Origin of the sequence: Glaciimonas soli, from assembly GCF_009497155.1 — a bacterium.
GTDB lineage: Bacteria > Pseudomonadota > Gammaproteobacteria > Burkholderiales > Burkholderiaceae_D > Glaciimonas > Glaciimonas soli.
This window is the reverse complement of sequence record NZ_WINI01000014.1, coordinates 1-57,671: the sequence shown is the minus strand read 5'-3', so window position 1 is coordinate 57,671 and position 57,671 is coordinate 1. Positions and strand designations below refer to the sequence as shown.

56 protein-coding genes (1 of these 56 running past the window's edge) are annotated in these 57,671 nt (G+C 48.2%); 31 read left to right on the top strand and 25 right to left on the bottom strand.

Annotated features, from left to right (window positions below):
• From rplQ to GEV47_RS18725, 4 genes are all read left to right on the top strand, one after another.
• Positions 1–324, top strand: partial view of a 50S ribosomal protein L17 gene (gene rplQ, locus GEV47_RS18740; protein WP_153236329.1) — the 3' portion only. The gene continues 72 nt to the left of window position 1, outside the view; 324 of the gene's 396 nt are visible here — the last part of the coding sequence; the start codon falls outside the window, past its left edge; it ends in the stop codon at positions 322–324.
• Between the two features lie 84 nt (positions 325–408).
• Positions 409–741, top strand: coding sequence for a divalent-cation tolerance protein CutA (gene cutA / locus GEV47_RS18735; RefSeq protein WP_153236328.1), 333 nt, complete (start codon positions 409–411; stop codon positions 739–741).
• Entirely contained in the window at positions 734–2,638 is a 1,905-nt protein-coding gene (gene dsbD / locus GEV47_RS18730; RefSeq protein ID WP_153236327.1) for a protein-disulfide reductase DsbD, read from the top strand. The genes cutA and dsbD overlap by 8 nt, the downstream gene beginning before the upstream one ends.
• Positions 2,639–2,758: 120 nt before the next feature.
• Positions 2,759–3,397 carry a peroxiredoxin gene (locus GEV47_RS18725; RefSeq protein WP_153236326.1) on the top strand — a complete coding sequence of 213 codons (639 nt, stop codon included), beginning with the start codon at positions 2,759–2,761 and terminating at the stop codon, positions 3,395–3,397.
• A 45-nt stretch (positions 3,398–3,442) separates the two neighbouring features.
• Here GEV47_RS18725 and GEV47_RS18720 read toward each other — a convergent pair whose 3' ends face one another.
• The 3 genes from GEV47_RS18720 to yihA all read right to left on the bottom strand — a co-directional run bounded on the left by GEV47_RS18720 (position 3,443) and on the right by yihA (position 7,042).
• Positions 3,443–4,588 (bottom strand): magnesium transporter CorA family protein, encoded by a 1,146-nt coding sequence (locus GEV47_RS18720; protein ID WP_153236325.1) that lies wholly within the window; start codon positions 4,586–4,588, stop codon positions 3,443–3,445.
• Between the two features lie 59 nt (positions 4,589–4,647).
• A complete protein-coding gene (gene hemB / locus GEV47_RS18715) occupies positions 4,648–5,667 on the bottom strand; it encodes a porphobilinogen synthase (RefSeq protein WP_153236324.1) in 1,020 nt (339 codons plus the stop codon).
• Positions 5,668–6,337: 670 nt separating this feature from the next.
• A complete protein-coding gene (yihA, locus tag GEV47_RS18710) occupies positions 6,338–7,042 on the bottom strand; it encodes a ribosome biogenesis GTP-binding protein YihA/YsxC (protein ID WP_153236323.1) in 705 nt (234 codons plus the stop codon).
• Between the two features lie 151 nt (positions 7,043–7,193).
• On the opposite strand from yihA, the gene GEV47_RS18705 reads away from it, so the two are divergent.
• The 7 genes from GEV47_RS18705 to GEV47_RS18675 all read left to right on the top strand — a co-directional run bounded on the left by GEV47_RS18705 (position 7,194) and on the right by GEV47_RS18675 (position 14,550).
• Positions 7,194–7,877 carry a c-type cytochrome gene (locus GEV47_RS18705; protein WP_153236322.1) on the top strand — a complete coding sequence of 228 codons (684 nt, stop codon included), beginning with the start codon at positions 7,194–7,196 and terminating at the stop codon, positions 7,875–7,877.
• 195 nt (positions 7,878–8,072) lie between these two features.
• A complete protein-coding gene (locus GEV47_RS18700) occupies positions 8,073–10,286 on the top strand; it encodes a cytochrome c biogenesis protein ResB (RefSeq protein ID WP_153236321.1) in 2,214 nt (737 codons plus the stop codon).
• Between the two features lie 57 nt (positions 10,287–10,343).
• A complete protein-coding gene (gene ccsB / locus GEV47_RS18695) occupies positions 10,344–11,489 on the top strand; it encodes a c-type cytochrome biogenesis protein CcsB (protein ID WP_153236356.1) in 1,146 nt (381 codons plus the stop codon).
• Position 11,490: 1 nt separating this feature from the next.
• Entirely contained in the window at positions 11,491–12,132 is a 642-nt protein-coding gene (locus tag GEV47_RS18690) for an HAD family hydrolase (protein WP_153236320.1), read from the top strand.
• Positions 12,133–12,297: 165 nt separating this feature from the next.
• Positions 12,298–13,272: a protein-methionine-sulfoxide reductase catalytic subunit MsrP gene (msrP, locus tag GEV47_RS18685; protein ID WP_153236319.1), complete on the top strand. Its 975-nt coding sequence runs from the start codon at positions 12,298–12,300 to the stop codon at positions 13,270–13,272.
• A gap of 11 nt (positions 13,273–13,283) precedes the next feature.
• Positions 13,284–13,949, top strand: a complete 666-nt coding sequence (locus GEV47_RS18680) for a protein-methionine-sulfoxide reductase heme-binding subunit MsrQ (RefSeq protein WP_153236318.1) — start codon at positions 13,284–13,286, stop codon at positions 13,947–13,949.
• 100 nt (positions 13,950–14,049) lie between these two features.
• Positions 14,050–14,550, top strand: a complete 501-nt coding sequence (locus GEV47_RS18675; protein WP_153236317.1) for a DinB family protein — start codon at positions 14,050–14,052, stop codon at positions 14,548–14,550.
• On the opposite strand, the gene lysA is transcribed toward GEV47_RS18675, so the two are convergent.
• A complete protein-coding gene (gene lysA, locus GEV47_RS18670; protein ID WP_153236316.1) occupies positions 14,547–15,836 on the bottom strand; it encodes a diaminopimelate decarboxylase in 1,290 nt (429 codons plus the stop codon). The two genes, GEV47_RS18675 and lysA, sit on opposite strands and share 4 nt — an antisense overlap.
• A 7-nt stretch (positions 15,837–15,843) precedes the next feature.
• On the bottom strand, positions 15,844–16,128 hold the full coding sequence (gene lptM, locus GEV47_RS18665; protein WP_228124807.1) for an LPS translocon maturation chaperone LptM: 285 nt from the start codon (positions 16,126–16,128) through the stop codon (positions 15,844–15,846).
• A gap of 118 nt (positions 16,129–16,246) precedes the next feature.
• On the opposite strand from lptM, the gene cyaY reads away from it, so the two are divergent.
• Entirely contained in the window at positions 16,247–16,579 is a 333-nt protein-coding gene (gene cyaY, locus GEV47_RS18660) for an iron donor protein CyaY (RefSeq protein WP_153236314.1), read from the top strand.
• Between the two features lie 44 nt (positions 16,580–16,623).
• Here the strand turns inward: cyaY and GEV47_RS18655 are convergent, their stop codons facing one another.
• A complete protein-coding gene (locus GEV47_RS18655) occupies positions 16,624–19,092 on the bottom strand; it encodes a penicillin-binding protein 1A (RefSeq protein ID WP_153236355.1) in 2,469 nt (822 codons plus the stop codon).
• Between the two features lie 556 nt (positions 19,093–19,648).
• Between GEV47_RS18655 and GEV47_RS18650 the strand changes: the two genes are divergently transcribed.
• From GEV47_RS18650 to GEV47_RS18615, 8 genes are all read left to right on the top strand, one after another.
• Positions 19,649–20,746 carry a pilus assembly protein PilM gene (locus tag GEV47_RS18650; RefSeq protein WP_153236313.1) on the top strand — a complete coding sequence of 366 codons (1,098 nt, stop codon included), beginning with the start codon at positions 19,649–19,651 and terminating at the stop codon, positions 20,744–20,746.
• Positions 20,746–21,423, top strand: a complete 678-nt coding sequence (locus tag GEV47_RS18645; protein ID WP_153236312.1) for a PilN domain-containing protein — start codon at positions 20,746–20,748, stop codon at positions 21,421–21,423. Before GEV47_RS18650 ends, GEV47_RS18645 begins: the two co-directional genes overlap by 1 nt.
• A 29-nt stretch (positions 21,424–21,452) precedes the next feature.
• Positions 21,453–22,121, top strand: a complete 669-nt coding sequence (locus GEV47_RS18640; RefSeq protein WP_153236311.1) for a type IV pilus inner membrane component PilO — start codon at positions 21,453–21,455, stop codon at positions 22,119–22,121.
• Positions 22,118–22,669: a pilus assembly protein PilP gene (locus GEV47_RS18635; protein WP_153236310.1), complete on the top strand. Its 552-nt coding sequence runs from the start codon at positions 22,118–22,120 to the stop codon at positions 22,667–22,669. Before GEV47_RS18640 ends, GEV47_RS18635 begins: the two co-directional genes overlap by 4 nt.
• Before the next feature lie 65 nt (positions 22,670–22,734).
• Positions 22,735–24,924, top strand: a complete 2,190-nt coding sequence (gene pilQ, locus GEV47_RS18630) for a type IV pilus secretin PilQ (RefSeq protein ID WP_153236309.1) — start codon at positions 22,735–22,737, stop codon at positions 24,922–24,924.
• 196 nt (positions 24,925–25,120) lie between these two features.
• Positions 25,121–26,842 (top strand): bifunctional shikimate kinase/3-dehydroquinate synthase AroKB, encoded by a 1,722-nt coding sequence (aroKB, locus tag GEV47_RS18625; RefSeq protein WP_153236308.1) that lies wholly within the window; start codon positions 25,121–25,123, stop codon positions 26,840–26,842.
• 10 nt (positions 26,843–26,852) lie between these two features.
• The gene (locus GEV47_RS18620) at positions 26,853–27,998 is read left to right on the top strand and encodes a deoxyguanosinetriphosphate triphosphohydrolase (RefSeq protein ID WP_153236307.1); all 1,146 of its coding nucleotides are present in this window, start codon (positions 26,853–26,855) and stop codon (positions 27,996–27,998) included.
• A gap of 24 nt (positions 27,999–28,022) precedes the next feature.
• On the top strand, positions 28,023–28,730 hold the full coding sequence (locus GEV47_RS18615; protein WP_228124806.1) for a DUF4197 domain-containing protein: 708 nt from the start codon (positions 28,023–28,025) through the stop codon (positions 28,728–28,730).
• On the opposite strand, the gene GEV47_RS18610 is transcribed toward GEV47_RS18615, so the two are convergent.
• Positions 28,731–29,774: a questin oxidase family protein gene (locus GEV47_RS18610; RefSeq protein WP_153236306.1), complete on the bottom strand. Its 1,044-nt coding sequence runs from the start codon at positions 29,772–29,774 to the stop codon at positions 28,731–28,733.
• Positions 29,775–29,870: 96 nt separating this feature from the next.
• Here GEV47_RS18610 and soxR point away from each other — a divergent pair, with 96 nt between their 5' ends.
• A complete protein-coding gene (soxR, locus tag GEV47_RS18605) occupies positions 29,871–30,341 on the top strand; it encodes a redox-sensitive transcriptional activator SoxR (RefSeq protein WP_153236305.1) in 471 nt (156 codons plus the stop codon).
• Between the two features lie 84 nt (positions 30,342–30,425).
• Here the strand turns inward: soxR and hpf are convergent, their stop codons facing one another.
• From hpf to GEV47_RS18565, 8 genes are all read right to left on the bottom strand, one after another.
• On the bottom strand, positions 30,426–30,785 hold the full coding sequence (gene hpf, locus GEV47_RS18600; RefSeq protein WP_153236304.1) for a ribosome hibernation-promoting factor, HPF/YfiA family: 360 nt from the start codon (positions 30,783–30,785) through the stop codon (positions 30,426–30,428).
• A 107-nt stretch (positions 30,786–30,892) separates the two neighbouring features.
• Positions 30,893–32,386 carry an RNA polymerase factor sigma-54 gene (locus GEV47_RS18595; RefSeq protein WP_153236303.1) on the bottom strand — a complete coding sequence of 498 codons (1,494 nt, stop codon included), beginning with the start codon at positions 32,384–32,386 and terminating at the stop codon, positions 30,893–30,895.
• Positions 32,387–32,464: 78 nt separating this feature from the next.
• Complete coding sequence (gene lptB, locus GEV47_RS18590) at positions 32,465–33,253, bottom strand: LPS export ABC transporter ATP-binding protein (protein WP_153236302.1); 789 nt, start codon at positions 33,251–33,253, stop codon at positions 32,465–32,467.
• Complete coding sequence (gene lptA / locus GEV47_RS18585; protein ID WP_153236301.1) at positions 33,250–33,879, bottom strand: lipopolysaccharide transport periplasmic protein LptA; 630 nt, start codon at positions 33,877–33,879, stop codon at positions 33,250–33,252. The genes lptB and lptA overlap by 4 nt, the downstream gene beginning before the upstream one ends.
• A gap of 52 nt (positions 33,880–33,931) precedes the next feature.
• Complete coding sequence (gene lptC, locus GEV47_RS18580; RefSeq protein ID WP_153236300.1) at positions 33,932–34,531, bottom strand: LPS export ABC transporter periplasmic protein LptC; 600 nt, start codon at positions 34,529–34,531, stop codon at positions 33,932–33,934.
• A 13-nt stretch (positions 34,532–34,544) separates the two neighbouring features.
• Positions 34,545–35,129 carry a KdsC family phosphatase gene (locus GEV47_RS18575; protein ID WP_228124805.1) on the bottom strand — a complete coding sequence of 195 codons (585 nt, stop codon included), beginning with the start codon at positions 35,127–35,129 and terminating at the stop codon, positions 34,545–34,547.
• Positions 35,129–36,199 carry a KpsF/GutQ family sugar-phosphate isomerase gene (locus GEV47_RS18570; RefSeq protein ID WP_153236299.1) on the bottom strand — a complete coding sequence of 357 codons (1,071 nt, stop codon included), beginning with the start codon at positions 36,197–36,199 and terminating at the stop codon, positions 35,129–35,131. The genes GEV47_RS18575 and GEV47_RS18570 overlap by 1 nt, the downstream gene beginning before the upstream one ends.
• 152 nt (positions 36,200–36,351) lie before the next feature.
• Positions 36,352–37,245 (bottom strand): LysR family transcriptional regulator, encoded by an 894-nt coding sequence (locus tag GEV47_RS18565; protein WP_153236298.1) that lies wholly within the window; start codon positions 37,243–37,245, stop codon positions 36,352–36,354.
• A gap of 108 nt (positions 37,246–37,353) precedes the next feature.
• Between GEV47_RS18565 and GEV47_RS18560 the strand changes: the two genes are divergently transcribed.
• Positions 37,354–38,382, top strand: coding sequence for a YeiH family protein (locus tag GEV47_RS18560; RefSeq protein WP_153236297.1), 1,029 nt, complete (start codon positions 37,354–37,356; stop codon positions 38,380–38,382).
• A gap of 290 nt (positions 38,383–38,672) precedes the next feature.
• Positions 38,673–40,661 carry a cation:proton antiporter domain-containing protein gene (locus GEV47_RS18555; protein ID WP_153236296.1) on the top strand — a complete coding sequence of 663 codons (1,989 nt, stop codon included), beginning with the start codon at positions 38,673–38,675 and terminating at the stop codon, positions 40,659–40,661.
• Positions 40,662–40,730: 69 nt separating this feature from the next.
• Here the strand turns inward: GEV47_RS18555 and GEV47_RS18550 are convergent, their stop codons facing one another.
• Positions 40,731–42,203 (bottom strand): NAD-dependent succinate-semialdehyde dehydrogenase, encoded by a 1,473-nt coding sequence (locus tag GEV47_RS18550; protein ID WP_153236295.1) that lies wholly within the window; start codon positions 42,201–42,203, stop codon positions 40,731–40,733.
• Positions 42,204–42,564: 361 nt separating this feature from the next.
• Here GEV47_RS18550 and GEV47_RS18545 point away from each other — a divergent pair, with 361 nt between their 5' ends.
• The 3 genes from GEV47_RS18545 to GEV47_RS18535 all read left to right on the top strand — a co-directional run bounded on the left by GEV47_RS18545 (position 42,565) and on the right by GEV47_RS18535 (position 45,488).
• Positions 42,565–43,599 carry an ABC transporter substrate-binding protein gene (locus tag GEV47_RS18545; RefSeq protein WP_153236294.1) on the top strand — a complete coding sequence of 345 codons (1,035 nt, stop codon included), beginning with the start codon at positions 42,565–42,567 and terminating at the stop codon, positions 43,597–43,599.
• A gap of 174 nt (positions 43,600–43,773) precedes the next feature.
• The gene (locus GEV47_RS18540; protein WP_153236293.1) at positions 43,774–44,619 is read left to right on the top strand and encodes an ABC transporter permease; all 846 of its coding nucleotides are present in this window, start codon (positions 43,774–43,776) and stop codon (positions 44,617–44,619) included.
• A gap of 59 nt (positions 44,620–44,678) precedes the next feature.
• Entirely contained in the window at positions 44,679–45,488 is an 810-nt protein-coding gene (locus GEV47_RS18535) for a quaternary amine ABC transporter ATP-binding protein (RefSeq protein WP_153236292.1), read from the top strand.
• A gap of 7 nt (positions 45,489–45,495) precedes the next feature.
• Here the strand turns inward: GEV47_RS18535 and GEV47_RS18530 are convergent, their stop codons facing one another.
• Positions 45,496–46,476, bottom strand: a complete 981-nt coding sequence (locus GEV47_RS18530) for a LysR family transcriptional regulator (protein WP_153236291.1) — start codon at positions 46,474–46,476, stop codon at positions 45,496–45,498.
• A gap of 44 nt (positions 46,477–46,520) precedes the next feature.
• Here GEV47_RS18530 and GEV47_RS18525 point away from each other — a divergent pair, with 44 nt between their 5' ends.
• Positions 46,521–47,195 carry an SDR family NAD(P)-dependent oxidoreductase gene (locus tag GEV47_RS18525; protein ID WP_153236290.1) on the top strand — a complete coding sequence of 225 codons (675 nt, stop codon included), beginning with the start codon at positions 46,521–46,523 and terminating at the stop codon, positions 47,193–47,195.
• A gap of 42 nt (positions 47,196–47,237) precedes the next feature.
• Entirely contained in the window at positions 47,238–48,371 is a 1,134-nt protein-coding gene (locus GEV47_RS18520) for a mandelate racemase/muconate lactonizing enzyme family protein (RefSeq protein ID WP_194270715.1), read from the top strand.
• 77 nt (positions 48,372–48,448) lie between these two features.
• Here the strand turns inward: GEV47_RS18520 and trpC are convergent, their stop codons facing one another.
• From trpC to rpe, 6 genes are all read right to left on the bottom strand, one after another.
• Positions 48,449–49,252, bottom strand: a complete 804-nt coding sequence (trpC, locus tag GEV47_RS18515; protein WP_153236288.1) for an indole-3-glycerol phosphate synthase TrpC — start codon at positions 49,250–49,252, stop codon at positions 48,449–48,451.
• A gap of 30 nt (positions 49,253–49,282) precedes the next feature.
• Positions 49,283–50,320: an anthranilate phosphoribosyltransferase gene (trpD, locus tag GEV47_RS18510; RefSeq protein WP_153236287.1), complete on the bottom strand. Its 1,038-nt coding sequence runs from the start codon at positions 50,318–50,320 to the stop codon at positions 49,283–49,285.
• An 88-nt stretch (positions 50,321–50,408) separates the two neighbouring features.
• Entirely contained in the window at positions 50,409–50,972 is a 564-nt protein-coding gene (locus GEV47_RS18505; protein ID WP_153236286.1) for an anthranilate synthase component II, read from the bottom strand.
• Positions 50,972–52,486, bottom strand: a complete 1,515-nt coding sequence (gene trpE, locus GEV47_RS18500) for an anthranilate synthase component I (protein ID WP_153236285.1) — start codon at positions 52,484–52,486, stop codon at positions 50,972–50,974. The genes GEV47_RS18505 and trpE overlap by 1 nt, the downstream gene beginning before the upstream one ends.
• Positions 52,487–52,711: 225 nt before the next feature.
• On the bottom strand, positions 52,712–53,398 hold the full coding sequence (locus GEV47_RS18495) for a phosphoglycolate phosphatase (RefSeq protein ID WP_153236284.1): 687 nt from the start codon (positions 53,396–53,398) through the stop codon (positions 52,712–52,714).
• The gene (rpe, locus tag GEV47_RS18490; protein ID WP_153236283.1) at positions 53,399–54,073 is read right to left on the bottom strand and encodes a ribulose-phosphate 3-epimerase; all 675 of its coding nucleotides are present in this window, start codon (positions 54,071–54,073) and stop codon (positions 53,399–53,401) included.
• Between the two features lie 158 nt (positions 54,074–54,231).
• Between rpe and apaG the strand changes: the two genes are divergently transcribed.
• Positions 54,232–54,606 (top strand): Co2+/Mg2+ efflux protein ApaG, encoded by a 375-nt coding sequence (gene apaG / locus GEV47_RS18485; protein WP_153236282.1) that lies wholly within the window; start codon positions 54,232–54,234, stop codon positions 54,604–54,606.
• A gap of 171 nt (positions 54,607–54,777) precedes the next feature.
• Here apaG and GEV47_RS19890 read toward each other — a convergent pair whose 3' ends face one another.
• A complete protein-coding gene (locus GEV47_RS19890) occupies positions 54,778–55,209 on the bottom strand; it encodes a hypothetical protein (RefSeq protein ID WP_228124810.1) in 432 nt (143 codons plus the stop codon).
• Here GEV47_RS19890 and mltA point away from each other — a divergent pair.
• Positions 55,094–56,077 carry a murein transglycosylase A gene (gene mltA, locus GEV47_RS18480; protein WP_228124804.1) on the top strand — a complete coding sequence of 328 codons (984 nt, stop codon included), beginning with the start codon at positions 55,094–55,096 and terminating at the stop codon, positions 56,075–56,077. The two genes, GEV47_RS19890 and mltA, sit on opposite strands and share 116 nt — an antisense overlap.
• Before the next feature lie 43 nt (positions 56,078–56,120).
• On the opposite strand, the gene GEV47_RS18475 is transcribed toward mltA, so the two are convergent.
• Positions 56,121–56,558, bottom strand: a complete 438-nt coding sequence (locus GEV47_RS18475) for a universal stress protein (protein ID WP_153236280.1) — start codon at positions 56,556–56,558, stop codon at positions 56,121–56,123.
• Positions 56,559–56,800: 242 nt separating this feature from the next.
• Between GEV47_RS18475 and GEV47_RS18470 the strand changes: the two genes are divergently transcribed.
• Positions 56,801–57,571: an enoyl-CoA hydratase gene (locus tag GEV47_RS18470; protein WP_153236279.1), complete on the top strand. Its 771-nt coding sequence runs from the start codon at positions 56,801–56,803 to the stop codon at positions 57,569–57,571.
• The last annotated feature ends 100 nt before the right edge of the window (positions 57,572–57,671 follow it).

Below are 57,671 nucleotides of genomic sequence, written 5' to 3'. Positions count from 1 at the left end.
ACAGTATCGTTGCTGCGCCACGAAGCAATCAAGACTACTCTGCCAAAAGCAAAAGAATTGCGTCGCGTTATCGAACCGATTCTGACATTGGCCAAAACAGACACACTGGCAAACAAGCGTTTGGCATTTGCTCGCTTGCGTGATCGTGAAATGGTTACTAAATTGTTCGCTGAATTCGGCCCACGTTACGCAAATCGTAACGGCGGTTACTTGCGTATCCTGAAAATGGGTTTCCGCGTTGGTGACAATGCACCTATGGCTTACGTTGAATTGATGGATCGTCCAGAAGTCAGCGACGAAGCAAGCGTTCCAACTGCAGAGTAATATGTAGTTGCTATGCGATTGCTGTAATAAAAAAGCCAGGTTTAGCCTGGCTTTTTGCGTTTTTGAGTTCATGCCGAGGTCGTCATGCTTGACGCCATAATTATCATCAGTAATCTTCCTGATCTCGCCAGTGCAGAGCAATTGGCAAAGACATTGGTGGAACGTAAATTGGCCGCATGTGTCAATATCTTGCCTCAGGTGAATTCAATATATCGTTGGCAAGGACAGATTCAGCAGACGGCAGAAGTAACTGTCATGATTAAAACGATTGCACAACGTTATGATGAGATTGAGGTCGAAATTAAGGCTACGCATCCATATGATTTACCCGAAATAATTGCACTACCTATTACACACGGCTTACCGGCTTATCTAGATTGGATCGGCGTAGAAACCAAAAGGGATATACATGTTTAAGAGTAGCAGATTGCGTTTTAGTACATCAGCGATAGTCTTTGTCATTTTCAGTGTTCTTGCATGGGCAATGATGTCGCCGGCACATGCGGATGAAGATTATTTGGCGCCGGAAGCAGCCTTTAAATTTTCAGCGCGTATGGCCGATGCAAAAACAGCAGAGGTCACCTATGCGATTGCCGATGGCTATTACATGTATCGCGAGCGTTTTCATTTCTCTGCTGAAGGCGCCACTTTAGGTGAGCCTCAAATCCCTAAAGGCATCATCAAGTTCGATCCGACCTTTCAAAAAGATGTCGAGATTTATCACAACAGCATCACCGTTCGCATTCCGGTTGAAGCCACTGGCCCTTACACTTTGATAGTCACCGGCCAAGGGTGTGCAGATAGAGGTTTGTGCTATCCGCCATTGGAACATCGGATCACTTTATCGCCTGAGGGCGCAGTCGCCGGGAGTAAATTACTCGGTGCGATGGCTGCTGCTAAAGGTGCAGTTTCTGGCTTGGATACCCCAAACGCAGCAAACGCGAATAGCGATGCGGATATTAATCAACAACGTACCCTTGCAGATACCAAAGCTTTAAGCGCAATCTCAACAGCCAATAATGCAACAGATTCTGATGTCGGGCATATTGAGTCGTCATTAAAAGGCGGCAAGTTACTGGTGATTATGCCGCTGTTTTTCTTATTAGGATTAGGTTTGGCGTTCACACCTTGTGTGCTGCCTATGGTCCCGATTCTGTCGTCGATTATCGTAGGAGACAGCGCCCAGCAAACATCGGGCGCAGCATCACGCCGACGTGGCTTTATGCTATCCGTTGCCTATGCCTTGGGTATGGCCATTATTTATACGGCGCTTGGCGTCGCTGCAGGGCTGGCTGGTGAAGGTCTGGCGGCGATGTTGCAAAATCCATGGGTATTGTCGGCATTTGCGTTATTGATGGTTCTGATGGCCTTGTCGATGTTTGATGTCTATCAATTGCAATTGCCAGCATCTATGCAAACAAAATTGTCGCAAGCATCGGATAAGCAGTCCGCTGGCAAACTGGCCGGTGTATTTGTGATGGGGGCGCTTTCAGCATTGATCGTTGGACCTTGTGTCGCCGCACCGTTGGCTGGTGCATTGGTCTACATTAGCCAGACGCGCGATGTCGTGATCGGTGGCAGTGCCTTATTTGCGATGGCTGTTGGCATGAGCGTACCGTTGCTGTTAGTCGGCATTTCCGCCGGTACATTGTTGCCGCGTGCAGGGGCCTGGATGAATGCGGTTAAACGCTTTTTCGGCGTATTGATGTTGGGCGTTGCAATCTGGATGATTTCGCCAGTTATATCACCAGTTATACACATGTTGCTGTGGGCCGCATTAGGTATAGGCTACGGTGCCTATTTATTGTGGAACAAACCTTCTGGTTGGTTGGCCAAAGCATTGGGATTGGTATTTATGATATTGGGATTGTTGCAGTTAGTCGGCGCAGCCACAGGCGGCCGTGATGTTGCCAATCCCCTTGGACATTTGACTGGTCAGCAAGTTGCGCACACTGAATTTACGCGTGTGAAATCTGTTGCTGAGCTTGATGCTGCATTGGCCCAAACTAACGGTAAGCCAGCATTACTGGATTTTTATGCTGACTGGTGTGTATCGTGTAAAGAGATGGAAAAATTCACTTTTATTGATCCGCGTGTGCAATCGCGCTTCGCGAATATGGTGTTATTGCAAATTGATGTCACCGCCAATAATGAGGACGATAAAGCGATGCTCAAGCGCTTTAATTTGTTCGGCCCGCCGGGAATAATTTTATTTGATAAGCAAGGAAAAGAAATCAGCGGCAGCCGTGTGATTGGTTATCAGAATGCAGATAAATTTGTGCAATCACTAACTGCGTTAGATAAAATACAATAAAACCTGATGATGGTGTCGCTTATGGCATAAAGTTATGTAGATAGTCGTTAACAATCGTTAACTAATCCTGATAAGCCGACTATAGTTTGAAGTCTAGCCAACGGATTTTAGGAGACTGACATGACTTTACGTTTGGGCGACGTCGCCCCAGATTTTGAACAAGATTCTTCACTCGGCAAGATCAAGTTTTATGATTGGGTGGGCAAATCCTGGGTAGTCTTATTTTCACACCCTGCTGATTTCACGCCTGTTTGCACCACCGAGCTCGGCTTAACATCGAAGTTGAAATCAGAGTTTGAGAAACGTGGTGTCAAAGTGATTGCCTTGTCAGTTGATCCAGCAGACAAACATCAGGAATGGATCAAGGATATCAACGAAACGCAAAACACCGTGTTAGGTTTTCCTATCATTGCCGATGCGGATCGCAAGGTATCGGAGTTGTATGATTTGATCCATCCAAACGCCAGCACTACTGCTACAGTACGCTCGCTCTTTGTAATCGATCCAGACAAAAAACTGCGCCTGACGATTACTTATCCAGCGAGTACTGGTCGCAATTTCGATGAAATTTTACGCGTGATCGATTCGTTGCAATTGACCGATAGTCACTCGGTGGCGACACCAGTAAATTGGAAAGATGGTGACGATGTGGTGATTATTCCGTCGTTGCAAGATCCCGAAGTCCTCAAGCAAAAATTCCCGAAAGGCTACAAAGCGGTACGGCCTTATTTGCGTATTACGCCACAGCCGAATAAATAAGATTTTCAAATAACATGGGCGCCGTTGCTAGCGCCTATGTTATTTTTAATCGCGCACCAACGATGGTCGCTCCAGATAACGGCGATGTCGGAAATAGAGCAACATTACGATAACGACGACGACCATACTGGCCATTGTTAACCAAAAGCCGGTGGCATTTTTGAGGAGCGGCATGACCTCGAAATTCATGCCGAAAATCCCAGTGATTAAAGTCAGTGGCATAAACAACGCAGTGATCACAGTCAATACACGCATGATCTCATTAGTACGATGTGAAACTGCGGAGAAGTGAATTTGTACCGCTGATTCTATTGACGATTCTAGTCGACTCGCATGGTTCAACACACGCGTGATGTGTTCCATTACATCGTGTATTCGAACTAGCAACAGATCCTGATTACGACTGATGTCAGTGCCATTGTCCGAGCCGGTATCAACAAAATAATCGCGTAGTTCTTGCACGGCGTCGTGCTGCTCTTCACACAAACTTTCCAGCTTGCGCAATTCAATGCGCGCATCTAACAAAGTCAGCCAATCCTTGAAAGGTCGAGCAGGATCCAATAAAGCTCGTTGCCAACGATCTAACTGTGCTGTCAAAGGCTGACGCAATTCCAGATATTTATCGACCATCGCATTCAACAGACGCAGCATCAAATCTTCAGGCGACACTGGCAAGCGATTGCCATGCAAAGATTTATTGTTTTTACTCACATAATCTAATAAACGACTACGTACTGCCGCGATGGTGCGACTGTGATGTTCGTGCACTGTGACGAGTGCGTTGTCGAAAAGAAAAAATGTAATCGGCTGTGTGACCAGATTGTTCAATGCTGGCAGCACTTTACGTTTGCCGTTGGCTTGACTGTCATGTGACGCTTCATCATTATCAACCGTGCCAACTGCTGATGCGGTAACGCTATTACCATGGACAGACAGTTTGCGAAATACCAGCATGCCGTAATCTTGGGTTGAATCGAAATACGATGGATGTGCCGAGTTAATGGCATCAATCAAATGCGGGTCGTAAATGTGAGTTCCAGTCGCTGCCGCAATCGCATCACGCCAGCACTCAGGATCGGCTGCGACTTCTTCGTGGGTGCAATCTATCCACAGAAAGCCAGATGATGGTGGTGATGGCGGTAGGTCACTGCTTTGGCTGACTTGATTGTCGCCGATTAAAAATATTTCCATGGGCAGTGTAGAGAGAGTGCGCTATGCGCATAAGGCGCATAGCGTTAAAGAGAGTATGCTCAGTTTTTCCGTAAATGGCGTGCAATATCCAATGCAAAATAAGTCAGCACGCCATCTGCGCCCGCTCGCTTAAACGCAAGCATGGCTTCCATCATAGTTCTGTCATGATCGAGCCAGCCATTTTGTGCCGCAGCTTTGATCATCGCATATTCTCCACTGACCTGATACGCAAAAGTCGGCACCTTAAATTCATCTTTGACGCGTCGTACAATATCCAGATACGGCATGCCCGGTTTTACCATCACCATGTCAGCACCTTCGGCCAAGTCCAATGCCACTTCACGTAGTGCTTCGTTGCTGTTGGCAGGGTCCATTTGATACGTATTTTTACTGCTCTTGCCCAGATTGGCCGCAGAGCCAACCGCATCGCGGAACGGGCCGTAAAATGCCGATGCATACTTAGCTGAATACGCCATGATGCGGGTGTGAATATGACCGTGCGCTTCTAGCGCAGTACGGATTGCTCCGATACGGCCATCCATCATGTCCGACGGCGCAACCACGTCTACGCCAGCGTCGGCTTGTACCAATGCTTGTTTGACTAAAAGCTCACACGTTTCGTCGTTGAGCACATAACCATCCGCATTCAGTACGCCATCCTGACCGTGGCTGGTGTACGGATCGAGTGCAACGTCAGTCAAAATACCTAATTCCGGGAAGCGCTGCTTAAGTTCGCGTACGGCACGTGGAATCAGTCCTTTCGGATTGGTTGCCTCAATCCCATCAGGCGTTTTTAGCGTCGGATTGATCACAGGGAATAGCGCAAGAACCGGAATCCCAAGTTCTACGCATTCTTCCGCAACATGTAGTAATAAATCAACAGAAAGCCGTTCAACGCCAGGCATTGATGCAACTTTATCGCGCTGATTGATGCCATCCAAAACAAACACCGGATAAATCAAATCGGCGACCGTAACAGTGTTCTCACGCATCATGGCGCGAGAAAAAGCATCTTTACGCATACGACGCATACGTACGGCAGGGAAGGCAAGAGGGTGTGATTTTGGTGTGTTATGCATAGCAGCGCTCTTAGTTAGTGACTCGTTATGCTAGCAGCCAAACTAGCGAAATTGACAGAAAAAAATGATGTTTTTTTTGCACCTGCTAATTTAGCCGGACTGACAACTAGAATAATAAATGGAGAGAAATGAGAGAGAAATGAAAAAAAGTATGAACTTTTTAGATTATGTCGTCTCATAGCGATAGGTACTTTCACCTCCCGCTTCCCTCCCTGAGCGGGGCCACGTCGCTTTTCGGTTTTATGTCATCAGTGATGAGGCAATTCCGCCCTAGAGATAATCCCCTTTCTCTAGGGCATTTTTATGGGCGCTTGCAAACCTACTGCGCGAATCAATCTCAAATTTGCGATGCTCACCGTACTAAAGTACGGCTGCGCTTCTCAATTTGACTTTGATCCGCTCGCTACGGTTTTCAAACGCCCATCTTACTTTCTATTTCTAGATCAAAGCTGCTTCTCGCAACGGTTTTCAAGGCGCTCATCTTTCTTCCGTACTGATGTTACGTCGGGCGGCGGTTGGTATCGCATCTGGCCCTCAGTAAGGCGAATCCCAAAAAGATAGATATTGATATCTTGGCAAGTAACACAGGCCTACTCCTGCCACCGATATTTACGCTAAAAGACCGTGAGGGCCAAATGCGATACCAACCGCCGCTCGACGTAACATCAATCTACGTATTTACGTCTGTATCAATCACTTCAGCATCGTCTTGATCATTCAATCCTGCCAATTCCAAAATCCGCTGATCGGCTTCTTCTATTCCTGTGCGTTTCAAAGCTGAAAACAATTGTGCGGTGAATGGCAATGGTTGTTGATTTTCATCGACATAACTGGCTAAGAACGTGTGCGCCTGGCGTAGGGCATTGGTGGCGTCGTTGCGATTGAGTTTGTCGGCTTTGCTTAAAATGCAATGAATGGGCTTGCCGGTGGGGGCAAACCAGTCCACCATTTGTATGTCTAGCTCGGTAAACGGGCGGCGTGAATCGACAATTAATACCAATGCCGCTAATTGTTCGCGCCGACGGACGTAATCCCCCAGTAAACCTTGCCAGTGAAGCTTGGCCGAGCCAGAGACTTCAGCGTAACCATAGCCGGGTAAATCGACTAATAAAGCGCGAATTTCGTCAACTTTGGTTTCATCCTTGCGATGTTGCGCAACATGCGCACCGCCAATAGAGAAAAAGTTGATATGTTGTGTGCGACCAGGCGTTTTTGACGCGAAAGCTAATTTTTTCTGATTGCATAAAATATTAAGAGCAGTCGATTTGCCGGCGTTAGAGCGGCCAGCAAATGCAATTTCTGGCACTTGTGTTTGTGGTAAGTCACGTAGATGATTTACCGTTGTAAAGAAGCGGGCTTGCCAGAGTTGGGACATGGATAAGAGAAAATACGATGGAGCGGCGAAAATGCCGAAAAGCTATTGTACAATAAGGGGTTATATCCCGTTGCATTAGTCTTCGGACTGCATGCAGGGAATTGTCACCAAGGCCGATCTTAAATCTAACATTAAGTCTCAGGGTGTTTGAATGAACAGTGCGTTTCTACCAGCTTTGAAATCCTTGTTTGCATCTTTGTTAGTCGCCGCATTTGCGCTCTCTGCTACCACGGCCTCAGCTGCCGATGTGCCAGTAGCCGCTAAACCTGATCTTACCAAAGGTGAAGCGCTATATACCAACGGCGACGCCACCCGAAATATCACAGCCTGTATTTCTTGCCACGGCGCTGCTGGTGCTTCTACCATCAGCCAAAACCCAAAATTGGGTGGCCAGCACGCCGCGTACATTCATAAGCAATTAACTGACTTCAAAGCCGGGACTCGCAGCAACCCGGTCATGTCGGCAATGGCAGCAGGGCTGACCGATGACGATATGAAAAATATTGCAGCGTATCTGGATGTGCAAAAAGTTAAGCCGGGCGCTGCTAAAGATGCGAGCACATTGGACTTAGGTAAGCATATTTACCGCGCCGGCATCGCAGAAAAAAGCGTACCAGCTTGTGCCGCTTGTCACAGCCCGAATGGCGCCGGAATTCCTAATCAATTTCCCCGTATCGGTGGACAGCATCAAGATTATACGACGACTGAATTGACCAACTTCCGTAATGGAACGCGTAAAAACGGGCCGATGATGACGACCATTGCCAGTCGCATGTCAGATGATGAAATCAAAGCCGTTGCCGATTACATCGCAGGTTTGGGCGACGTGAAATAAGTTTGTTCAGCTGATCAAACTAATTAAATGGGCGGCTATGGCCGCCCTTTTTCTTTTTTAACAAGATGGGAAAGGCCCAAATTGTGTCCGTGGCGTTATATCCCTTAGCTGTATTGACGTATTTTTTTCATCGGTAAGATTGGTTAAACTCACTGCTGAAATAGATTGCATTAAGTTTTATAAAGAAAATGACATATGAGCACCAGTAGCAAACACCAGCCGAGTACTGACGTCGATGCCGATGCCAATGTAGTCGCAGCTGCGGCTGTCACCTATACCGGCGGTATTCAGCTTAAAACCCGCTTCAGCTGGTTTGCAGAGTTTATCGAGCTCATTTCTTCCATGCGCTTCGCCATCAGCTTGCTGACCTTGATCGCTATCGCTTCGACTATCGGTACAGTGCTCAAACAAGACGAGCCGATGCCCAATTATGTCAATCAGTTCGGACCATTCTGGTTTGATGTGTTCGCCAAACTTGGCTTGTACTCAGTGTATTCAACCTGGTGGTTTTTGCTGATCATGGCGTTTTTAGTGGTTTCAACGTCGTTATGTATTAGTCGTAATGCACCCAAAATATTGAAAGATTTGCGCAGTTGGCGTGAAAATGTGCGCGAACAATCGTTGCGCAATTTTCATCATAAAGGCGAATGGACGGTGCCAGTCGCGCCCGAAACATTAACGCAGCAGTTGTTGGCGCGAATTAACGCTAAAGGTTATAAAACCAAGGTTGTACAAAAAGACAATGCAATTTTGATTAGCGCCAAACAAGGCGCAGCAAATAAGTGGGGTTATATTTTTGCCCACAGCGCGATTGTGATTATTTGCATAGGGGCTTTGCTCGATTCCAATTTGCCGATACGCGCACAGAAATGGCTATACGGTAAAACCGATTTCAACGGCAGTGGTTTGATTGCCGATATTGGCCCTGAACATCGACTTGGGCTCGGCAATCCTACCTTCCGCGGGAATACATTGATTCCCGAGGGCGCGGCGAGTAGTACTGCAGTAATTCCGCAAGCAAATGGCGTGCTGATTCAAGATTTGCCATTCACCTTGCAGCTCAAGCATTTTGTGATCGATTTCTACAGCACTGGCATGCCCAAGTTGTTTGCCAGCGATGTGGTGTTGCGCGATAACCAAACTGGCGAAACCATTAGCGCTACGATCAAGGTCAATCATCCATTGATCTATAAGGGAATAGCAATTTATCAATCAAGTTTTGAGGATGGCGGCAGCAAGTTAAAGCTCACTGCGTTCCCGATGACTGGTGATAAAGACGCAACTTTCCCGATCGCGGGCGAGGTTAACGGCAGCACACCATTGGATGCAAAGAGCGCCAATACGAATAGTCAATATACGATACAGTGGTCAGGTTTCCGTCCGTTTAACGTAGAGAATATGGCCGAGCAAGGGCAAGATTTGCGCGCGGTGTCCAAATCCAAAAGTTTGAATCAGCAATTGGCGGAAGACATCAGCAAGCACATGGGTTCTGGCGCCAAAAGCGCGGTCGTTAAAGACTTGAAAAACGTCGGTCCGAGCGTGCAATACATACTGCTTGATAGCGCCGGTCAGAAGCGTGAGTTCAGTAACTATATGCAACCGGTCAAAGTTGATGACGATTATGTATTTTTAACCGGCGTGCGGGATAAGCCGGATGACGCTTTCCGGTACTTACGTATTCCTGCCGATGACAATGATGAGGTAACCGAGTGGATGCGCCTGCGCGCTGCTTTGAATAATCCGGCTTTGCGTGTACAAGCTGCTCAACGTTACGCACAACGCGCCATTGCAGAAAATCGAGACGGCAGCGCATTATTACGCGCACAATTGGAACAGTCTGCCGAACGTGGTCTATCCTTATTTGCAGGCGACGGTAAACAAGCTGGTTACTTGGCGATCTCGACATTTTTAGAGCAAGTGCCGCAACAGGAGCAAGAAAAAGCCGCCGATATTTTCATGAAAATTCTCAATGGTAGTTTGTGGGATTTATGGCAAGTCGCTCGTGAAAAAGATGGTTTGAAAGATATGCCTGCTGACGAAAAGCATGGTCGTTTTTTACAGTTGAGTGCCAATGCTTTATCCGATGCCAGTTTTTACGGCGCACCGGTTTATTTGCAACTGAACAGCTTTGAAGAGATCAAAGCATCAGTCTTTCAGGTGACGCGTTCGCCGGGCAAAAAAGTTGTCTATCTCGGCTGCTTATTCCTGGTGCTTGGCGTATTTTCGATGCTGTACGTGCGTGAACGTCGACTGTGGGTTTGGATCAGATCGGATAGTAATGGCTATGGTCAATCCCATGCCTTGATGGCAATGAGTACGCAGCGTAAGACGCTGGATTTTGAAAAAGAATTTGAAGTAATGAAAACGCAGTTGATGCAGTTAGAAGCAGAATCAAAAGCACAAAAATAATTGACGATAAGCGTTACGCAATCAACATAAATGATTGCAAGTGCGACGGAGAAAATGATGGAATTGACACAAACATACTCACCGCCAGCTGGCTTTTTCAAGCAGCTGTCAGTGTTCGATTGGCTCTTCTCCGCAGCGTTGTTTGCGGCGGCCATTTTCGCGTTTAATCGTTACGGCGCGCATATGGATTACTACGAAAAAGGTGTGCTGCTTTTGGCCGCTCCGACTTTTTCATGGCTGGGTTGGCATTGGAAATCCGTGCGCTGGTTGATGGCCCTGTTGGCAGTGTTGGCACTGTCGGCAATTGCGCTATACGGTGGTTCGCTGGACATGGCGAACAAGAGTTTTTTCCTTAAATATATGCTCTCAAGCCAATCCGCAATTTTGTGGATGAGTCTGTTATTTTTCTTGTCTACCATGTTTTACTGGGTGGGTTTTCTCGCTCGCTCCGAATCGAATATGTCGATAGCCTCGAAGCTATGCTGGGCAGCGGTGGTGTTGGGTTTCACAGGCATGTTGGTGCGCTGGTATGAGTCATACCTGATTGGTGCTGACATTGGTCATATTCCTATCTCCAATCTGTATGAAGTGTTCATTCTGTTTAGCATGATTACCGCGCTGTTTTATTTGTATTACGAACAGCGCTACGCTACACGTCAGCTGGGGCCATTCGTATTGTTGGTGATCTCGGCCGCCGTAGGATTTTTGTTGTGGTACACGGTGGCGCGCAATGCGGCCGAAATTCAACCATTGGTGCCAGCGTTGCAAAGCTGGTGGATGAAAATCCATGTGCCGGCTAACTTTATCGGCTACGGTACGTTTGCATTATCGGCAATGGTGGCAAGTGCCTATTTGCTGAAATCGCATGGCTATTTTGTTGATCGTTTACCGTCGCTGGAAGTGCTGGATGACGTGATGTACAAAGCGATTGCGGTTGGTTTTACCTTCTTTACGATTGCCACCATTCTGGGCGCATTGTGGGCAGCAGAAGCGTGGGGCGGTTATTGGTCTTGGGATCCGAAAGAAACCTGGGCGCTGATCGTCTGGCTCAATTATGCTGCCTGGTTGCATATGCGCTTGATGAAGGGCTTACGTGGCAAAGTCGCGGCATGGTGGGCCTTGGTCGGTCTGCTGGTAACAACCTTTGCTTTCCTTGGTGTGAATATGTTCTTGTCCGGCCTGCATTCTTACGGAGAGTTGTGATTTGAAGTCTGAACCAATTGAACTGATTATTTTTGATTCAGATGGCACCTTGGTGGATAGCGAAGGATTGACTGACGAAGCCATTGTTGCCTGTGCGGCAGAATTTGGTGCGCAACTTTCGCTAGCGGAAATGGAGCGGTTCAAAGGTGGCAATATGAATGACTGTATTGCCCACATAGAAAGTGTGCGCGGAACACCCTTGCCCCGCACTGCATTTCAAGCGTTATTGCGCGAGTATGCATTCACTTTATATCAGCAGCGCTTGCAGCCGATAGCCGGTGCGCCAGCATTGTTGCAGGCTCTCAAAACACCGTTTTGCCTGGCATCAAATGGTCCGCGCGAAAAAATTGAGCATTGTTTAAAGATCACAAGTTTATTTCACCATTTCGAACAAGACATTTTTAGCGCTTATGAAGTCGGGGCATGGAAGCCAGCCCCAGATTTGTTCTTGCACGCAGCACAACAAAAAGGTGTCGCGCCTTCACGTTGCGTGGTGGTTGAAGATAGTATTCCCGGCGTACAAGCGGGGATTGCTGCAGGGATGCGCGTATTCGCGTTGCAAGCAGGGCACACCAAGGCTAACTTCCCACCCGAGGTTACCGTTATTTCGGCCTTGTCGGAATTGCATCAACACTTGATGTAAACCAAATTACGTCAATCGATGCTGTAAATTGCTTTGACCCTATCAACTTTTGGTTGTTTAGGGTGTTCCCAAAAATTAGCGTGTAGACTATTTGTTGTGTAAGGAATGGCGTCGATGTCCGACCAAGCTCCATCACCTCGAACATCGACTCATAGGAGTATCAACATGCTAATCCATCGCCGCAATAACGGTATCGATTTACCGTTTTCCTCCGAAATTACCCCGCGCGAAGTGTTTGAATCGCGCCGTAGTTTTATCAAGCAAGTCGCGGTTGGTTCGATTGCCAGCGCGAGCCTGCTGGAAATGACAACACGCTCTGCCTGGGCGCAGTCTGGCCAAAAACTGGCCGCAAAATCCAATCCGGCTTTCGTTGTGATGGATAAGCAGACACCATACAAAGACGCCACCACCTACAACAATTACTACGAATTCGGCACCGACAAATCGGATCCCGCTCAAACTGCTGGCACTCTCAAGCCGCGGCCATGGTCAGTAGTGATTGAAGGTGAGGTCAAAAAGCCGATGACGCTTGATCTTGATAATTTGATGAAATTAACTTCATTGGAAGAGCGCGTTTATCGCCATCGCTGCGTTGAAGGCTGGTCGATGGTGATTCCGTGGATAGGTTATTCCCTATCCAATCTGATTAAAAAAGTTGAGCCGACTGGTAACGCAAAATATGTCGAATTTGTTACGCTGGCCGACAGTAAACAGATGCCCGGTTTGCGTAGTTCAGTGTTGCAATGGCCCTACACCGAAGGTTTACGTATGGACGAGGCGATGCATCCATTGGCTTTGCTCGCATTCGGTATGTATGGCGAAGTGTTGCCTAACCAAAATGGCGCGCCAGTGCGCATGGTCGTACCTTGGAAGTATGGGTTTAAATCGGCAAAGTCTATTGTCAAAATTCGCTTCCTGAAAGAGCAACCAAAGACCTCCTGGAATCTTTCGGCACCTAACGAGTATGGTTTTTATTCCAACGTCAATCCAAATGTTGATCATCCGCGTTGGTCACAAGCTACCGAGCGCCGCATCGGTGAAGACGGTTTCTTCACTAGAAAACGTCCAACCCTGATGTTTAATGGCTATAACGATGTTGCTTCGCTTTATGCGGGTATGGACTTGAAGAGGTTTTTCTGATGGGTGCCGCGATGTCTTTTACTCCAACACCCAAACAATTTAAATGGCTAAAAGCGACGCTGTTTGTATTGGCATTAATTCCTGCTGGACGGCTATTGGTGTATGCGTTCACCGATCAATTGGGCGCAAATCCGATCGAATTTATCACTCGTGCGACTGGTGACTGGACGCTGTATTTTCTCTGCATTACGTTGGCGGTGACTCCGTTACGCCGTCTGACAAAATGGAATTGGCTGGTCAAATTACGTCGCATGTCAGGGCTGTTTGCTTTTTTTTATGTCTCCTTGCACTTCACGACTTTTTTCTGGTTCGATCATTTTTTCGACATCGGCGAAATGCTGAAAGACGTCTACAAACGCCCGTTTATCACAGTGGGATTTAGTGCCTTCGTTTTGTTGATTCCACTTGCCGTGACCAGCACCAATGGCATGATCAAACGGCTAGGTGGCAAGCGCTGGCAATGGTTGCATCGCTTGGTGTATCTGGTAGCTATGCTGGGGATATTGCATTTCTGGTGGATGCGCGCTGGGAAACACAATTTTGAAAAGCCGATTATCTTCGGTACCATTGTGGGTGTATTACTGTTAGCACGCGTGTATTGGTATCTCAAGCAGAAACGTGCCGCACGTGTGCCGGAGAGAGGGAGTGGCCGTCAGGTTACATCGGCTTCAAGCTAATTGGTTTGAATTGAAAAGTGTTATGCTCGGCTCGACGAGGCTGCAAAATCAAACATTAATCGAATTTTTACGCCATAGCACTTTCAATGAAATAACGCCTATGAATGCCATTACTCTCGATACCCTCAAAGCTTTTCCGCAACAGTTGGAAGCACATTACGCTGCAATACCTGCCGAATACAAAAATTGGGCACCGGACTCTTGGGATGGTGTGCCGAGCGAACCATTCACGGCGATTGAGCAGATCTGTCATGTGCGCGATATTGAAATCGAAGGTTATCATCTGCGCTTTCACCGGACGCTTAATGAAGTTCATCCGACTTTGCTCGACATTGATAGCATCACTATCACTAAAGAACGTCCGTATGCGACATCCAATCCTGCGGAAGTTTTCAACGCATTTCGGATAGCACGCGCCAAGACAGTCGCGTTGATTTCAAATTTACGTCCTGCTGATTTTGAGCGCACCGCCGTATTTTTAGGCTATGGCCCTTTAACGCTGCGCAGCCTTGTGCATTATCTATGCAGCCACGACCAACAACATCTGGCCGGGCTGCAATGGCTACTGGGGAAAATAGAAGCTTCTCGTGCCGGGCCTTAACTTAGCTTAGACTCTAACGCAAACAAGTCTTTTGCATCTTCACGCTGGCGTATCAAATGCACACGATCGCCATCTATCATTACTTCGGCCGCGCGGCCACGCGTGTTGTAGTTCGATGCCATCGTCATGCCATATGCACCGGCAGAGAAAAATGCCAGCAAGTCGCCTTCAGACACGGCTAAATCGCGTGCGCGCGCCAGCCAATCGCCAGATTCACATACCGGACCAACCACATCGTAGGTAATGCTTTGCGCCTGCGAATTTTTTTCTGCTACCGTTTGTACGCCATGCCAAGCCTGATAAAGCGCAGGGCGCGCCAAGTCGTTCATCGCGGCATCAACGATCGCAAAATTTTTAGTTTCGCCATGTTTGAGATATTGAATTTCCGTCAGCATCACGCCCATATTGCCGCTGATAGAGCGACCTGGCTCAAACATGATGGTGAGCGGTGCGCCTTGATATTTCGCTTTGCGCCATGCATCAATATGGGCGAAGACGCGACCAAGGTAATCGCCAACAGCAACAGGTTGTTCATCGTCATAAGTGATGCCAATGCCGCCACCCAAATCGATATGATGTAGATGAATGCCTTCGCTAGTTAACTGATCAAATAATGCGATCAATTTGTCGAGCGCTTCCAGCAATGGCGCATCATCGAGCAGTTGCGAACCGATGTGGCAATCAATGCCAGCAACATCAATATGCGGTAACGCTGCAGCCGTGCGATAGCATTCCAGCGCATCATCGTAAGCGACGCCGAATTTATTATCTTTGAGGCCGGTCGAAATATATGGATGCGTTTTAGCATCAACATCAGGATTAACGCGCAAAGAAATTGCCGCACGTTTTCCCATTTCTCCTGCAACTTCATTCAAGCGATGTAATTCAGGAATCGATTCGACGTTAAAGCATAAAATGTCGTGCGATAGCGCCAGGCGCATCTCGTCACGGGTTTTGCCAACGCCAGAGAAAATGACTTTGCGCGGATCGCCGCCAGCGGCTAACACACGCAATAATTCACCTGCAGAGACAATGTCAAATCCCGAGCCGAGTTGGTTCAGCACTTGCAGTACGGCCAGATTAGAATTGGATTTAACCGAATAGCAAATCAGCGTTTCTGATGGGTTGCGATTGCCAGCAGCGCAAGCATTGGCGTAAGCAGAATAATTTTCAACTAAGGCCGCTTTGGAATAGATATAAGTTGGTGTGCCAAATTGTTTGGCAATGTCTGATAACGCGACATTTTCGACGTGTAATTGGCCGTGCTGATAAGAGAAATGAGGCATGTCGATTTTAAGGATTAGAGGGAGTAGAGGGTGTTGCTGCCGGGATCAGTGGCGTATGCTGCGTTGCCGGTTTTGTATTTGCATTTGCATCTGCATCTGTATTTGCAGCGGCAGCATCAGCATCAGTTGTGTCCGTAGTATCAGTATTGTTGGCCGCGGGCGTTATTGATGTAGGCACAGTGATGGCAGGACGGCTGGACGCTGGCGGAATGATGGGCATATAGAGCGGCCCTTTTTGACCGCAAGCTGTCAATAATGTTGATAACGCAAGCAAGGATGCTATTTTTGCCATCAGTGGTGCATCAAATTTTGTTTTCACGGATTAGAATCACATTTTAATGAAATAACGCGGCATGACATGAGAGTAGTATGTGCTTGCATGTTCGGCCGCAGGAACCGGAGAGTTTAGCATGACAGAATCAGAATTTCTGGTACAGGTTGAAGCCACTTTGAATACGGTAGAACAAGCCCTGGAGCACCTTAGCAATAATGACGAGATTGATGTTGAGTGTGAGCGAAAAGGTAATGTGTTGGAAATTGAATTTATCGACAACGGTTCTAAAATTATCGTCAACAGCCAGGCAGCGATGCAAGAATTATGGCTAGCTGCGAAATCTGGTGGATATCACTTTAAATATAAAGACAATGCTTGGCGTAATACCCGTGACAGCAGCGAATTTTTTGCTGCATTATCAAAGGCGGTCAGCGATCAAGGCGGGGTGCAGGTAACATTGCGCCCATAGTTTATGCAGACTTACGCATCTATTTTGCGTAAGTCTTGCAATCTTTAAAACAATTCGTTTTTAACTTCATCCCGGGTTTTTTCTGCTGGGGTTCGCGGTTTGGTATTCTGGTCGGTGTTGCCGGTACCGGTTATATCCCCATTATCAATGATGCCATTACTTTGGTCGCCAGCAGGACTGTTGCTCTGGTTGCGATTGGCATTGCTGATATTGCTGTTGGCAACGCTGACACCGCTAAGGTTAGTGCCGCTGCCTGTACCGGTAATGCTAGTGACGCCAGTTCCGGGTGGATATTCAGCGTAATAATATTCCGAGCCGGAATGCAGCAACCCGTTCGGTACTGCTCTTTCCTTGATGGGGACATTTTTCAAGGCTTTCTGCATGTATTCGATCCAGATAGGAAGGGCCAAGCCGCCACCGGTCTCTTTATCGCCCATGTTTTTCGGCTGATCGTAACCCATCCACGTAACGGCTACCAGATTCGGTTGATAACCTGCGAACCAGGCATCCATTGAATCATTCGTTGTGCCCGTTTTGCCAGCAATATCACTGCGGTTAAGTGCAAGTGCTTTGGCCGCTGTGCCGACTTTGACCACATCTTTCAACATGCTATCCATCACAAAAGCATTGCGCTCATCAATGACGCGGGCGTTCTCATCGCCTGCTTTGGTTGGGTGCGCCTCTGCCAACACGACGTCATCAGCATCAACAATTTTACTGATGAGATAGGGGTTAACCTTATAACCGCCATTGGCGAACACAGCATAACCTGCAGCTAGTTGTATTGGCGTCACTGAGCCGGCACCAAGCGCAAGTGTTAAGTAAGGTGGGTTTTTGTCCGGATCAAAGCCGAAGCGATCAGCGTACTCCTGCGCATATTGCGGGCCAATTTTGTCGACAATACGCACTGACACCACGTTTTTCGATTTGGTCAGCGCTTTGCGCATCGTCATCAACCCTTCATATTTATCGCCATAATTTTTGGGTTGCCATGCTTGACCGCCAGTAGCCAGACCGCCGAAACTGATTGGGGCGTCGTTAATGATGGTGGCCGGTGATAAGCCCTTTTCCAACGATGCCGAATAGATAAAGGGTTTGAAAGCAGAGCCTGGTTGACGCCATGCTTGTGTCACGTGATTGAATTTACTGCGATTGAAATCAAAGCCGCCGACTAAAGCGCGAATCGCGCCATCGTTGGCATCGATGGCGATCAGAGCCGATTCCACAGCAGGCATCTGTGTGATGCTCCAGGCTTTTCCCTGAGTATCTTGTACCACGCGAATAACGGCACCGCGTCTGACTTTACGTTGCGGCGGTGCTTTGTCACTGAGTAAATTGGTGGCAAAGCTGAGGCCGCTGCCGGTGATGGTGATTTCCTCGCCGGAAGAGAGCAATGCGCGTACTTTATTCGGACTGGCTTCGAGTACTACCGCGGCGACCAGATCATCGCTGTCCGGGTGGTCGGCTAATTCCACTTCAATAGCACTTTCAATTTCTTCCTTGGAGCCATCTGGAATTTGCATGAAACCTTCTGGCCCACGATAACCGCGTCGCTTCTCATAATTCATCACGCCACGACGCAAAGCAAAATAGGCGGCATCCTGGTCGGCTTTGGTAATCGTTGTGTAGACGTTCAATCCGCGCGTATAGGTGGCGTCTTTGAATTGTTCGTACACCATCTGCCGCGCCATTTCGGCGACATATTCAGCATGGATGCCAAATTCAGTTGTGCCAGTTTTCAGTTGCAACGGCTCGTTCCTGGCTTCTTCGTATTGCGCTTGGGTGATGTAACCGAGCTCTCGCATGCGCAACAGAATATATTGTTGGCGTTTGATGGCGCGCTTGGGATTGACGATAGGATTATTGGCTGACGGTGCTTTTGGCAAACCAGCTAGCATCGCGGCTTCCGCAACGGTGAGATCGGATAATTTTTTACCAAAATAGACTTGTGCAGCGGAGGCAAATCCATAGGCGCGTTGTCCCAGATAAATCTGGTTCATATACACCTCAAGAATTTGATCTTTAGTCAAATTTTGTTCGATTTTCCAGGCTAATGGAATTTCATACAAAAACTTGCGTGACGCTTTTTGTAGAAAAGTGGGTTCGTTGCTGGTCAAGAAAAAATTACGGGCGACTTGCTGCGTGATCGTGCTGGCACCACCTCCGCCGCCAGTCAGGTTGGAAATGGAGGCGCGTAAAATTCCTTGAATGTCGACACCGCCGTGCTGATAAAAGCGATCATCTTCGATCGCCAATACCGCTTTTTTGACGACGTCGGGAATATCTTTAAAGCGCACCAAGCTGCGTCGCTCTTCGCCAAATTCACCAATCAATACGCCATCCGCAGAGTAAATTCGCAATGGAATCTTGGGGCGATAATCGGTGAGGGTATCGAGTGCTGGCAGATTGGGCCATGCCACTGCGAGCATAAAACCAAAGGTGAGCGCACCGATCAGCAGTAACCCGGCAACGGTGCCAAAGAAACCAACAATGATTTTTAAAGGGAGGGGCATGCGACGCTTCGGTACTGCAAGGGCTTCATCTGAAGGTTCACTGCCGGGCGGTGTTGCATCAATATCTGGTGGCGTCATCGTTTTCTGGGCGGTGAATGATCAAGAGGAGGAGGGCTTACATTGAGGACTCATTATAACGTCATGGCAACAAGGCACAAAACTTGCAAATAGACAATTGAGTTGGTGAATTCTATCTCCGTGGCAAATTTCAGACACTCTTCGCTTTTATATGGACTTGCAAAGCGACAATAAATGTCACATTGCACGTTTTCTTGCGGCAAAAAAATGTCACTTGTTGTTTGTTCATGGAGATAAAAGAAAAGCAAAGGCTTTTCTTTTAATAAGTTTCTTTACGGCACTATTAATTGTTGCTACGATCTCACGTCTTATGCGTAAATAGTTGGTTCATGGAAATAAAGCGGTGGGAAATAAGTAATACGACTATGGATATTTTATCAATAATGTCGACTTGAAATGTTGGTCGTGTGACCATCTAGATTGTTTTAGATGGTTGTCATAAATAAAATATTTCCTAAAAACTACGGGGGATGCGCTCTTGGCATTAGATCTAGGATTGTTATTCGGCAGAAAGAATACGCCGTTGGTGGGTATTGATATAAGTGCCTCGAGTGTCAGACTGGTGGAGTTGTCGCAGGTGACGGAGCGGACTAAAACCGCGGTTGCAGAGTTCCGGTTGGAGCGCTTTGCTACGGAACCATTGCCGCGCGGCGCAGTAGTTGACGGCAATATTGAAAATATTGAACAAGTGACTGAAGTAGTGCGCCGCTTATGGAAAAAAAGTGGCGCAAGTACTAAAAATGTCGCTTTGGGCATGCCATCGGCCTCTGTCATCACTAAAAAAATCATCTTGCCGGGCGGGATGACAGATGACGAGCTGGAAATGCAGGTCGAATCTGAGGCTAATCAATACATCCCCTTCGCCTTGGATGAAGTCAGCCTGGATTTCGATGTGATCGGACCAGCGTTACAGTCGCCAGAAGATGTCGAAGTGCTACTGGCAGCGACGCGTAAAGAAAAAGTGGAAGATCGGGTGGCGGTGGCAGAAGGTGCTGGTCTGAAACCTATCGTAATGGACATCGAGTCGTACGCCGCGCGCGGTGCGATTGATCGTTTGATCGCGCAATTACCGAAAGCGGGCAAAGGCAAAATCATTGGTTTATTCCAGCTCGGCGCACAGAATACGCACATCTCTGTTTTGCTTGACGACCAGCTAATTTATGAGCGCGAGCAGGCATTCGGTGGACAACAGCTGACACAAGACATTGTGCGCGCTTACGGCTTGTCTTTTGATGAAGCGGAAGCCAAAAAGAGATCCGGTGATTTGCCGGAAAATTATCAAAAGGAGATTCTTGCTCCCTTTCTGGAAAATGCCGCGCTAGAAGTGACGCGCGCTATCCAATTCTTCTTCACCTCTACCCCTTATACGCGTGTTGACCAACTGTTTTTAGCAGGCGGTTGCGCGATTATTCCTGGCATGGTGGAAGCGGTTGCCGGGCGCGCCAAGGTGTCAACCTCGGTGATTAGCCCTTTTGCGGGCATGAAGCTGGCACCGAATGTACGAGAAAAACAATTGCGCGCTGATGCTCCGTCGTATCTGGTCGCGTGTGGTTTGGCAATGCGGAGATTTGGCTGATGATAAAGATTAATCTATTACCGCATCGCGAAGCAAAGCGCAAAGAGCGCATGCAGGCGTTCGTCTTAATGCTGGCGGCAGCGAGTGTGTTGGGAGTGTTGATCGTGCTGGCTGTCGGTGGCATTTTCGAGTCTGAAATATCCACCCAAACAGCACGCAATTCTTATATTCAAAAAGAGAACACGCGTTTAGATGGACAAATCAAAGAAATCGCTAGCCTGAAGCAAGAGATTGATGCTCTGAAAGCGCGGCAGCAGGCCGTTGAGGATTTGCAAAGCGATCGCAATCAACCGGTGTATTTGATGACTGAGCTGGTTAAGCAAGTGCCGGAAGGAATTTACTTGCGCGGCTTCAAACAGGAAGGGCAGCGCGTGGTTGTCAATGGATACGCGCAATCGAATGATCGGGTATCAACGCTCTTGCACAATATGAGTAACAACTCGCCTTGGCTGGAACGTCCTGATTTGATCGAAATTCGTTCCGCCACTGTCGGCACAGGCAGAGAGCTCAAGCATGTATTTGATTTTACAGTCAACGTTGGCATTAAACGGCCTAGCGAAAACACACCTGCCATTGACGGTACGCCGGGTGTGACAACTGTGGGAGCGCCAGCAGGTGGCGCTGTTCAAAAAGCCGGAGCGGCCGTTGTCACGCCGACAGCCGCAAAACAACCATAGAGTCATAGCCTAGAGCGTTTGGATACACGATGAAGACGATCAATATAAAAGATTTGAGCGCAACGCTGAGTGCGCAGTTCCGAGGATTGAATGGACGACCTCCTGGTTTATGGCCGATTGTTCCTCGTTCCTTGTGCGCGGTTGGCGTGTTATTGGCGGTGTTGTTGGCAGGTTGGTACTTTTACTGGAGTGATTTGCAAACCCAGCTCGACAGCGGTGAGCAACAAGAACTGCAATTGAAAGATCAATACAAGGTCAAAATTCAGCAGGCAATTAATCTGGAAGGCTTGCGTCTGCAAAAAAAACAAGTCGCTGAATATGTCGTCACGCTAGAAAAGCAATTGCCAAACAAAGCAGAGATGGACGCATTGTTATCGGATATTAATCAAGCCGGACTAGGGCGGGGTTTGCAGTTTGAATTGTTCAAGCCAGGTCAAGTTGTCGTCAAAGATTATTACGCCGAACTGCCAATTGACATCAAGGTTACCGGTAACTATCACGATGTTGGCGCATTTACTAGCGATATCGCCAATTTGCCGCGCATTGTTACGCTCAATAATCTGAATTTGAATACGGGAAAAGATGGCACCTTAACCTTGGAAGCCGTGGCGAAAACATTCCGTTATCTGGATAAAGATGAAGTGGCCGCACAACGCAAAGTCACAGATGCGGCGAAGCAGAAAGGAGCGGCTAAATGATAACTTCCCGAAGAACAAATTCGATATTGCGTTTGACAAGCATCGTTGCGTTGTTGTCGACCTTGAGCGCTTGCGGCGACAGCGGCATACAAGACGTCAAAACGTGGATGGACGATGTGAAAAGTCATACCAAAATGATGATTCCAAAATTGACGGCACCTAAGAAATTTATTCCTTTCACCTATGCTGAAAACAATGAAGTCGATCCTTTCAACGCGAATAAATTGTTAGTGGCTTTTGCAAAATTACAAGGTAGTGGCAGTGGCTTAAAACCGAATCTCGATAGGCGTCGGGAACTGTTGGAAAATTATCCGTTGGATGCCATCAAGATGGTAGGGACATTGCAAAAAACAGGGACCAATACTGCTTTGTTGCAGATTGATAAGACTGTGTTTCAGGCTAAAGTAGGTAACTATGTCGGACAGAATTTCGGCATGGTGACGCATATCAGTGAAAGCGAAGTCCGTTTAAAAGAAATCGTACAAGACGCGTCCGGCGAATGGGTTGAGCGCGATGCCAAGTTAGCGTTGCAGGAGAGTCAAAAATGAGTGGCGTAACAAGAGGAGTAGTACCGATGGGTTCACAGTTCATATTGCAGTCAATAAAATCGATAATGAATAAATCATTTGGTCTGTTGAGCACAGCAATGTTGTTAGCAAGTGTCAGCCATGCGGCGTTGGCTGAAAATGCGATCACATCAGTTAATGCCACGCAACAAGGCAACAATGTCATCGTGACGGTGAATTTGAAAGAGCCGTTAAGTGCCCTGCCCAAAGGATTTTCGGTGGTTGCGCCAGCCAGGATCGCATTGGATTTTCCTGATGTGGAAAATGGCACCGGTAAAACTATGCAAGATTTGAGTCTGGGCGATGTTCGCAATGCGATGGTAGCGCAAAGCGATGGTCGCACCCGCTTGGTCTTGAACCTGAAAAAGCCACTAAATTACGCCATGGCGCTAGAAGGTAACGCCGTCATCGTGACGATAGACGGTTCGGGTGGCGTCGCCACTGCTGTAAATTCAAATGGATTGCCAGCACAGCCAGCTGCTCCAGCTGTTGCTACCGCTGCGCTCTCCGGCGCATTAGCGCAATTCCCGCCACGCCCAGTGCAATATGAATCTGCGCCAGCGGCGATGCCAGGTGGAAAGCCAGCTTTGCGTGATATTGACTTCCGTCGCGGCACAGCTGGCGAAGGCCGGATTGTGATCGATTTACCGAGCAAGCAGGTAGTGACCGATGTGCGTCAGCAAGGTCAAACGATTGTGGTTGATTTCCTCAAAACCAGTTTGCCGGCCAACTTGCGCCGCAAACTCGATGTTGGTGATTTCGGCACGCCAGTGCGCACCATCACCACCATGACCAGCGGCGAAAATGTGCGCATGGTGATCCAACCAGCAGGGTTGTGGGAGCAAAGTGCTTACCAAAGTGATTCACAGTTGGTGATTGAAGTGAAGCCACTCAACGAAGTAGCAAATAAATTAGGGCAAGGCGTACAACATTATCGCGGCGATAAATTATCGTTGAATTTCCAGAACGTTGAAGTGCGTGCGATTTTGCAAGTGATTGCCGATTTCACTGGTTTAAACATTATTACCAGCGATACGGTCAACGGCAGCTTGACGCTGCGCTTGAAAGACGTGCCGTGGGATCAGGCTTTGGATATCGTGCTGCAATCCAAAGGTTTGGACATGCGCAAAAATGGCTCGGTGATCTGGATTGCGCCGAAAGATGAATTGCTGACCAAAGAAAAATTAGAGCTGGAACAAAAATCCTTGATTTCGGATTTAGAGCCGCTACGCACTGAATCATTCCAACTTAATTATCAAAAAGCAGAGGCCTTCAAAAAGGTATTTGGTATTACCGATGGCGGTTCTGGTGGTGCGCCAGGAAAAAATACAATTTTGTCCAAGCGTGGTAGTGCTGTGATTGATGATCGCACCAATCAGTTGTTTATTACCGATACGCCGACGGTGTTGGAAAACGTGCGTGGCTTGATCCAGAAAATTGATGTAGCTTCTCGCCAGGTGTTGATTGAAGCTCGGATGGTAGAGGCTGATGACAACTTCAGCCGCAATTTGGGCGCAAAATTAGGTTTTGGTGCACATAACAGCACCTCTGAAATTGGCGGTCAACAAACGGGTGGTCCCGGCGGTGCTGCTGTTACCCCAGTTGGTGTCGGTTCAACGTCAAATGTCTGGAGTAATGGCAATCAAGTTAATTTGCCGGCAGACTCTATAAATGGAAATAGCGCGACTAGCCTAGCACTGACATTATTCAACGCCAGCGCTTCTAAATTCATTAGCTTGGAATTGTCTGCATTGGAAGCAGATCATAAAGGTAAGATTATTTCCAGTCCGCGCGTAGTCACTGCAGACCAGCAGAAAGCGTTGATTGAACAAGGAACGGAAATTCCTTATCAAAGTGCAACTAGCAGCGGCGCAACCTCAGTTGAGTTTAAAAAGGCAAATCTGAAGTTGGAAGTTACGCCACAAATTACGCCAGACGGTAATGTTATTTTGACCGTTGATGTCACGAATGACAGTGTCGGCGCAGCCGTAGTGGGTGGGGTGACGATCAACACCAAGCATGTGCAGACGCAAGTGCAGGTCGAAAATGGCGGTACGGTCGTGATTGGTGGTATTTATACGGAAACAGTCTCAAATGATGACAATAAAGTGCCATTCCTTGGAGATATCCCAGTTCTAGGGTATCTTTTCAAGAAAAATGCAAAAGTCAGCAATAAGACTGAGTTGTTAATATTCCTGACACCAAAAGTGGTAATAGATCACCTAGCCAGCCGCTAGGCACCTTGCAAACCGCCGTGAGCGGGCAATCTCGAAACTGCGATGCTCGCCGTACCAATGTACGGCTGCGCTTCTCCTTTCGACCTTGCTCCGCTCACAACGATTTTCAAGGCGCCTAGAGATCTCTGATGATCCATTGTCTTCTTTGGTGTTCTCATTTGAGCAAGAAGGCAAGCGGTGAAATGGTATATTCCATATGAAAGGCAACATTTTTTTGGTTGGCCTGATGGGTGCTGGCAAGACGACAGTCGGCCGTGCCCTGGCAAGAAAACTTAATAAAACATTCATAGATTCGGATCACGAAATCGAGGCGCGTACCGGCGCCTCGATTCCGTTGATTTTTGAGCTTGAAGGTGAAACCAGTTTTCGTCAGCGTGAAGCCGACGTTATTCGCGATCTCAGCGAACGGGAAAATCTCGTATTGGCTACTGGCGGTGGCGCGATCTTAAATCCACAAAATCGCGCATTATTAGGTGCACGTGGCACAGTCATTTATTTACGCGCAAGTGTGAATAGTATTTTGCAACGCACTGGCCGCGACAAAAATCGTCCCCTTTTACAAACAGAAAATCCACGTCGCGTACTGGAAGAATTGACGCGCCAGCGTGACCCGCTATATCGGGAAATTGCTGATATAGTCGTCGATACTGGCCGACCTAACGTACAATTTCTGGTAAATAGTATTTTGCTGCAATTGCAGTCGCGTGGCTTTCATATTCCCAGCCAAACAACTCAACCGCCTGCAGTAAATCAGACCAGCTCAACAATATTTCCTATGACGCAAGATCAAATTACAGCAGCAGGTATTTCATCGCAAACTTCTTCGTTAGCGAACAGTTTGCGAGTGGAGTTGGGCGAGCGCAGTTATCCAATAGAAATCGGTCAGTCATTATTGAATGACAGTGAGCGCCTGTCGCGTTTGATTAACGGCAAACAAGTGGTCGTGATTACCAACACCACGGTTGCGCCGTTGTATCTACATGTTTTGCGCGCGTCTTTGTTAGCTGCCGGTAAAAAAATTATTGAAATTATTTTGCCAGACGGTGAGGAAGAAAAAAACTGGTCCAACCTTATGGTCATTTTCGATCGATTGCTGGCCGAAAAATGCGACCGCAAAACCACGCTGATTGCTTTGGGCGGTGGTGTGATTGGTGATTTGACTGGCTATGCGGCATCTGCCTATATGCGCGGCGTACCGTTCGTGCAGATTCCTACCACGTTGCTGGCGCAGGTTGACTCCTCTGTCGGCGGTAAAACAGGGATTAATCATCCACTTGGCAAAAACATGATTGGCGCGTTCTATCAACCGCAAGCAGTGATCGCTGACACCGCGACTTTACAGACTTTGCCTGCACGCGAATTGTCGGCGGGTTTGGCAGAAGTTATTAAATACGGTGCTGTGATTGATGCAGGATTTTTCGACTGGATCGAAGAAAATATCACTAAACTGATGGCGCGGGACAGTGCCGCGTTGGCCTATGCAATTCAACGTTCTTGCGAAATCAAAGCCGATGTAGTGCGCCAGGATGAGCGTGAAGGTGGTTTGCGCGCAATCCTTAATTTCGGGCATACGTTTGGTCATGCGATCGAATCTGGCTTGGGTTATGGGAAATGGTTGCACGGCGAAGCGGTCGGCTGTGGCATGATTATGGCGGCAGATCTTTCTCATCGTTTGGGGCATATAGATGTCATTGCCAAAGACCGCGTAACAGCATTGGTACGCGCCGCTGGTTTGCCGGACATAGCGCCGAATCTTGGCAGCCAACGCTGGCTAGAGCTGATGCAAGTTGATAAGAAAAATGAAGATGGTCAAATCCGTTTCATTTTGATGAAACCTTTGGGTGGATACTTGATCAGCAACGTGCCACAAGATATATTGTTAGCGACGATACAGCATTTAGCTACCGGAGAATTCTAAGGATGGCACGATGAACAAAGAAACGTCACTCGCTTCCTATGCTGCTCATTCAGCGACTTCGCGAGGACGTTTGTTCAGCGAAGCCGCGCCTGCAACACGTACCGAATTCCAACGCGATCGCGATCGTATCATTCACTGCACAGCATTTCGCCGGCTTGAATATAAGACGCAAGTGTTCGTCAATCATGAGGGCGATTTATTTCGCACGCGCCTTACACACAGCATAGAAGTAGCGCAAATCGCCCGTTCGATTGCACGTAATTTGCGACTGAATGAAGATTTGGTCGAAGCGATTTCACTTGCTCATGATCTTGGTCACACACCGTTTGGCCATGCTGGTCAAGATGCGCTGAACGCTTGTATGGAACAGTACGGCGGTTTTGAGCATAATCTGCAAAGTTTGCGGTTGATCGATAAGTTGGAACAACGCTATGGCGCATTCGATGGTTTGAATCTGATGTTCGAAACTCGCGAAGGCGTACTCAAACACTGCTCTCTCACCAACGCCAAAAAACTCGGTGATGTAGGCCAGCGTTTTATCCTGCGCCAGCAACCGACACTGGAAGCGCAAGTTGCCAATCTCGCCGATGAAATTGCGTACAACAATCACGATATTGACGACGGCCTGCGCTCAGGTTTGTTGACATTGGATCAGATGATGCAAGTCGATTTGTATGCGCGCCACAACCATGAAATGGCAAAAGTTTTCCCTGATCTGACTGGTCGCCGCGCCATTAATGAAACGGTGCGTCGCATGATCAATGCCTTAATCAACGATTTAATTCAGACATCAAGTCAGCGTGTTGCTGACGCCAAACCGCAGACGGTAGATGATGTCCGCGCCGCGCCGCCATTGATTGCATTTTCGGAGACGATGGCGCATGAAGCGCTGGAATTAAAACGCTTCTTGCGTGAAAATCTTTATCGCCATTATTTGGTTAATCGCATGACCAGCAAAGCCAAACGCATAGTGGCTGATTTATTCAATTGCTTCATCAATGAACCTAACTTATTGCCTCCTGATTATCAGTTAGCACCTACTATGACGCAAAGTGACCAGGCACGGCAGGTTGCCGATTATATTGCTGGCATGACTGACCGGTATGCGATACGTGAACATCGACGTTTGTTTATGGTCGATGAAGCGCACATTTAACGGATGTTTAATTAAGAGGAAATTATGCAACTCACTAAAAAAATGAATCTAACATTCGGTGCCACGCTCACATTGGCAGCTTCTGCCGCATTAGCTTTTTCTGTCGCAGATTTAAGTAATATCAGCAATGCAGACGCGAGTTCTGGATTAAAAGCCGCGTTGACAAAAGGCGCTGATGTGGCAGTTTCCAAGTTAGGTGTCGAGAATGGCTTTCTGAATAACGATAAAGTAAAGATAGGTTTGCCTGGTGTGTTGCAGCAGGCGATGCCGATTTTGCGGATGACTGGCCAAGGTCAGAAAGTGGATGATTTAGTCGTGTCCATGAATCACGCTGCCGAAACAGCCGTGCCTTTGGCCAAACCATTGTTGTTGGATGCGGTGAAGAATATGACGGTGACTGATGCCAAGAATATTTTGACTGGCGGTGATACGTCCGTTACCGATTTTTTCAAAGCTAAAACCGAAGCGCCATTGGCCGTCAAATTTTTGCCGATGGTGAAGCAGATAACCGATCGCAATGGCTTATCGGCACAATATAACGGTCTCATGGCAGCGGTCGGTAATACAGGATTGGTGCCGCAAAATGCGAAGACGGTAGAGGGCTACGTCACCCAACGCGCAACCGATGGTTTGTTCTTGATGATAGGTGAAGAAGAAAAAGCCATTCGCCAAGATCCTGTTGGCGCAGGTAGTGCGATTATCGGGAAGGTGTTTGGGGCGTTGAAGCAGTAACTACCTTTCATTTTTCCACTGTACCAATCTTGCTGCTGCAGCGAAATACAACGGAGATGGTGGTGAGGCATGCTGAGCTTCGCGCCAACAGGTGTACACCATCTTGATGACATGATCATTATCCGATGTAATCGCTAAAGCATGTAAATGCGACCATGCTGCAGAATCATTTTCTGATATCGGCATCACATGTTTGAGCGTGAGTGGCGGCGCTCCGATTGAGGCATAGGCGACGCAAAATCCCAGCCACAGATCTGGCAATAGCTGATTTCCCACGTACTTTGGCAGGTGCTCGAAAATACGCCGTGTTGCATAGAGTCCAGTCACGATATGGAGTGCGATAAAGTCATTGCTTTGCCAATACAATGCGATTGCCGCGCGCGCCATGTCACTGAGTAAATCACCGTTGTACGACGGTGCGAGTAGCAGCGCATTAAATCGCGAATCTGCAGCGGCAGCAAGTAAGCGGGTCACGATCCAGTCACCCTTGAAAACAAAACCCTGCATGCCGCGTGATAAAGCGCTTAAACCATCCTGCACTGACACTGCCGATACAGGCTGTTCCAATGAGATATTGATGGGAAGATGCTGGCAGACTAATGCCGCCAGGCCTGCAGCGATTTCGCCGGGGTGTTCCGCTTCTAAGCCGTAGCCAAGTCGAATTACTCCATGAAAAGCGCCACTCGCTGGAGCAAACGGAATCCTTTTGAAAAAATCTACGAGCACAGCATCAACTTCTGAGTCGCTTATCCATTGTTCAAAATAAGTGGACAAGGCACTAAATGCAGCCGGGTTGCCCAGATGACTATGCCAATTATCGCGATTGACTTTTATCGCGTGCTCGAATGACGTCGGTACTGTTATCGCAAATTGCTGTTGCCACATAGTGAAAAATTCTTGTAGTCGCTCAGATGATGCACCTAAGCTTGCCAGCGCACATAACGCCATAGGGCAGTGATTAGTGGTGCCTTTAGCATTGAGTGCAAAATTCTTATTTGCAGTAAGAAGTTGTTGCAGCGTTGCATTAGCGTGCGATTTATTCATAGAAATTTCCAAAATTCACTATTGACGACTATAGTGTAAAAGTTAAAGTCAACTTGAAGTCAACGCAAAATATCGAAAATGGTTGAAGGAAATTTTATGGCAGAAAATTGGATCACAATCGGCGAACTGGCAAAGCGTTCTGGCGTGGCGGCTAGTGCACTGCGGTTTTACGAAAGCGAAGATTTAATAACAAGCACCAGAACAACCGGGAAACAGCGGCAATTTTCCCGAGAAGTTTTGCGTAGGATTGCATTCATTAGAGTGGCACAAACAGTGGGATTGAGTTTGGAGGAAATCAAAGCGGCGTTATCGACATTGCCGCAACAACGGACGCCAACTAAGCAAGACTGGGAGCGCCTTTCAAGCGCATGGCGTCCTCATCTGCAGCAACGCATAGATGCGCTGACAGCATTACGCGATCAATTGACATCGTGTATAGGCTGCGGTTGTTTGTCGTTACGTAAGTGCGCGCTGTATAACCCTGACGATAGCGCCAAACGACGCGGTGCTGGCCCAAGATATTTGTTGGGCGATCACGCTGCAGATGTGATGACTGAAAATGGATAGTTACGAAGGTAGAGCCAAAAATAACAAAGGGCGCATTCACTGCGCCCTTATCCATTAGTTAGCTAACAGCTTAAGAAATATCCATCACATCTGTGCTGCGGCCTCATCCCATTTATCTGCAGAATGTTTAACTGATTCACCTTGGTGATTCTGTATTTTGTCCTTATATTTTTTGACTTGGCTGTCGAGCTTGTCGATCAGTAAATCAATGGCTGCGTAAAGGTCATGCGCTATGCTCTCGGCATGCAGGTCTTTGCCTTTTACGCGCAGCGTCGCTTCTGCTTTTTGCGATCGGTCTTTTTCGGGTAATTTATCGACAGACAAGATCACGTTGATGTCGATAACTTGATCGAAATGACGTTTGATGCGATCCAGTTTGTTTAGTACGTGTTCACGGATGGCGGGAGTGACTTCGAGGTGATGACCACTGATATTCAAATTCATGCTGTACTCCTATGTCGTATGTCGTTGGCGGTTCGGATAGTACAAAAAGTACGTGATCTTGGCTCCGAACACAGCGACGGTTATACAAATAGCTAACAGCCAAACAACTATAAAGATTTGCGCAAATTCACCGGCGGAATTCTTAAGGCTTCGCGATATTTTGCGACGGTGCGACGTGCCACCACCATACCTTGTTCCGCGAGCATATCGGCAATCTTGCTGTCAGAGAAAGGACTTTTAGAATCTTCCGCTCCTATCAGTTGTTTGATCAACGCACGTATCGCGGTTGAGGAAGCCTCTCCACCGGCCTCAGTCGCGACATGGCTGCCGAAGAAATACTTTAATTCGAACATCCCGTGAGGGGTGAGCATGTATTTCTGAGTCGTCACGCGAGAGATTGTGCTCTCGTGTAAACCTAGTGTATCAGCTATTTCACGCAATACAAGGGGGCGCATTGCAACTGCGCCATGCGAGAAGAAATTGCGTTGCCGTTCAACAATTGCCTGCGCGACACGTAAGATCGTATCGAAGCGTTGACGCATGTTTTTGATCAGCCATTTGGCTTCTTGTAGCTGCGAAGCGAGCGATGCTTCGCCTTTATTTTCTTTAAGAATATTGGCGTACAGCGCATTGACCCGCAACCTTGGCATCACATCATGATTGAGTACGACTTGCCAGCCGTGTTTTGTCCGTTTCACAATCACATCAGGCATCACATAATCGGATGCGCCGCCAGAGAACGAAGCACCAGGATGTGGATTGCATTGTTTGATAATGACTTGCGCTTCACGCAAATCTTCGTCGTCACAATCTAGGGCTTTCTTGATTTTATTGAAATCCCGTTGCGCAAATAAGGTCAGGTAACCTTGCACTATCGACAAGGCCAGGCGGCGAGTGACAAACGGGACTTTGGGTAGCGCTTTAATTTGCAGCGAAAGGCACTCGGCGGCATCGCGCGCACCGACACCGGTAGGGGAAAAACTCTGCACCATCGTCAATGCAGTTTCCAGCTCTTCAATTTCGACATCCAACTCTTCCGGAATGCGCGCATGTATCTCTGCTATGGGATCTTCCAGGTAGCCATTTTCATCGAGCGCATCAATGATCATTTCGACCAATACGCGGTCACGCCGTTGATGCACAATTTCACGCATTTGCTCTAGCAAATGTTCGCGTAACGTTATTTCGTACGACTCTAATTGTGGTCGCGAATTTTCATCGTCGGTGGTCTTGGATGTACGTGCAACATCGTCAAAATTCCAATCGGCATCGCTGGTTGCGGCACCGCTGTTGTCGTCGCCGCTATCGCTATTCGTTTCAGCATCGAAATTGGCGGTACTGTTATCGCGTTCACCTTCGCCAATAGGAGCATCAGAGCTGGTCATGGTGGACGGCGTGCCATTAATGCTGCCATCGGCTAACAATCGCACCGAATTGTCGAGGGGATCATCCAGTCGTTCCAGCAAAGGATTGTCTGACAGGATTTGTTCCAGCTCTTGATGTAGTTCTAAGGTGGATAATTGCAGCAATCGTATTGACTGCTGCAATTGCGGCGTGAGCGCCAGATGTTGCGAGGTGCGGAGTTGGAGAGACTGTTTCATCGGCTACTTACATCAACGGCTGAACATAGTACAAACAGCGGAGCATCGTTCTGGCATGAGCGCATGGTGTTTTTGTGATCACATGCGGAAATGTTCACCCAGATACACGCGTCGCACCGATTCATTGGCGATGATGTCTTCTGGATTGCCGCTGGCTAGCACGCTGCCTTGGTTGATAATGTAAGCGCGGTCACAAATGCCGAGGGTTTCACGGACATTATGATCAGTGATCAAGACGCCGATGCCGCGTTCTTTCAAGAAGCGTACGATGCGCTGAATTTCGATGACCGCAATTGGATCGACACCGGCGAACGGCTCATCCAGCAACACGAAGCGAGGATTGGTTGCCAAGGCTCGGGCGATCTCTACGCGGCGTCGTTCACCCCCAGATAGGGATAAAGCCTGGTTGTCGCGCAGCTTTTCAATCTGTAATTCTTTTAGCAACAACTCAAGTTGATCGTTGATTTGTGTCTTGGTTAATGCTTTGCCATTTGGTTTTTGTAATTCCAGCACCGCCCGGATATTGTCTTCCACGGTTAGTTTGCGAAATACAGATGCTTCTTGTGGCAAATAGGAAAGACCCAGTACCGCACGCTGGTGAATCGGAAGGCGCGAGATATCGACGCCATTCAAATCAATTGTGCCGCCATTTGATGGGACCAAGCCGACGATCATGTAGAACGATGTCGTTTTACCGGCACCGTTGGGGCCCAATAATCCGATGACTTCGCCGCTTTTTACTTGCAGCGAAACATCACGCACAACCTGACGCGCACCATAGCTTTTTTGCAGGCCTGTGACTATCAGCGTACTGGTTTCACCGCTATTGGTAACAGTGCCGGAGGAGGAAGTTGTTGCATTGATCATGGTTGTTTTGGCTTCGGTTGAAGTACAGCAGTAATACGTCCTGCACCTGGCTTACTTACGCCGTCGACAGTGTTATTGACTGAATAGAATTCAGCGCGACTATCGTACAGAATGAATTGGCCGTTGACCTTATCAGTTACCTTAATGTCTTGTGGTTTGACATCAGCCATGGTCGCTCCTTTCGGGAGTTCAAGGCGGCGCATTTGGGCATCTTTGTAGAGTTTGGCGATTTCAGTTTTGTCGTCATATTCGATGCGATCTGCAGCCTGACCGTCTATCCACAAATTCGGAGGGGATGCAACATTAGGGTCACTATCGCGCTTCTGGCTGAACTTTGCAAAGTCGCCTGGTGCCGCGTATAGCACGGCGAATTGGTAGCCGGCCGGATCAGTGGTGACGACGACTTTCGCGCCGGTCATTTTCATGCTGCCGCGTGTCATGATCACATTGCCTGTGAATGTTTTGACCTGTTTCACGTCATCCATTGTGAATTGATCAGCTTCGATATTAGTTGGCTTTTCAGAATCTGCTTTTTCGGCATGTGCGATTGGCATGGCTGCCAGTTGCAAGGCTAAAAAAGCACTTGCTAAAGAAAAGGTGGAGAGAGCTGAGAAAATGCGCTTCATAAAAATCCTAAGAAAGATCATGTCGTTCGATCTATTTACTTTATTGTTGATGTTATGGTTTTTTCGTCGATGGCGGAATATTCGCGTGCACATTCTTGAACAGTTTCATTACACGGGTTGCGTTGTTGGCATACAGCCCGGTACCGGTCATGACAGATTGATCCAAAGTCATTTCTACAAATTTATCACTTTTGATAATGTCGTCGTCCGGCAGTAATAATAAATACTCAGATTTTAAATGGAACTCGCTGCTGGTCGGCGTAGGCAGGCGATCGGCTTTAACATTGCCATATAAATTCACTTTGCTATTGTTGTCTTCAATCTTGCCGGTGTCGGATCGTAAAGTCATCGGCGGATTGTCTTTCGATAAACTGTGTATCACTGGCAGTATCACATCGAAAGAATCATCCATAGGGTTGTGCGTCAGACGCTGGCCAGTGATGTTGTAGCGTGGTTGACCGTCAATGGCCATTTGTACGTAATTGAAGTTATCTACATAATAATCAGGTTCGGTGCGGGCCGGAGTAGGGATGACTTCTTCTGTTTTTTTATGCATCACTTCCACCATCCAAAAACTGCCTAGTGTCAAAGCGACACACAAGAGCAGCAGCATGATGAAGCGTAAGCGGAAAGTGGAGCGAAGATTTTTCATGCTGCTTATTTGGCTACAAACCGACAGAGTTGTTCAGATACGAAGCGATCGCAGCTTCATATTTATTTTGCGCCCGCAACACCAAATCGCATACCTCACGTACCGCACCGTTGCCGCCAAGCGCATGCGTGACGTAATGCACACGCGAGGTTGCTTCCGGATGACCATTAGGCACACTGACGGCGAATCCGGCGCGGGTCAGAATCGGCAAGTCGATGACATCATCGCCAATGTAACCGCAAGCATCCTCCGACAAGTTCAATTGTGCCAATAATTCTGCCAGTGCCAGATGCTTTTCGAGCGCACCCTGAAAGACGTGCGTGATACCAAGATCTTCGGCACGTCGTCGCACTATGGGCGAACTGCGCGCGGTAATGATGGCGGTCGCAATTCCCATTTTTTGTAATAGCTTAATACCAAGGCCATCAAGTACATTAAAGCGTTTGACTTGCTCGCCATCGGCATCAAAATACAAACTGCCATCGGTCAACACACCATCAACGTCAAAAATCATCAGTTGTACTTTGGCGGCACGTGCCAGCACTTCGGCGCTTGGCTGATGGTTCGCATTGCCTGATATCGTCATTGATGCTGTCATTAAATTACCTTGGCGCGGGTCAAGTCGTGGATGTGCAATGCACCCACCAGTTTGCCACTGTCATCGGTGACTAATAATTGGTTAATGCGATACTGTTCCATGTCATGTACAGCATCAACCGCCAATTGATCGGGACCGATGGTGTGCGGGTTTGGATGCATCACATCGGCAATCTTCAATTTAGAAAAATCTTGTACTTGTTCAATCAAACGGCGTAAATCACCGTCGGTAAACACGCCGATAGGGCGAAACTGCGCATCGACTACCGCTGTCATGGCAATCCCTTTGCGCGTAATTTCGAGTAGTGCAGCCGATAGGGAAATATCCGCTGTGACCGCCGGAATCGCATCGCCGCTACGCATCACATCGCGCACATGCGTTAACAAACGGCGTCCTAACGCGCCACCAGGGTGCGAGCGGGCGAAGTCTTCTTCGCGAAAACCACGGGCATCCAGTAGCGCGACCGCTAGTGCATCACCTAGCGCCAGGGTTGCCGTAGTGCTCGCTGTCGGAGCCAGGTTGAGTGGGCATGCTTCCTGATCTACTTTCACGTTGAGATGGACTGTCGCCAATTTCGCCAATTCAGACGCATCGTTACCGGTCATGGCAATTAAGCTTGCCCCCATGCGTTTGACGCTGGGAACAATCGCCATTAATTCGGCAGTTTCACCTGAATTGGAAATGGCAATAAACGCATCCTGCTCCGTTACCATGCCTAAATCACCGTGTGCCGCTTCGGCTGGATGAATGAAAAATGCAGGTGTTCCGGTTGAGGCCAGAGTCGCAGCAATTTTGCGAGCAATGTGGCCGGATTTGCCGATGCCCGAGACAACAACGCGACCGCTGCAAGCAAGCAAAAGCGCTACAGCTTGAGCGAACGGCGTATCAGGCGCAGAGACGGCATTATTGGACAAGCGATCTCGCAGAGCGATGATGGCATCGGCTTCGATTTGCAGGGTTTGCCGGGCAAGCTCTAAAGCGCGAGTGGCGCGCAGGGTCTGGTCGATGCGTGTTGGCTCGACCGTATTGGAGGTGGAATTAGTCAAAATATTGGGTTCGTTTACACTCATGCGCAGAGTATAAACGAATTCTCAAAGCAAAAAACTTGCCAATGCAGTTTGCTTACAAGTTTCCACATTGTGAGAGCTAGTGGAAAACGACTGCAAATGGAAATTAGCCGTAAATGGGTGCAGGCATTGTTAGGAACGAAATTTCACAGTGCTTAAAAAGGAGACGTGCGCTGCTGAATCAACTCTTGCAGCGCCAGTGAGGCCTTGGTTTTGTAGCGTTCTTTGTGATGCAACAGGTAAAACGGTCGCGGCGGCAGATCGATATCAACTTTACAGAGCAAGCCCACTTGCAAGTGGGACGCCACCACCAACTCTGATACCGCTGTTGCAAAAGACCCAGACATCACGGCTGAGCGCACTGCTTCGTTTGAAGGTAACGTTAAGGCGATCTGAAGCTGATTCACATCGAGTCCGATTGCTGCCAGCATTTCTTCGAAGGCAGAGCGGGTGCCCGAGCCTTGCTCGCGCATGATCCATTGACTATTTAATAAATCTTCCGGCTTCAGCTTTTCACCGTTTGCCCACGGATGTCCTGGTGCGACGACAGCCACGATACGATCTTCGCCTACCGTTTCTACCGTCAACGCAGCTTCGTCTATGTTCCCTTCGACGAATCCCAGATCAGCCGTACCTTCGACCACAGCTTGCGCTACTTGCTGCGTATTGCCGACGGTCAGACAGAGTTCAATTTGCGGATACATCTGGCGGAAACGTACGAGTAGTTCCGGCAGCCAATAGCTGGAAATCGTCTGGCTGGCTTGAATACTCAACGTACCACGTTTGAGCCCGCCTAATTCCGCAAGCGTCAGTTCTGCCGCACGCGCACTAGCCAGCGTGGCACGTGCTTCTGTCAGAAAAATCCGCCCAGCTTCGTTGGTCTCGATGCGTCGCCCCACTCGGTTGAACAGAGGAGTGCTATAGCGGTTTTCCAGCACGCGGATAGAGGCGCTTACCGCAGACGGCGTCAGTGCGAGGGCGTCGGCCGCTTGTGTCAAATGCTGACGCTCGGCAACCTCAACAAAAATGCGTAATTGTTCCAGTGTCATTTAATCGTTCATTTTTACTTAACGAATTATGAAATATTTTAAAATTTACTAAACGATTTGTCCAGCCGATAATTGATACATCAAATTAAGGCAATAAGAGAACGAAAAATGGATGCGAATATAGTAACAGCCGCTAAAAAATACCTCTCCGGATTGGCTCTGTGTGGGGCTGTTACGGTAGTTGCCTTTGGGCTAGAACACTTGGAGGTGCATTTTTTCGGCCGTGCTTGGTTAGAAAGCCTGGTATTGGCAATTTTGCTCGGCAGTATCGTACGTACTTTTTACAAGCTTGATGCGCGCTTTGATGCCGGGATTTGTTTTGGTGCCAAGACAGTGCTGGAAATTGCCGTAGTGTTATTGGGCGCATCCGTCAGCGGCAGCGCCATTATGGAAAAAGGACCGGGTTTGATCGGGGGAATTGCAATCGTCGTGTTGCTCGTTATCTTTTGCAGTTATTGCATCGGCAGAATAGCGGGCTTACCAAAAAAAATGGCGATTTTGATTGCCTGTGGCAATTCCATTTGCGGTAATTCGGCTATCGCTGCGGTAGCCCCGGTAATCGACGCTGACAGCAAAGATGTTGCCGCCTCGATCGCTTTTACTGCTGTGTTCGGTGTCGTGGTGGTGCTGGTACTGCCACTCCTGGTGCCGTTGCTTTCTCTATCCATGGTGCAGTTCGGCATTTTCGCCGGAATGACCGTCTACGCAGTACCGCAAGTGTTGGCAGCGACCGTAGCAGTCTCGCAGACTAGTGCGCAAATCGGCACGCTAGTGAAGTTGATTCGTGTTCTGATGCTGGGACCGGTGGTGCTGTTGTTGTCCCTGTTTGGCCGTAAAAAGGGAAGCGAGGGAAGCGATTCACGTCCATCGCTGTCACATATGGTCCCATGGTTCATCATCGGCTTCTTGCTGTTGATGGGACTGCGCTCCTTCGAGCTGATTCCTCAATTCGCGATCAAACCAGCTCAGGTATCAGCAAATTTTCTGACCATCATATCGATGGCAGCGCTTGGGCTAGGGGTTGATGCGCGCTCGGTATTGAAGGCAGGTGGACGCGTCACTGCGGTGGTTATTTTATCCTTGCTGGTATTGTCTGTGATCAGCTTTGGCTTGATCAAGCTGCTTGGTATTGCCTGAATAAATCGATCTGCATAAGGCAGATAGTTAATACTAAAAAGAACTTGGAAATAGAAATGGCCGGATATTCCGGCCATTTCTATTGAATGGTTTGATTGTCGGCTTTTGAGGCTATGAGTCACTTAGGCGTGATTTGTTATTTGATCAACGCGCTTTCATGGACGAGTTCGTTGATCATTTTTTGCTGGATAAGTCAGGAAAATATAAATCCATGGGTATAAAAAAAGCAACGCGAGTGTCGGTTTTGCCGCAAAATACATCGTTGCTATTTTTATTGAACACTCAATTTCATGCTGACTGGACTAGAGCTCACCATTTTGTTACTCGGCTGTGCCGTCCTTGGCGTGGTGGCTTTTCGCACTTTTCATTTGCCTCCCATGCTGGGGTATTTAACCGTCGGCATTCTGATCGGCCCACATGCATTGGGCTTCGCCGAAGATAATGCTACAACGCACGCACTAGCCGAATTTGGCGTGGTGTTTTTGATGTTTTCGGTCGGTTTGGAGTTTTCTTTATCTAAACTGATTGCGATGCGCCGGATTGTATTTGGCCTTGGCGTGGCACAGGTGCTGTTGACGACCATAGTGATCATGCTCCTGGGTTTGGCAACTGCCTATGTTTTGCCGCACATGACGCATATCAGTTGGCAAGCGTCGTTTGCTATTGGTGCGGCGTTCACCATGTCATCCACCGCGATCGTGTCAAAAATGTTGACTGAGCGCCTGGAGTTAGAAAGCGAACACGGCAGACGCATTATCGGCGTGTTGTTATTTCAAGATTTGGCGCTGGTGCCATTGCTGATTATTGTTCCTGCTTTAGCTAACAATTCTGGCACGCTGGTGGAGACGCTGGGTTGGGCTGCACTGAAAGCGGCGATAGTATTGGTGCTGTTGTTGTTTCTCGGTCAAAAATTGATACGCAGCTGGTTTCGCGTAGTGGTCAAGCGTCGCTCGCAAGAATTATTCATGCTCAATCTTTTGCTCATTACTTTAGGGGCAGCATGGATTACGGAGCGTGCAGGTCTGTCGATGGCGCTCGGAGCGTTTGTCGCTGGCATGATGATTTCAGAAACTGAATATAAACATCAGGTGGAAGAAGACATCAAATCGTTTCGTGATGTCTTGCTAGGACTATTTTTTATCACGATCGGGATGTTGCTTAATCTGCGTTTGGTGATGGAACATTGGTGGCTGGTGCTGCTGTTATTAGTTATTCCAGTGCTGTTGAAATTTGGCATTGTTGCCGCTTTGGCGAAAATTTTCGGATCTTCTACGGGCGTTGCTTTACGTACTGGTCTTGCTTTGGCGCAGGCTGGTGAGTTTGGTTTTGTGCTGCTCAACCAAGCAGGTGCATTGAAGATGATGGATCCTTTATTGATCCAGCTCATTCTGGCATCAATGGTGTTGTCGATGTTTGCTGCGCCATTTATCTTGAGCAAGTCCGATGTCATCGTGATGAAATTGTCTGCCAATGAATGGATGATGCAATCACTGGCGTTGACGCAATTGGCGACACGTACCATGGCGACCAAAAAGCACGTCATCATTGCCGGTTTCGGTCGCAGCGGACAGAATCTGGCGAAGCTTCTGGAAGAAGAGGGCATTGGCTATCACGCATTGGATCTTGACCCGGATCGGATTCTCGAAGCGCGCGCCGCTGGTGCACAAGTGTCGTATGGTGATGCTTCACGTCGTGAAAGTTTAGTTGCAGCGGGTTTGCATCGTGCTGCAGCTTTGGTGATTACTTATGTCAGCACACCATCGGCTTTACGGGTGTTACATCATGTGCAAGAACTTGCCCCCGCGTTGCCAGTGATAGTGCGTAGTTACGACGACTCAGATCTGGATAAATTACGTGCCGCTGGCGCTGCAGAAGTGGTGCCGGAAGCGATGGAAGGCAGCTTAATGCTGGCGTCCCACGCATTGGTGATGCTGGGTGTGCCATTACGAAAAGTCGTGCATCGCGTACAAGCTTCTCGCGACGAGCGTTACGCCGCGTTGCGCGGGTACTTTCACGGTGCTGATGATATTGCTGATAGCGATGATCGTCTGCAAGTACGACTTAACTCGATCACTTTATCTGATGGTGCCAAAGCTATTGGCAAGTCGTTAGCGATGCTGGCATTGGAAAATATCGGTGTAGAAATCACGACGATACGCAGGGCAAAATCGCAGGTCGATATAGCGCCGGAAACGTTTTTGCAAAGCGGCGACATCGTGGTGTTGCGAGGTGATGCCGAGGCAATTGCAAAGGCAGAATACAGGCTATTAAAAGGCTGAGTAACGCGTTACGGTTTTGGCTTCTCTCTCGCAGGGAGAGAGAGCCATTTCCAACAACGCTAATAACAATTACCGCAAACCGCCCAATAACAAATATTTGGTGTGCATGTAATCTTCAATCCCATATTTGGAACCTTCGCGCCCGATTCCCGATTCTTTGACGCCACCAAATGGAGCGACCTCCGTTGAAATCACGCCTTCGTTGATGCCGATCATGCCAGACTCGATCTGGTCCGCAACATAAAATACACGCGCCAAATCACGGCTATAAAAATAGGCCGACAGACCGAATGGTGTGCTGTTGGCCAAGGCAATGACTTCATCTTCTGTGCTGAAACGATAGCAAGCGGCAACCGGACCGAAGGTCTCTTCTTGCGACATTTCCATCTCTGGCGTCGCGCCAGCGATGACAGTGGGCTCGTAGAAAGTGCCGCCTTTTACATCCGGCTTGCCGCCGATAAGGATCTGCGCACCTTTGGCGCGAGCATCGGCAACATGGCGTTCAACTTTTGCCAGCGCGGCTTGGTTGATCAAGGGACCTTGGGTGACGCCATCTTCTAATGCGCTTCCGACTTTCAATGCTTTTACCGCAGCAGTTAATTTTTGAGTGAATGTGTCAAAGACCGCATCTTGCACATAGAAGCGATTTACGCAGACGCAGGTTTGTCCGGTGTTCCGGAATTTCGATGCCATCGCACCTGCCACTGCTGCGTCAATGTCTGCATCGTCGAAGACAATAAATGGCGCATTGCCGCCCAATTCCAAAGAGACTTTTTTGAGTGTGTCTGATGCCTGGCGCATCAACAGTTTGCCGACGCGGGTGGAGCCGGTGAAGGACAATTTGCGTACGACAGAGCTAGCCATCAATGTGTTGCCGATTGAAGGGGCGTCGCCGGAGACAATATTGAAGACACCTGCGGGTACGCCAGCTTGTTCGCCTAACACAGCTAAGGCATGTGCTGATAACGGGGTTTCTTCGGATGGCTTCAATACGACAGTGCAACCGGCGGCTAAAGCAGGGCCGACTTTGCGGGTTACCATCGCCAGCGGGAAATTCCATGGTGTGATTGCAGCGACGACGCCTACGGGTTCTTTTAATACCAAAATCTTGGCACCGGCTTTATGCGATGGAATTACGTCGCCATAGGCACGTTTAGCTTCTTCTGCAAACCACTCTAGAAAACTAGCTGCATACACCACTTCGCCACGCGCTTCGGCGATAGGCTTACCTTGTTCTGCGCTCATCAACTGGGCCAAATCTTCTTGATTGTCCAACATCAAATCAGACCATTTCCGCAAGACTGCAGCGCGTTGTTTGGCGGTTTTTGCACGCCATATCGGGAAAGCCTTTTCTGCGGCATCAATCGCGCCTTGGGTCGCCGTTGCCCCCGCTTGTGCAACATGTGCGAGTAATTCGCCGTTCGCAGGATTGGTGACGGCATATTGTTCTGGTAGCGATTTCCACTGACCGGCTATGTACACGCCAGTTTTGATGAGTTCGGAATTCTTCAGTGGTGGAAGCGAGGTAGGAATTGCAGGCATACGATTTTTCTCCAGGCGTAATAGAAGTACCTAACAATGTAAGTACAGTACAGCTTGAAGACTAAAGTATATAAACGCTGCTGAAAAATCATCTTTTCGCATTATGCGCATGACTAAAACTCATGTGACGCTTGTCGAAAAATAGATTTCTTGCATTACTTTTTCTCATATGAAGGCAGGCAAAAAATCGTTTGTACTACAGCGCTCAGATTTGCAATAGTATGTGAAACAAGCGCCACAAATTTTCTGCAAAAACAGAAAATACACGATGAGCGCGATATCCAAGATGACATAGATTGGTACAAATCAGCATCTTGGTGATTAATGATGTTAATAAAAGCATATTACGTCAGGAGACAGCATGACCATTACGAAAAAAATCTGCGGCACTTTGTTAGTCAGCTCTGCCATTTTATTTAGTCACGCAAGTTTTGCCACCACTAGCGCTTGGTGTAACTCAGGTAATCCCTTGAAATTTGCCAGTATTGGCTGGGAAAGCGGCGACTTCCTTACCGCCGTAGCAAATTATATTGCCAAGAATGGTTATGGCTGTGACACAGAAACCATTACCGGTACGGCGATGGCAACCGAAACGGCGATGGCCAATAATGGCCTGCAGATCTATATGGAGCAGTGGGTTGGGCGTAATGCAGCACAAGAAAAAGCGGTAGCAGCAGGGAAAATCAAGCAAGTTGGAGGTCCGATTGTTGGCGGCGCTGAAGGCTGGTACGTTCCCGATTACGTTATCCATGGCGACCCTGCTCGCAACTTGAAACCGCTGGCGCCGGATTTGAAAAGCGTCGCTGATTTAGCAAAATACAAAGCCGTCTTTGCTGATCCGGAAGATCCAAGCAAAGGCCGTTTTTTGAATTGCCCCGTCGGTTGGACTTGCGAGCTCGAAAACTCACAAAAACTAAAAGCTTACAAACTGACAGACAGTTATAACAATTTCAGTACCGGTACTGGTGCATCCCTGAACTCCGCAATTGTTTCTGCGATTAAACGTGGCAAGCCTGTACTGTTCTACTATTGGGCGCCAACGCCACTGCTGGCTGAATATAAATTCGTAAAATTGGACGAGCCTACTTTCAATCAGAAGTGCTATACGACTTTGCGTGACAAAGCCAATAATGCTCCTTGCGGTTCTGCTTCCTCGCCAATTCAAATCGTGGTCGGCATGAATGCCAAATTCTATGATGCTGATCCGGTATTGGTTGATTTCTTTAGCAAAATTAACGTACCGCTTGATATTCTTGGACCTTATCTGGTCGATATGAATAAAAGCCGCGTCGAACCAACTGCCATGGCAAAAAAATTCTTTGAAACGCATCCGGAAGTGTGGAAAAAGTGGGTGCCGGACGATGTTGCCGCAAAAGTTGCCAGCAGTCTGAAGTAAGACATTCTGTAAGTATTCAATCAAATAAAACCGGTGTATTCATCTCGCACAAGTAAGCCCACATGGGTACTTGTGTGAGAGATGACGTCAAATGATTATACGAAGTCCTTCTCGTTTTCCTGACGGGACTTCAATTGCATTAGTGCGTAACCTAATGCCCACCTGAGAAATCCTATGTTCCCAACTAATCTCACCTTTTCTATGGTGGCGCCAGTTAACGATTTTGTTGACGGCATCGTGACTAACTACGGCGATTTTTTTCACGCCATGGCGCACTCAGTGATGATGGTGCTGGTGTTTATTGAAAAGACTTTGCAAAAAACACCGTGGTGGTTGTTCATCGGTATTGTCGCTGCATTGGCATTTGTCTCTCTGCGCAAAATTTCACAGGTTGCGTTGGTTGTGTTGGGTCTGATGCTTATCGGCTCATTTGGTCTGTGGGACAAAATGATGCAAACCACTGCCCTGGTAGTGGTGGCAACATTCTTGACGGTGATGATCGGAATTCCTATCGGCATTATCGTTTCTTGCAGTGAACGTGTGCGCAAAATTGTCTTGCCGATACTCGACATCATGCAAACCATGCCGGTGTTCGTGTATTTGATTCCGGTACTGATGTTATTTGGCCTGGGGAAAGTTCCCGCAGTATTTGCCACCGTCATTTATGCCGTATCCCCTTTAATTCGTTTAACCAATTTAGGTATCCGGCAGGTAAATCCAGAAGTGGTCGAGGCCGCCATCGCATTCGGTGCCAATCGTTGGCAGTTGATGCTGGGTGTGCAATTGCCATTGGCGATGCCGAGCATCATGGCCGGGATAAATCAAACCAATATGATGGCGTTGGCGATGGTCGTGGTGTCGTCGATGATTGGTGCAAACGGTTTGGGCATCGATGTATTGGAAGGTATTAATAATCAAAACATCGGACTTGGTTTGCAAGCAGGGATTGCGATTGTGATTTTAGCGATCATTATTGATCGGGTATCACAAGGGTTTGGTGCGGATAAACGGTCGAACTGAGCTTGAAAAATAGGCGCAAAATTAAACGGCCAGATTCATTCAATTCCTAGGAAATTTTCATGTCAGAAATCATTGTTAACCAAGTTTATAAAGTCTTCGGGCGTAATGAAAAGCAGGCGCTGGAAATGGTCAAACAGGGTATCGCCAAAAGCGAAGTATTAGCTAAAACAGGCTGTACCGTGGGTTTGAATAATGTCTCGTTAAGTATCAATGCCGGCGAGATTTTCGTCATCATGGGTTTATCTGGATCTGGAAAATCGACCTTGGTGCGACACTTCAACCGTTTGATCGAACCGAGTGCAGGTGAGATTTTATATCGCGGCAAAGACGTGCTTAAACTCAATAATAATGAGTTAATCAATTTTCGTCGCCGCAATATCAGCATGGTGTTTCAGAGTTTTGGTTTACTGCCGCATCGCACGGTGATTGATAACGTGATGTACGGTTTGAAATTGCGTGGCGAGCCTAAAGCCGAAGCACATGTCTGCGGAATGAAGTGGATAGAGGCTGTGGGTTTGAAGGGTTATGAAGACAAGCATCCCGATCAACTTTCTGGCGGGATGCGACAGCGCGTTGGCTTGGCGCGTGCGCTTGCTGCTGATACCGACATTATGTTGATGGACGAGGCGTTTAGCGCACTTGATCCTTTGATCCGCACGGATATGCAAAGCCTGCTATTGGAACTGCAAGCCAAATTGAATAAGACCATTGTTTTTATTACGCATGATATCGACGAAGCATTACGCATAGGTGCAAAAATCGCCATTTTGCGAGATGGCAGTCTGGTGCAGGTCGGTACACCCAAAGATATTTTAGAACACCCCGCAGACGATTATGTGCGACGGTTCGTGGAAAAGAAAGTGCATTGATTTCGGTTTATAAAGCGACATCCACTCCGTCACACAAGCCAACAAACCATTGCTGGATTTGCTTGATCAGAATCTCTTTGGCCGGGTCATGATGGAGCGAGATGAACCAATAACCATAAGGTCCGGTTAGTTCAACATCGGAAAATTTTTGTAGTTGGCCATTTTCAAGTTCTTTTTGAATCATGGCCGAATCAACGACCGCCAATCCGGTTGCCGTGGTGGCGGCATTGATGGCTTGATCGAGTGTACTAAAGGCGATACCGGGACGTGATTCTATGTGTGTTAATCCTGCAGCGGCCAACCAGTTTTCCCAAACGGGCAGACGTTCTTCGCCGTTCAGGATATGGAGCAAGGTTTGCGTTCCGGGTGTCGGTGCCTGGCTGTTTTCCCATAAAGCAGGACTGGCAACGGCAACATGACTTTCCCACATGAGAAGCTCGCAATCACATTTTTCCCAGGGCACTGAGGAAAACACGATCAGACAATCAAGATGTTGAGAAGATCGTATTTGCGAAATTGCATCGTTGGTAATCGATAAATCCACAGTCGGAAAACGCTGTTGAAATGCTTTGAGGCGAGGTGCGACTAAACGAGTTGCAAAGGTCGGAGGAATGTTGATGGCAATGCGTTGATTTGTTTGAATTTTGGAAATTTTGTTGACGGTACGTTCCATTTGTAAAAAGGCTTGCTCTAATCCGGCAGCTAATACTTTGCCGTCTTCAGTTAACTCCAAACTTTGATGCTGACGATGAAACAGATTTTTCCCCAACCAATCTTCAAGTAATTTGACTTGGCGGCTAACCGCACCTTGCGTGACATGCAATTGTTCTGCTGCCAAGGTAAAGCTCTTATGTTGGGCTGCGACAGTGAAGATACGCAAAGAATTAAGTGGCGGCAATCTGCTCATGATGGAGAGGGAACGTAGATAAGGTGTGAGTAATTTAATAAAGGATGCTAGCACGAATACAGTACAGATTACGGACGTCATGAGACTGCATCAGATTTTTGTTTTGATGAATACAAAGGTGACTTTTGAATATTTTTATTACAGGCATATCGCGCGGCTTAGGGCGGTGTTTAGCGCAAATTTATGCAGCGCGCGGCGATCAGATTTTTGGCGTCGGCCGCTCGCCTTTGACCGAAGCTATTCCTGGCGTCATCTATGGCATTGTTGATGTGACAGCAGCCAATGCCGCACATGATATCGCCGAATTGGTAGCCGGCTATTCGCACATTGATTGCGTGATCAATAGCGCTGGCACTGGCAGTGATGGTTATCATTTGGCAGATGTTGATGCTGCAGAGCTGATGGCGCAATTGCGTTTGCATTGTGTTGCGCCGTTGCAGGTTTCTCAGGCGTTATTAAGCAAATTACGCGCAGCACCTGAGCCAAAAATTATTAATCTCACTTCGCGCTTAGGCTCGGTGCTACAGCATCAACGCGGAGATTTTGATGGGAAAGCTTTTACCTATCCTTATCGCATTGCTAAAGCCGCACAAAACATGTTGAGCCTGTGTATGGCTTCGGATAGCAGCATGAAGGATATCGTTGTGGCATCGATTAATCCCGGCTTGTTACGCACAGAATCTGGTTCCAGCGATGCATGTTTTACGGCAGAAGAAGGGGCGGAGCGTCTTGTCGCATTGATAGACAAAATTACTTCACCAGGGATTTATCACGCGTTCGGTGATGAAGCATTGTATTAGGAATTCCCTAAAATATTGATGTTGTACCGTTTCGGAGACCAAATGACCTCACGCATTGAACGTATCGCCATCACGCATCACCAACTCGATCTCAATCCAGCTTTCCCTGCATCTTGGGATACGCAGCCTCGTAAAAAATTTCCCGCTACCGTTGTGCGAATTTTCGATCAGGACGGCAATATGGGAATAGGTTCTGGCGATGTGATGTATGGTTTTTCGGATTACGAATATTTGTTCATCGGACAAAATCCACTGGATCTCGAACGCCATAATGCGGTGCTCGGCAATATCGGATTTCATGCCGGTCGGCCATGGCCATTGGATATAGCGTTGTGGGATTTAGCGGGGAAAATCCGTGGAGAAGCTTGCTGGAAAATGATGGGTGGTCGCAATCAACGCGTACGTACTTACGCATCATCCGGCGTACATCGAGGGCCGGAAGATAGTGTACAGATGGCTTTGCATGCGATCGAGCGCGGTTTTCCCGCTTTGAAGTTACGCTTTGGTCGCCCCTCGCTAGCCGATGATTTTCTGGTGTTGTCGGCAGTACGTGAAGCCGTCGGTGATAAGTTGGAATTGATGGTCGACTGCAATCAAGGTTGGCGTATGCCGTGGGATATTTCACGCCCTTGGAATGTCGAAAAGGCCGTGGAAATTGCGCGAAAATTAGAAAAATTCAATGTGCATTGGATGGAAGAGCCCTTGCATCGCGGAGATTACGAGGGTTACAAAACGCTCCGTCAACAGGTTGGTATTCGTATTGCGGGAGGTGAGTTGACGCGTGAAGAGTATGAGTTCGATACGTTGTTGCGCAATGAATGCCTGGACATTTATCAACCCGATGTCGCGTGTACATTAGGGATGGAAGGGCAGCGTCGTTTGGCAGCGAAAGTGGAAGAGCGAGGACATATTTTTACGCCGCATACGTGGGGTAACGGTGTTGGGTTGGCAGCCAACCTGCATATTGCTGCAGGTGCGACATCAGGCGCGGGATTTGTGGAGTTTCCTTATGACCCGCCGGAGTGGTCAACTGCCCGTCGAGATTTTTTGTTGACTGAAACGATAGAGCCGGATGCGCATGGATGGGTGAATTTGAGCGATGCGCCGGGACTGGGAGTCGAGCTTAACGAAGACGTATTGATAGCAACTCAGAGTAAAGAGTCGACGTGGGTGTAGCTGCGTAAGCCTAGCTTTATAAAAAATGGCGCGAAATTTTCGCGCCATTTTTTATGGAAAAAAGAATCAAGTATCAATTAAGTATTAAATAAGCGCGCTAACTCAACCCCAGGCTCTGGCGCGCGCATAAATGTTTCGCCAACCAGGAACGCATTGACATTGGCATCACGCATACGCTTGACATCATCCGCTGTCGATATACCGGATTCTGTGACGATCAGTTTGTCCGGCGAAATACGTGGCAACAAACTGATGGTGTTATCCAACGATGTTTCAAATGTGCGCAGATTGCGGTTGTTGATACCGAGGAGAGCGGTTTTGAGTTTTAGCGCTGCCGTCAATTCCTCTGCATTATGGACTTCCACCAATACGCTCATTCCCAGCTCTAAAGCGATTGCCTCCAATTCAACCATCAAGCCGTGATCTAACGCGGCGACGATCAAGAGAATCGCATCGGCACCCCAATGGCGCGCTTGATAGATCTGATAAGGATCTATCATGAAGTCTTTGCGCAATACCGGTAATGCACAAGCAGCACGTGCCTGTTTCATATAGTCCGGTGAACCTTGGAAAAAATGCTCGTCGGTCAAAACTGATAAACAAGCAGCGCCGTGCTTGGCGTAGCTGATTGCAATTTCCGCCGGCTTGAAATCGGGGCGAATGATACCCTTTGACGGCGATGCTTTTTTGATTTCAGCAATAACTGCGGCATGGCCAGCGCCAATCTTGCTGCGCAACGCCGCTTCAAATCCGCGCAAATTGCTGCGTGCTTCACTGTCGGATTCGACATCACGACGCAGGCTGGCAAAGTCACGCTGCTTTTTTGCAGCAGCGACTTCTTCGGCTTTAACGTCGAGGATTTTATTTAAGATATCGGACATGGTTGGATTCCTTTTTGCTGTAATCGCGCTTTAATTTTTGGCGCCGATTTTTTGCGTCGTGAGTATGAATTGCTCTAACTTGGCACGCGCGGCACCAGAGGTCATCACTGCCCGTGCTTTGCTTAAACCATCGGCTATCGAATTGGCTATGCCAGCGGCATATAACGCTGTGCCCGCATTGAGCGCGACGATATCGCGTGCAGGTCCAGGGACATCATTCAATGCTTCAAAAATCTTCTCTTTCGATTCGACAGAATTGGCAACTTTCAAATTGCGACTAGCGATCATTGGCATGTCGAAATCTTCCGGATGAATTTCATATTCACGAATTTCGCCGTCGATCAGCTCGCCAACCAGGGTCGCCGCGCCTAACGATACTTCATCCATGTTGTCGCGTCCCCATACTATGACGGCACGTTGCGCGCCCAGCCGTTGCAGCACGCGCACCTGTATGCCGACCAGATCAGGGTGAAATACGCCCATCAAAATATTCGGTGCGCCTGCCGGATTAGTGAGTGGGCCGAGAATATTAAAAATCGTCCTCACGCCTAATTCTTTGCGAACCGGCGCAGCATGTTTCATTGCCGCGTGATGATTCGGCGCAAACATGAAGCCGATGCCAGTTTCTTCAATGGACTGCGCAACTTGCGCTGGCGTCAGATTAATGTTGGCGCCGAGCGACTCCAATACATCTGCACTACCAGAAGACGATGAAACGCTGCGCCCACCATGTTTGGCGATACGTGCACCTGCGGCTGCCGCAACAAACATGGTGGCGGTAGAAATATTAAACGTCTGTGCGCCATCACCACCAGTGCCGACAATGTCGAGCAAATTGTTCGTGTCGGTGATCGGTACTGGCGTGGCAAATTCACGCATGACTTGCGCCGCTGCGGCGATTTCGCCTATGGTTTCTTTTTTGACACGTAAGCCCATTGTCAGTGCCGCAATCATGACTGGCGACATTTCGCCTCGCATGATTTTACGGAATAGATGCAGCATTTCATCGTGAAAAATTTCGCGATGTTCGATACAGCGCAATAACGCTTCTTGTTCGGTAATTGGCATGATTGCCTCTGGAAACGGTGAGTGGCGTTGCGTTTGCTAGATGTAGCGCAACGCCGCTCACATTAATGCAAGAGAATGCAGGCTGAAATTAACGCTGCAGGAAATTTTTCAATAAAGCGTGGCCATGTTCAGACAGAATAGATTCCGGATGAAACTGTACGCCTTCGACATCCAATGTCTTATGACGCACGCCCATAATTTCGCCATCTTCCGTCCATGCTGTAACTTCCAGGCAATCTGGCAGTGATGAACGTTCAATTGCCAGCGAGTGGTAACGAATCACCGTAAATGGATTGGGTATGTCTTTAAATACACCGACACCAGTATGGTGAATCGGCGAAGTTTTGCCGTGCATGACTTGCTTGGCACGAATGACTTTGCCGCCGAATGCTTCCCCAATTGCCTGATGACCAAGGCAAACGCCGAGAATAGGGTATTTTCCTGAGAGTTGCTTTAGCACGGCTATGCAGATTCCCGCATCTTGTGGTGTTTTGGGGCCTGGCGATAAGCAGATGCGTTCTGGGTTAAGCGCAGTGATTTCGTCCAGTGTGATTTCATCGTTGCGGAAAGTGCGTACATCTTCACCAAGCTCACCGAAATATTGCACCAGATTGTAGGTGAAGGAGTCGTAATTATCTATCATCAGTAACATCAGATTTCTCCATCCAAGCCATCTTGCACTTGTTCCGCTGCACGCAATACGGCACGGGCTTTATTCTCAGTTTCTTCCCATTCGGTTTCTGGCACTGAGTCGGCGACGATGCCTGCGGCAGCTTGGACGTACAACATTCCGTCTTTGATGACGCCGGTACGGATCGCGATGGCGACATCCATTTCGCCACCAAAAGATAAGTAACCGCAGGCGCCGCCATAGATGCCGCGTTTGGTCAGCTCGAGTTCATCAATGATTTCCATCGCCCGTACTTTCGGCGCGCCGGACAGTGTGCCGGCGGGGAAGGTCGCTTTTAAGACATCGAGATTGGAGAGGCCTGATTTGAGCGTGCCTTCCACGTTAGAGACGATGTGCTGCACGTGTGAATATTTTTCGATCACCATTTGATCGGTAACTTTGACGGTGCCGGTGTCAGCGATGCGGCCAATATCATTGCGTGCCAAATCAATCAGCATGACGTGCTCAGCAATTTCCTTCGGATCAGCTAACAACTCGACCGCGAGTTGTTCGTCGCGCTCTGGCGTCGCGCCGCGTGGTCGTGTTCCGGCCAGTGGACGTATAGTCACTTTGCGTTTCGCTTCGCTGGTGGCAGTAGCGGCAGAAGTTTGCTCATTGCGCACCAGAATTTCTGGCGACGATCCTACGATTTGCATATCGCCGAAATTGTAGAAATACATGTAAGGCGATGGATTTAGCGAACGCAGCGAGCGATACAACATCAGTGGTGAATCCACATAAGGTTTTTTGATGCGCTGACCGATTTGCACTTGCATCAGATCGCCCGCCATTACATATTCTTTGGCCTTGGCGACCGCTTTTAAATAATCTTCTTTTTTGAAATCACGAATCGTCTCAGTCCGTACCGATGCAGACGTGACAGGCGCATCGGCAGGGCGACGCAGCATGGCGCGCAATTCTTTCAGGCGTTGACGACCTTTGGAAAACGCTTCCGGCTGAGTCGGATCGGTGTAGACGATCAGATAGAGCTTGCCGGATAAATTGTCGATAACCGCTAATTCTTCGGTCAGCAATAATTGGATATCTGGCAAGCCGAGATCATCTTTAGGTGCCGAATTGGCTAAGCGCTTTTCGATATGACGCACTGTGTCGTAACCGAAATAACCGGCCAGACCGCCGCAAAAACGCGGCATTCCGGGGCGTATTGCGACTTTATAGCGCGCTTGAAATGCGGTGATGAAGTCGAGTGGATTGCCCTCAGCGGTTTCAATCACCTGATCGTTTTTGACGACTTCAATTCGAGTGCCGTAGCTACGCAGCAGAGTTGTCGCTGGTAAGCCGATAAACGAGTAACGCCCAAAACGCTCGCCGCCCACCACTGACTCAAGCAAGAAAGTGTTCTTGCCGGTTTGCTGGGTTTGGGCCAGCTTGAGATACAGCGTTAATGGCGTTTCAAGATCGGCCAAGGCTTCGGCGATCAATGGAATACGGTTGTAGCCTTGTGCGGCCAGCGATTTGAATTCGAGTTCGGTCATGTTTTTCTCCAGGTCGCTATTGTAGAACAGCGACGCTTAAATCAATAAGCTACAAAAAACGTTGTCTGAAATTTATGATAAAAAGCAGACAGCGGCGATCTATGGGCTAACTTAGTTAGTCCCGGATTGCCAGCGTCGCCAAAGCCAGGCCTCAGGGGCGGCTAGTGGAACGTTACGTTTAGTGTTGAGAAACATGCGTAAGAATAATTTCTAAAAACGATATTATTAGGGAGAAATACGGTTCGCTGCATCAAGCAGCGACGTGACTATACCATCCGAATCGATATTTTGTACAGACTCACCGTGGTTGTAACCATATGGCACGTTTAGCACCCAGCATCCTGCAGCGCGTGCAGCAATGGCGTCATTGGATGAGTCGCCAATCGCGACGACTTGCGATGGCGCAACGTTAAATTCCCGAAAAACTTGCAACAGCGGCATCGGATCAGGTTTTTTCCTGGGGAAAGAATCGCCGCCGTACACCAAAGTGAAAAAATCACGCAGTCCGGTTTTTTCTAGCAATGGCAAGGCAAACGCAATGGGTTTGTTGGTTACGCAGGCTAAACGTAAGCCCTTTTCGCGTAATGCTTGCAACCCTTCGCACACATCCGGATAGATGGTGACGTGAGCGCCATTGATATCCAGATAGTGGCGCTGATAGGACGTGAGTGCCGTCTCAAAATGATGCTCAACTTGTGTTGCGTTGTAATCAACACTCAACACGCGACGGATTAAATGTTCTGATCCTTTACCAACAAAATTGATGATAGTGGCTTGCGTGAGCGGCGTAAGATCAAAATCTGCGCGCATGCGATTCACCGCTGCATGAAAGTCAGGCGCGGTGTCGAGCATGGTGCCATCTAAATCAATGATCGCAGCGGCGATGTCCGTGAAGCGTGTTGGCTTTGTCATTTAGATACTAGCTAGTTCTTTACGCATGGCATCGATGACCGCTTTGTAATCCGGTTTGCCGAAAATAGCTGAACCAGCGACGAAAGTATCGGCGCCTGCCGCTGCAGCTTGTGCGATGTTATCGATTTTGATGCCGCCATCGACTTCTAACAAAATGTCGCGGCCAGACTCGTCAATTTTACGCCGCACGGCCGCAATTTTTTTCAGCGCTTCAGGAATAAACGATTGACCGCCAAAACCAGGGTTGACTGACATAATCAAGATGATGTCGAGTTTGTCCATCACATGATCGAGAAAATGCAGTGGCGTTCCAGGGTTGAAAACTAATCCGGCTTTGCAACCGTTATCGCGTATCAGTTGTAAGGAGCGATCAATATGTTCAGATGCTTCTGGATGAAAAGTGATGATATTGGCACCAGCTTTAGCAAAGTCGGGAATGATACGGTCGACGGGTTTAACCATCAGATGCACATCAATTGGAACTTGTACATGTGGCCGTATGGCCTCGCATACCAAGGGGCCAATCGTCAAATTGGGAACATAATGGTTGTCCATGACGTCGAAGTGGATCATGTCAGCGCCAGCGCTAACGACGTTACGAACTTCTTCGCCAAGGCGGGCGAAGTCGGCGGACAATATACTTGGGGCGATGCGATAGGTAGGAGCTGTTGGCATGGGATGGATACTGTGAATGTATAAAATGTAAAAAGATGCGCTATTTTACTCCGTCAGTTTTGCAAACGTCAGATGAATGCTTGCATAGCTGTAGGATTTGGTGTGCAATGTCCGGTTCTTGCTATTGATCAGCAAACGCGCAAATCAAGGAATTTATTATGGCTGCTTACGAGTTTACGGTGGATGTGAAGACCCAATATATGGAGGAGCAATCAGAGCCGGCTCAGGAGTTCTATGTTTTTGCGTATCACATTACGATTAAAAATACCGGACAAGTGGCGGCACAATTGATTTCTCGCCATTGGGTGATCACTGATGCCGCAAATCACGTCGAAGAAGTGCGAGGCCTGGGAGTGCTCGGTCTTCAACCTTTATTACAGCCAGGTGAAGTGTATGAATATACCAGCGGCACCCAGCTGGCGACGCCACAAGGCTCAATGTTTGGCGAATATTTTTGTGTCGCCGAAGACGGCGAGCAGTTCGAGGTGAAAATTCCAGAGTTTGTATTGTCACTGCCGCGAACTTTGCATTAACGAACTTTGCATTAAATAACGCAGCAACTCAGAAAAAATTGCACCGCGTCAGCGATTACTCTTTATTCTTTGGCGGAGCTTTCCTTTTGAGTGTTTGATCAGGTTTGCGACCAGACATTGTCCACCACACAATAAATACTAATAAAAAGAAAGCCGTAGCTGCTTCAAGCGCTAATAACCACATAAAGTATCCTCAATGCTATATAGACAAATATTCAAACGATTTTTCAAACGTGTAAGTCTACCTGTTTCGAGCGTAATTATCGCTGTCAGTTTGGCGGCTTGTAGTTCACCGGTATTGATAACTGCGCCAACAGCACCGATCAGCTCTGCTGCGACAACTTCTCCTGCTGAGGCTTCATCGTCATCTCCAACTAAAGCATCATCAACTTCTAACGCGACATCCCCGGAGGTTACATATCCACCGGGGACCTTGCGTGCGACGACTTTTGCGACTTTACCCGGGTGGAAAGCGGATGATTTACGTTTGGCGCTGCCTGCATTTTTGACATCGTGTTCCAGCATGGCCAAAAAACCGAGTTGGAAAGAGCCATGTTCTATCGCCGCCAATCTCGATAGTCGTAACGAAGGTTCTGTGCGCAATTTTTTCGAATCATTCTTTACCCCTTACCAGGTAGTGAATGCAGACGGAACAGCGAATGGCCTGGTAACTGGCTATTACGAACCGCTATTGCATGGATCGCGTAAACGTGGCGGCGCGTATCAGACGCCGTTATATAGTGCGCCGGATGATTTGATAACGGTTGATTTGGCGACTGTTTATCCCGAATTAAAGGGTTTGCGTGTGCGAGGTCGCCTGGTTGGCAATCGCGTAGTGCCATATCCAACAAGGGCGGAGTTGGATAAGTCCGGTAGTTTGGCGGGTAAAGAAATTGTGTGGGTTAATGACCCTATCGATGCTTTTTTCTTGCAGGTGCAAGGTTCGGGGCGGGTGCAGTTGAGTGATGGTGAAATGTTGCGATTGGCATATGCCGATCAAAATGGCTATCCATACAAATCAATTGGGCGTTATTTGATCGATAAAGGCGAGTTGACGCTGGCGCAAGCCTCGGCGCAAGGGATCAAGGCATGGTTGGCCGCTAATCCTAGGCGCCAGCAAGAATTGTTGAATGCCAATCCGAGTTATGTCTTTTTCAAAGAAGAAAAATTATCTGATGCGAATCTGGGGCCGAAAGGCGCGCAAGGAGTACCGCTGACTTCGAAACGGTCGATTGCCGTGGATTCGCACTTTGTCCCATTGGGTGTGCCAGTGTTCCTGGCGACGACACTACCTAACAGCAACAAAAATTTACAGCAGCTGATGATGGCGCAAGATACGGGTAGCGCCATCAAAGGCGCCGTACGAGCCGACTTCTTTTGGGGGTATGGCGACGAGGCAGGTGAAATGGCGGGTCGTATGAAGCAGCGCGGGATGATGTGGGTGTTGTTGCCTAAAGTGGCGATTAAATAATCCGGCTAACTCAGCACCAATTATGGGGTTTTGCGCTGTAAATTCAGCGCAAAACCAAGACTGGAATAGTGGAGTGGGCTAATACCCTTTGTGTTTTACTGCCTAAAAAAAGCCTGCTCAGCCCGCTGCGACCATGTGATGCCATAAAAATGACGTCACAATGATATTTATCTGCAGCATGGCAAATTTCTTCGTCTGGATTGAAGGCTTGTGTGGTGAGCGTTTCGCAGGCTACGCCAGCCGCTTTTGCAGCATCAGCCACTTGTTGTACATGTAATTGCGCTAGCGCTAACATGTTTTCTTCATAGGTTCCGGGATCGGCGGCCATTGTGCTTTCGGCCATTGGAGAGAATGGATAAGGCTCTGCGACAGAAATCGTAACAATTTTGCCGTTGCTAAATTTGGCAAATTCGATCGCAGCGACAATCGCTTTATTCGATAAAGCCGAGCCATCAGTGGGAACCAAAATAGTCTTGAACATGGTGTTCCTCCTACAGTGGACTGACTACTGGCCATATTTTCATGGCTATATTCATTTTATGCCTAACTATAGACAAGATGTAAGAGAATTAATTCCAGGTCCCTTCTGATCGCACTAAAGTACCGCCTTCGTCGTTGCGCCTTGCCCGGGCAGTTTGCGTAAGTCCCAAATTTCGGCAGGGATTGCGGAGCACTGATTTATTGTTTGAAAATCACCATTATATTAATTAGATAGGAGATGTCATGTCATACGAAGCGATTCAAGTTGAAACTCATGGAAAAGTTGGTTTGATCCGTTTGCATCGACCAGCCGCGCTCAATGCGCTAAATGACCAGTTAATGGACGAGTTAGGTGATGCATTACAAAAATTCGATGCTGATGAAGGCATCGGCTGCATCGTGCTGACTGGGAGCGAAAAGGCCTTTGCTGCGGGGGCGGATATTGCAGCCATCGTGGATCATACATATATAGATGCTTACAAAAGCAATTTCATCACCCGTAATTGGGAGCATATTCGTCGTGTACGCAAGCCAGTAATCGGCGCAGTCGCCGGTTTCGCGCTGGGTGGCGGATGTGAGCTGGCAATGATGTGCGATTTCATTATTGCTGCTGACAATGCCAAATTTGGGCAGCCAGAAGTTAAATTGGGCGTTGTTCCTGGAGCAGGTGGTACGCAGCGCTTGCCACGCGCAGTGTCGAAGGCTAAAGCAATGGATATGTGTCTGACCGCGCGAATGATGGATGCGGAAGAGGCGGAACGTGCCGGACTGGTGTCGCGCGTTGTGCCATTGGATAAGCTAATGACAGAGGCGCTGGACGCGGCGACAGTAATTGCGAGTATGTCGCTCCCCACAGTGATGATGATCAAAGATGCCGTTGATCGGGCTTATGAAACTACGCTGAGCGAAGGTGTCTTATATGAGCGCCGTGTGTTCCACAGCGTTTTTGGAACAGAGCACCAAAAAGAAGGCATGAAAGCGTTCCTGGAGAAGAGAAAACCGGTTTTTAAATAAAATTGAAAATATTTCAAAAATTGCTTGCGGTGTTGAAGGCGTGTTGCTATAGTTCGGCCTCTGCAAAAAACGACGCGAAGTAAGCTGCGAAGTGAAGGTA

Excerpts from the sequence above, each read along its gene's own strand:
- cutA (WP_153236328.1), top strand. The coding sequence starts at position 409 with ATGCTTGACGCCATAATTATCATCAGTAATCTTCCTGATCTCGCCAGT.
- dsbD (WP_153236327.1), top strand. The coding sequence starts at position 734 with ATGTTTAAGAGTAGCAGATTGCGTTTTAGTACATCAGCGATAGTCTTT.
- GEV47_RS18725 (WP_153236326.1), top strand. The coding sequence starts at position 2,759 with ATGACTTTACGTTTGGGCGACGTCGCCCCAGATTTTGAACAAGATTCT.
- GEV47_RS18720 (WP_153236325.1), bottom strand. The coding sequence starts at position 4,588 with ATGGAAATATTTTTAATCGGCGACAATCAAGTCAGCCAAAGCAGTGAC.
- hemB (WP_153236324.1), bottom strand. The coding sequence starts at position 5,667 with ATGCATAACACACCAAAATCACACCCTCTTGCCTTCCCTGCCGTACGT.
- yihA (WP_153236323.1), bottom strand. The coding sequence starts at position 7,042 with ATGTCCCAACTCTGGCAAGCCCGCTTCTTTACAACGGTAAATCATCTA.
- GEV47_RS18705 (WP_153236322.1), top strand. The coding sequence starts at position 7,194 with ATGAACAGTGCGTTTCTACCAGCTTTGAAATCCTTGTTTGCATCTTTG.
- GEV47_RS18700 (WP_153236321.1), top strand. The coding sequence starts at position 8,073 with ATGAGCACCAGTAGCAAACACCAGCCGAGTACTGACGTCGATGCCGAT.
- ccsB (WP_153236356.1), top strand. The coding sequence starts at position 10,344 with ATGGAATTGACACAAACATACTCACCGCCAGCTGGCTTTTTCAAGCAG.
- msrP (WP_153236319.1), top strand. The coding sequence starts at position 12,298 with ATGCTAATCCATCGCCGCAATAACGGTATCGATTTACCGTTTTCCTCC.
- GEV47_RS18680 (WP_153236318.1), top strand. The coding sequence starts at position 13,284 with ATGTCTTTTACTCCAACACCCAAACAATTTAAATGGCTAAAAGCGACG.
- GEV47_RS18675 (WP_153236317.1), top strand. The coding sequence starts at position 14,050 with ATGAATGCCATTACTCTCGATACCCTCAAAGCTTTTCCGCAACAGTTG.
- lysA (WP_153236316.1), bottom strand. The coding sequence starts at position 15,836 with ATGCCTCATTTCTCTTATCAGCACGGCCAATTACACGTCGAAAATGTC.
- lptM (WP_228124807.1), bottom strand. The coding sequence starts at position 16,128 with ATGGCAAAAATAGCATCCTTGCTTGCGTTATCAACATTATTGACAGCT.
- cyaY (WP_153236314.1), top strand. The coding sequence starts at position 16,247 with ATGACAGAATCAGAATTTCTGGTACAGGTTGAAGCCACTTTGAATACG.
- GEV47_RS18655 (WP_153236355.1), bottom strand. The coding sequence starts at position 19,092 with ATGCCCCTCCCTTTAAAAATCATTGTTGGTTTCTTTGGCACCGTTGCC.
- GEV47_RS18645 (WP_153236312.1), top strand. The coding sequence starts at position 20,746 with ATGATAAAGATTAATCTATTACCGCATCGCGAAGCAAAGCGCAAAGAG.
- GEV47_RS18640 (WP_153236311.1), top strand. The coding sequence starts at position 21,453 with ATGAAGACGATCAATATAAAAGATTTGAGCGCAACGCTGAGTGCGCAG.
- GEV47_RS18635 (WP_153236310.1), top strand. The coding sequence starts at position 22,118 with ATGATAACTTCCCGAAGAACAAATTCGATATTGCGTTTGACAAGCATC.
- pilQ (WP_153236309.1), top strand. The coding sequence starts at position 22,735 with ATGAATAAATCATTTGGTCTGTTGAGCACAGCAATGTTGTTAGCAAGT.
- aroKB (WP_153236308.1), top strand. The coding sequence starts at position 25,121 with ATGAAAGGCAACATTTTTTTGGTTGGCCTGATGGGTGCTGGCAAGACG.
- GEV47_RS18620 (WP_153236307.1), top strand. The coding sequence starts at position 26,853 with ATGAACAAAGAAACGTCACTCGCTTCCTATGCTGCTCATTCAGCGACT.
- GEV47_RS18615 (WP_228124806.1), top strand. The coding sequence starts at position 28,023 with ATGCAACTCACTAAAAAAATGAATCTAACATTCGGTGCCACGCTCACA.
- GEV47_RS18610 (WP_153236306.1), bottom strand. The coding sequence starts at position 29,774 with ATGAATAAATCGCACGCTAATGCAACGCTGCAACAACTTCTTACTGCA.
- soxR (WP_153236305.1), top strand. The coding sequence starts at position 29,871 with ATGGCAGAAAATTGGATCACAATCGGCGAACTGGCAAAGCGTTCTGGC.
- hpf (WP_153236304.1), bottom strand. The coding sequence starts at position 30,785 with ATGAATTTGAATATCAGTGGTCATCACCTCGAAGTCACTCCCGCCATC.
- GEV47_RS18595 (WP_153236303.1), bottom strand. The coding sequence starts at position 32,386 with ATGAAACAGTCTCTCCAACTCCGCACCTCGCAACATCTGGCGCTCACG.
- lptB (WP_153236302.1), bottom strand. The coding sequence starts at position 33,253 with ATGATCAATGCAACAACTTCCTCCTCCGGCACTGTTACCAATAGCGGT.
- lptA (WP_153236301.1), bottom strand. The coding sequence starts at position 33,879 with ATGAAGCGCATTTTCTCAGCTCTCTCCACCTTTTCTTTAGCAAGTGCT.
- lptC (WP_153236300.1), bottom strand. The coding sequence starts at position 34,531 with ATGAAAAATCTTCGCTCCACTTTCCGCTTACGCTTCATCATGCTGCTG.
- GEV47_RS18575 (WP_228124805.1), bottom strand. The coding sequence starts at position 35,129 with ATGACAGCATCAATGACGATATCAGGCAATGCGAACCATCAGCCAAGC.
- GEV47_RS18570 (WP_153236299.1), bottom strand. The coding sequence starts at position 36,199 with ATGAGTGTAAACGAACCCAATATTTTGACTAATTCCACCTCCAATACG.
- GEV47_RS18565 (WP_153236298.1), bottom strand. The coding sequence starts at position 37,245 with ATGACACTGGAACAATTACGCATTTTTGTTGAGGTTGCCGAGCGTCAG.
- GEV47_RS18560 (WP_153236297.1), top strand. The coding sequence starts at position 37,354 with ATGGATGCGAATATAGTAACAGCCGCTAAAAAATACCTCTCCGGATTG.
- GEV47_RS18555 (WP_153236296.1), top strand. The coding sequence starts at position 38,673 with ATGCTGACTGGACTAGAGCTCACCATTTTGTTACTCGGCTGTGCCGTC.
- GEV47_RS18550 (WP_153236295.1), bottom strand. The coding sequence starts at position 42,203 with ATGCCTGCAATTCCTACCTCGCTTCCACCACTGAAGAATTCCGAACTC.
- GEV47_RS18545 (WP_153236294.1), top strand. The coding sequence starts at position 42,565 with ATGACCATTACGAAAAAAATCTGCGGCACTTTGTTAGTCAGCTCTGCC.
- GEV47_RS18540 (WP_153236293.1), top strand. The coding sequence starts at position 43,774 with ATGTTCCCAACTAATCTCACCTTTTCTATGGTGGCGCCAGTTAACGAT.
- GEV47_RS18535 (WP_153236292.1), top strand. The coding sequence starts at position 44,679 with ATGTCAGAAATCATTGTTAACCAAGTTTATAAAGTCTTCGGGCGTAAT.
- GEV47_RS18530 (WP_153236291.1), bottom strand. The coding sequence starts at position 46,476 with ATGACGTCCGTAATCTGTACTGTATTCGTGCTAGCATCCTTTATTAAA.
- GEV47_RS18520 (WP_194270715.1), top strand. The coding sequence starts at position 47,238 with ATGACCTCACGCATTGAACGTATCGCCATCACGCATCACCAACTCGAT.
- trpC (WP_153236288.1), bottom strand. The coding sequence starts at position 49,252 with ATGTCCGATATCTTAAATAAAATCCTCGACGTTAAAGCCGAAGAAGTC.
- trpD (WP_153236287.1), bottom strand. The coding sequence starts at position 50,320 with ATGCCAATTACCGAACAAGAAGCGTTATTGCGCTGTATCGAACATCGC.
- GEV47_RS18505 (WP_153236286.1), bottom strand. The coding sequence starts at position 50,972 with ATGTTACTGATGATAGATAATTACGACTCCTTCACCTACAATCTGGTG.
- trpE (WP_153236285.1), bottom strand. The coding sequence starts at position 52,486 with ATGACCGAACTCGAATTCAAATCGCTGGCCGCACAAGGCTACAACCGT.
- GEV47_RS18495 (WP_153236284.1), bottom strand. The coding sequence starts at position 53,398 with ATGACAAAGCCAACACGCTTCACGGACATCGCCGCTGCGATCATTGAT.
- rpe (WP_153236283.1), bottom strand. The coding sequence starts at position 54,073 with ATGCCAACAGCTCCTACCTATCGCATCGCCCCAAGTATATTGTCCGCC.
- apaG (WP_153236282.1), top strand. The coding sequence starts at position 54,232 with ATGGCTGCTTACGAGTTTACGGTGGATGTGAAGACCCAATATATGGAG.
- GEV47_RS18475 (WP_153236280.1), bottom strand. The coding sequence starts at position 56,558 with ATGTTCAAGACTATTTTGGTTCCCACTGATGGCTCGGCTTTATCGAAT.
- GEV47_RS18470 (WP_153236279.1), top strand. The coding sequence starts at position 56,801 with ATGTCATACGAAGCGATTCAAGTTGAAACTCATGGAAAAGTTGGTTTG.